Annotated in this window: 54 protein-coding genes (2 of these 54 running past the window's edge); 29 read left to right on the forward strand and 25 right to left on the reverse strand. The window is 56.3% G+C overall.

The annotated features are described in order from the left end of the window. The 5 genes in view from IE156_RS16865 to IE156_RS16885 are tightly spaced (at most 4 nt apart) and all read left to right on the forward strand, a layout consistent with a single transcriptional unit that may run on beyond the window. On the forward strand, positions 1-342 hold the 3' end of the coding sequence (locus IE156_RS16865; RefSeq protein ID WP_189393806.1) for an ABC transporter permease. 795 nt of this gene lie to the left of the window's left edge; only the last 342 of its 1,137 coding nucleotides appear in the window; its start codon lies beyond the left edge, outside the window; it ends in the stop codon at positions 340-342. Then, positions 336-1,133, forward strand: coding sequence for an ABC transporter ATP-binding protein (locus tag IE156_RS16870; RefSeq protein ID WP_189393807.1), 798 nt, complete (start codon positions 336-338; stop codon positions 1,131-1,133). Before IE156_RS16865 ends, IE156_RS16870 begins: the two co-directional genes overlap by 7 nt. After that, positions 1,133-2,050 carry an MlaD family protein gene (locus tag IE156_RS16875; protein WP_189393808.1) on the forward strand — a complete coding sequence of 306 codons (918 nt, stop codon included), beginning with the start codon at positions 1,133-1,135 and terminating at the stop codon, positions 2,048-2,050. Before IE156_RS16870 ends, IE156_RS16875 begins: the two co-directional genes overlap by 1 nt. Continuing rightward, positions 2,047-2,682, forward strand: coding sequence for an ABC-type transport auxiliary lipoprotein family protein (locus tag IE156_RS16880; protein ID WP_189393809.1), 636 nt, complete (start codon positions 2,047-2,049; stop codon positions 2,680-2,682). The genes IE156_RS16875 and IE156_RS16880 overlap by 4 nt, the downstream gene beginning before the upstream one ends. A gap of 4 nt (positions 2,683-2,686) precedes the next feature. Beyond that, positions 2,687-3,028 carry a hypothetical protein gene (locus IE156_RS16885; protein WP_189393810.1) on the forward strand — a complete coding sequence of 114 codons (342 nt, stop codon included), beginning with the start codon at positions 2,687-2,689 and terminating at the stop codon, positions 3,026-3,028. Positions 3,029-3,128: 100 nt separating this feature from the next. On the opposite strand, the gene IE156_RS16890 is transcribed toward IE156_RS16885, so the two are convergent. After that, entirely contained in the window at positions 3,129-3,815 is a 687-nt protein-coding gene (locus tag IE156_RS16890) for an HAD family hydrolase (RefSeq protein ID WP_189393811.1), read from the reverse strand. Between the two features lie 205 nt (positions 3,816-4,020). Between IE156_RS16890 and dctP the strand changes: the two genes are divergently transcribed. The 3 genes from dctP (at position 4,021) to IE156_RS16905 (ending at position 6,969) form a co-directional block, all read left to right on the forward strand. Continuing rightward, positions 4,021-4,995, forward strand: a complete 975-nt coding sequence (dctP, locus tag IE156_RS16895) for a TRAP transporter substrate-binding protein DctP (RefSeq protein ID WP_189393812.1) — start codon at positions 4,021-4,023, stop codon at positions 4,993-4,995. Between the two features lie 127 nt (positions 4,996-5,122). Then, positions 5,123-5,647, forward strand: coding sequence for a TRAP transporter small permease (locus IE156_RS16900; protein ID WP_189393813.1), 525 nt, complete (start codon positions 5,123-5,125; stop codon positions 5,645-5,647). 2 nt (positions 5,648-5,649) lie between these two features. Then, the gene (locus IE156_RS16905; RefSeq protein WP_189393814.1) at positions 5,650-6,969 is read left to right on the forward strand and encodes a TRAP transporter large permease; all 1,320 of its coding nucleotides are present in this window, start codon (positions 5,650-5,652) and stop codon (positions 6,967-6,969) included. Positions 6,970-7,562: 593 nt separating this feature from the next. On the opposite strand, the gene IE156_RS16910 is transcribed toward IE156_RS16905, so the two are convergent. The 3 genes from IE156_RS16910 to IE156_RS16920 all read right to left on the reverse strand — a co-directional run bounded on the left by IE156_RS16910 (position 7,563) and on the right by IE156_RS16920 (position 10,663). Continuing rightward, positions 7,563-7,751, reverse strand: a complete 189-nt coding sequence (locus tag IE156_RS16910; RefSeq protein ID WP_189393815.1) for a hypothetical protein — start codon at positions 7,749-7,751, stop codon at positions 7,563-7,565. A 113-nt stretch (positions 7,752-7,864) separates the two neighbouring features. After that, a complete protein-coding gene (locus IE156_RS16915; RefSeq protein ID WP_189393816.1) occupies positions 7,865-9,025 on the reverse strand; it encodes a thiolase family protein in 1,161 nt (386 codons plus the stop codon). 21 nt (positions 9,026-9,046) lie between these two features. Then, a complete protein-coding gene (locus IE156_RS16920) occupies positions 9,047-10,663 on the reverse strand; it encodes an ATP-dependent acyl-CoA ligase (RefSeq protein WP_189393817.1) in 1,617 nt (538 codons plus the stop codon). Positions 10,664-11,019: 356 nt separating this feature from the next. On the opposite strand from IE156_RS16920, the gene IE156_RS16925 reads away from it, so the two are divergent. After that, positions 11,020-11,976, forward strand: coding sequence for a Bug family tripartite tricarboxylate transporter substrate binding protein (locus tag IE156_RS16925; protein ID WP_189393818.1), 957 nt, complete (start codon positions 11,020-11,022; stop codon positions 11,974-11,976). Between the two features lie 83 nt (positions 11,977-12,059). Here the strand turns inward: IE156_RS16925 and IE156_RS16930 are convergent, their stop codons facing one another. Beyond that, a complete protein-coding gene (locus IE156_RS16930) occupies positions 12,060-12,728 on the reverse strand; it encodes a GntR family transcriptional regulator (protein ID WP_189393819.1) in 669 nt (222 codons plus the stop codon). Between the two features lie 308 nt (positions 12,729-13,036). On the opposite strand from IE156_RS16930, the gene IE156_RS16935 reads away from it, so the two are divergent. Next, positions 13,037-13,921: a LysR family transcriptional regulator gene (locus IE156_RS16935; protein ID WP_189393820.1), complete on the forward strand. Its 885-nt coding sequence runs from the start codon at positions 13,037-13,039 to the stop codon at positions 13,919-13,921. Between the two features lie 107 nt (positions 13,922-14,028). After that, positions 14,029-15,276: a D-amino acid dehydrogenase gene (locus IE156_RS16940; RefSeq protein WP_189393821.1), complete on the forward strand. Its 1,248-nt coding sequence runs from the start codon at positions 14,029-14,031 to the stop codon at positions 15,274-15,276. Positions 15,277-15,387: 111 nt separating this feature from the next. On the opposite strand, the gene IE156_RS16945 is transcribed toward IE156_RS16940, so the two are convergent. Next, positions 15,388-16,398, reverse strand: coding sequence for an acyltransferase (locus tag IE156_RS16945; protein WP_189393822.1), 1,011 nt, complete (start codon positions 16,396-16,398; stop codon positions 15,388-15,390). Positions 16,399-16,675: 277 nt separating this feature from the next. Between IE156_RS16945 and IE156_RS16950 the strand changes: the two genes are divergently transcribed. After that, a complete protein-coding gene (locus tag IE156_RS16950) occupies positions 16,676-18,043 on the forward strand; it encodes a DNA recombination protein RmuC (protein WP_189393823.1) in 1,368 nt (455 codons plus the stop codon). Positions 18,044-18,121: 78 nt separating this feature from the next. On the opposite strand, the gene IE156_RS16955 is transcribed toward IE156_RS16950, so the two are convergent. Next, a complete protein-coding gene (locus IE156_RS16955; protein WP_189393824.1) occupies positions 18,122-20,692 on the reverse strand; it encodes an EAL domain-containing protein in 2,571 nt (856 codons plus the stop codon). Positions 20,693-20,875: 183 nt separating this feature from the next. Between IE156_RS16955 and IE156_RS16960 the strand changes: the two genes are divergently transcribed. The 5 genes from IE156_RS16960 to IE156_RS16980 all read left to right on the forward strand — a co-directional run bounded on the left by IE156_RS16960 (position 20,876) and on the right by IE156_RS16980 (position 27,167). Then, entirely contained in the window at positions 20,876-21,154 is a 279-nt protein-coding gene (locus IE156_RS16960) for an acylphosphatase (protein ID WP_189393825.1), read from the forward strand. A 162-nt stretch (positions 21,155-21,316) separates the two neighbouring features. Then, positions 21,317-22,210 (forward strand): MurR/RpiR family transcriptional regulator, encoded by an 894-nt coding sequence (locus IE156_RS16965; RefSeq protein WP_189393826.1) that lies wholly within the window; start codon positions 21,317-21,319, stop codon positions 22,208-22,210. Between the two features lie 122 nt (positions 22,211-22,332). After that, a complete protein-coding gene (locus tag IE156_RS16970; RefSeq protein ID WP_189393827.1) occupies positions 22,333-23,331 on the forward strand; it encodes a TAXI family TRAP transporter solute-binding subunit in 999 nt (332 codons plus the stop codon). A 177-nt stretch (positions 23,332-23,508) separates the two neighbouring features. Then, a complete protein-coding gene (locus IE156_RS16975) occupies positions 23,509-26,166 on the forward strand; it encodes a TRAP transporter permease (protein WP_189393828.1) in 2,658 nt (885 codons plus the stop codon). Positions 26,167-26,249: 83 nt separating this feature from the next. Continuing rightward, positions 26,250-27,167 (forward strand): pseudouridine synthase, encoded by a 918-nt coding sequence (locus IE156_RS16980; protein WP_189393829.1) that lies wholly within the window; start codon positions 26,250-26,252, stop codon positions 27,165-27,167. 119 nt (positions 27,168-27,286) lie between these two features. Here IE156_RS16980 and IE156_RS16985 read toward each other — a convergent pair whose 3' ends face one another. The 6 genes from IE156_RS16985 to IE156_RS17010 all read right to left on the reverse strand — a co-directional run bounded on the left by IE156_RS16985 (position 27,287) and on the right by IE156_RS17010 (position 32,882). Continuing rightward, positions 27,287-28,276: an asparaginase gene (locus tag IE156_RS16985; RefSeq protein ID WP_189393830.1), complete on the reverse strand. Its 990-nt coding sequence runs from the start codon at positions 28,274-28,276 to the stop codon at positions 27,287-27,289. A 66-nt stretch (positions 28,277-28,342) separates the two neighbouring features. Then, positions 28,343-29,026 carry an ABC transporter permease gene (locus IE156_RS16990; RefSeq protein ID WP_189393831.1) on the reverse strand — a complete coding sequence of 228 codons (684 nt, stop codon included), beginning with the start codon at positions 29,024-29,026 and terminating at the stop codon, positions 28,343-28,345. Continuing rightward, positions 29,023-29,736: an ABC transporter permease gene (locus IE156_RS16995; protein WP_189393832.1), complete on the reverse strand. Its 714-nt coding sequence runs from the start codon at positions 29,734-29,736 to the stop codon at positions 29,023-29,025. Before IE156_RS16995 ends, IE156_RS16990 begins: the two co-directional genes overlap by 4 nt. 18 nt (positions 29,737-29,754) lie before the next feature. Next, on the reverse strand, positions 29,755-30,564 hold the full coding sequence (locus IE156_RS17000; protein ID WP_189393833.1) for a transporter substrate-binding domain-containing protein: 810 nt from the start codon (positions 30,562-30,564) through the stop codon (positions 29,755-29,757). Between the two features lie 89 nt (positions 30,565-30,653). Next, the gene (locus IE156_RS17005; protein ID WP_189393834.1) at positions 30,654-31,433 is read right to left on the reverse strand and encodes an ABC transporter ATP-binding protein; all 780 of its coding nucleotides are present in this window, start codon (positions 31,431-31,433) and stop codon (positions 30,654-30,656) included. 159 nt (positions 31,434-31,592) lie between these two features. After that, positions 31,593-32,882: a Glu/Leu/Phe/Val family dehydrogenase gene (locus IE156_RS17010; protein WP_189393835.1), complete on the reverse strand. Its 1,290-nt coding sequence runs from the start codon at positions 32,880-32,882 to the stop codon at positions 31,593-31,595. Positions 32,883-33,072: 190 nt separating this feature from the next. On the opposite strand from IE156_RS17010, the gene IE156_RS17015 reads away from it, so the two are divergent. Continuing rightward, entirely contained in the window at positions 33,073-33,777 is a 705-nt protein-coding gene (locus tag IE156_RS17015; RefSeq protein ID WP_189393890.1) for a YggS family pyridoxal phosphate-dependent enzyme, read from the forward strand. Positions 33,778-33,900: 123 nt separating this feature from the next. Next, entirely contained in the window at positions 33,901-34,869 is a 969-nt protein-coding gene (locus IE156_RS17020; protein ID WP_189393836.1) for a Bug family tripartite tricarboxylate transporter substrate binding protein, read from the forward strand. Positions 34,870-34,898: 29 nt separating this feature from the next. Here the strand turns inward: IE156_RS17020 and IE156_RS17025 are convergent, their stop codons facing one another. Then, positions 34,899-35,585: a Crp/Fnr family transcriptional regulator gene (locus IE156_RS17025; protein WP_189393837.1), complete on the reverse strand. Its 687-nt coding sequence runs from the start codon at positions 35,583-35,585 to the stop codon at positions 34,899-34,901. A 175-nt stretch (positions 35,586-35,760) separates the two neighbouring features. On the opposite strand from IE156_RS17025, the gene IE156_RS17030 reads away from it, so the two are divergent. The 8 genes from IE156_RS17030 to IE156_RS17065 all read left to right on the forward strand — a co-directional run bounded on the left by IE156_RS17030 (position 35,761) and on the right by IE156_RS17065 (position 45,496). Next, positions 35,761-37,728, forward strand: a complete 1,968-nt coding sequence (locus IE156_RS17030) for an AMP-dependent synthetase/ligase (RefSeq protein ID WP_229841440.1) — start codon at positions 35,761-35,763, stop codon at positions 37,726-37,728. Beyond that, complete coding sequence (locus IE156_RS17035) at positions 37,728-38,528, forward strand: ABC transporter ATP-binding protein (RefSeq protein WP_189393838.1); 801 nt, start codon at positions 37,728-37,730, stop codon at positions 38,526-38,528. Before IE156_RS17030 ends, IE156_RS17035 begins: the two co-directional genes overlap by 1 nt. An 11-nt stretch (positions 38,529-38,539) precedes the next feature. After that, positions 38,540-39,469, forward strand: coding sequence for a branched-chain amino acid ABC transporter permease (locus tag IE156_RS17040; protein WP_189393839.1), 930 nt, complete (start codon positions 38,540-38,542; stop codon positions 39,467-39,469). 12 nt (positions 39,470-39,481) lie between these two features. Then, positions 39,482-40,546, forward strand: a complete 1,065-nt coding sequence (locus tag IE156_RS17045) for a branched-chain amino acid ABC transporter permease (protein ID WP_189393840.1) — start codon at positions 39,482-39,484, stop codon at positions 40,544-40,546. Positions 40,547-40,683: 137 nt separating this feature from the next. Continuing rightward, positions 40,684-41,952, forward strand: coding sequence for an ABC transporter substrate-binding protein (locus IE156_RS17050; RefSeq protein WP_373296550.1), 1,269 nt, complete (start codon positions 40,684-40,686; stop codon positions 41,950-41,952). Positions 41,953-42,002: 50 nt separating this feature from the next. Further along, the gene (locus IE156_RS17055; RefSeq protein ID WP_189393842.1) at positions 42,003-42,836 is read left to right on the forward strand and encodes an ABC transporter ATP-binding protein; all 834 of its coding nucleotides are present in this window, start codon (positions 42,003-42,005) and stop codon (positions 42,834-42,836) included. 272 nt (positions 42,837-43,108) lie between these two features. After that, on the forward strand, positions 43,109-44,389 hold the full coding sequence (locus IE156_RS17060) for a phenylacetate--CoA ligase family protein (protein WP_189393892.1): 1,281 nt from the start codon (positions 43,109-43,111) through the stop codon (positions 44,387-44,389). A 90-nt stretch (positions 44,390-44,479) separates the two neighbouring features. Next, entirely contained in the window at positions 44,480-45,496 is a 1,017-nt protein-coding gene (locus tag IE156_RS17065) for an amino acid ABC transporter substrate-binding protein (protein ID WP_189393843.1), read from the forward strand. 314 nt (positions 45,497-45,810) lie between these two features. Here IE156_RS17065 and IE156_RS17070 read toward each other — a convergent pair whose 3' ends face one another. The 3 genes from IE156_RS17070 to dprA form a co-directional block, all read right to left on the reverse strand. Further along, positions 45,811-46,278: a hypothetical protein gene (locus tag IE156_RS17070; RefSeq protein WP_189393844.1), complete on the reverse strand. Its 468-nt coding sequence runs from the start codon at positions 46,276-46,278 to the stop codon at positions 45,811-45,813. Continuing rightward, positions 46,278-47,201 (reverse strand): hydroxymethylglutaryl-CoA lyase, encoded by a 924-nt coding sequence (locus IE156_RS17075; protein WP_189393845.1) that lies wholly within the window; start codon positions 47,199-47,201, stop codon positions 46,278-46,280. Before IE156_RS17075 ends, IE156_RS17070 begins: the two co-directional genes overlap by 1 nt. A 105-nt stretch (positions 47,202-47,306) precedes the next feature. Beyond that, complete coding sequence (gene dprA, locus IE156_RS17080) at positions 47,307-48,464, reverse strand: DNA-processing protein DprA (RefSeq protein ID WP_189393846.1); 1,158 nt, start codon at positions 48,462-48,464, stop codon at positions 47,307-47,309. Positions 48,465-48,631: 167 nt separating this feature from the next. On the opposite strand from dprA, the gene def reads away from it, so the two are divergent. Both def and fmt read left to right on the forward strand, forming a co-directional pair. Continuing rightward, entirely contained in the window at positions 48,632-49,150 is a 519-nt protein-coding gene (gene def / locus IE156_RS17085; RefSeq protein ID WP_189393847.1) for a peptide deformylase, read from the forward strand. 5 nt (positions 49,151-49,155) lie between these two features. Further along, the gene (fmt, locus tag IE156_RS17090) at positions 49,156-50,097 is read left to right on the forward strand and encodes a methionyl-tRNA formyltransferase (RefSeq protein ID WP_189393848.1); all 942 of its coding nucleotides are present in this window, start codon (positions 49,156-49,158) and stop codon (positions 50,095-50,097) included. Between the two features lie 16 nt (positions 50,098-50,113). Here fmt and IE156_RS17095 read toward each other — a convergent pair whose 3' ends face one another. The 8 genes from IE156_RS17095 to IE156_RS17130 all read right to left on the reverse strand — a co-directional run. Next, complete coding sequence (locus IE156_RS17095; RefSeq protein WP_189393849.1) at positions 50,114-51,052, reverse strand: DMT family transporter; 939 nt, start codon at positions 51,050-51,052, stop codon at positions 50,114-50,116. Positions 51,053-51,121: 69 nt separating this feature from the next. Then, positions 51,122-52,477: an amidase gene (locus IE156_RS17100; protein ID WP_189393850.1), complete on the reverse strand. Its 1,356-nt coding sequence runs from the start codon at positions 52,475-52,477 to the stop codon at positions 51,122-51,124. A 42-nt stretch (positions 52,478-52,519) separates the two neighbouring features. Further along, entirely contained in the window at positions 52,520-53,203 is a 684-nt protein-coding gene (locus tag IE156_RS17105; RefSeq protein ID WP_189393851.1) for a DUF2848 domain-containing protein, read from the reverse strand. 33 nt (positions 53,204-53,236) lie between these two features. Beyond that, positions 53,237-54,520, reverse strand: a complete 1,284-nt coding sequence (locus IE156_RS17110) for a TRAP transporter large permease (protein ID WP_189393852.1) — start codon at positions 54,518-54,520, stop codon at positions 53,237-53,239. Beyond that, positions 54,517-55,137, reverse strand: coding sequence for a TRAP transporter small permease subunit (locus IE156_RS17115; protein WP_189393853.1), 621 nt, complete (start codon positions 55,135-55,137; stop codon positions 54,517-54,519). Before IE156_RS17115 ends, IE156_RS17110 begins: the two co-directional genes overlap by 4 nt. A 93-nt stretch (positions 55,138-55,230) precedes the next feature. After that, the gene (locus tag IE156_RS17120; protein ID WP_189393854.1) at positions 55,231-56,277 is read right to left on the reverse strand and encodes a TRAP transporter substrate-binding protein; all 1,047 of its coding nucleotides are present in this window, start codon (positions 56,275-56,277) and stop codon (positions 55,231-55,233) included. A gap of 114 nt (positions 56,278-56,391) precedes the next feature. Then, positions 56,392-57,195, reverse strand: a complete 804-nt coding sequence (locus tag IE156_RS17125) for a putative hydro-lyase (protein ID WP_189393893.1) — start codon at positions 57,193-57,195, stop codon at positions 56,392-56,394. A gap of 100 nt (positions 57,196-57,295) precedes the next feature. Next, positions 57,296-57,361 carry the final stretch of a LysR family transcriptional regulator gene (locus IE156_RS17130; protein ID WP_189393855.1) on the reverse strand. It continues 834 nt past the right edge of the window, so 66 of the gene's 900 nt are visible here — the last part of the coding sequence; its start codon lies beyond the right edge, outside the window; it ends in the stop codon at positions 57,296-57,298.

Consider the following 57,361-nt stretch of genomic DNA (forward strand, 5'->3'; position numbering starts at 1 on the left):
CTGGCCATGCTCTTGGCCATGCCGATCCTGACTTTTGTTGGCATGGTAGCGGGTATTTTTGGCGGTGGGCTGGTGTGTGCCCTGATCCTGGATATTTCGCCCACGATGTTCATCAATATCTTTAATCAGGATATTGATCTGCGGCACTTTGTCCTGGGAATGTCCAAGGCCCCTATCTTTGCGTTTTTGATCGCCGTCATAGGGTGTCAGGAAGGCTTTAAAGTCACTGGCAGCGCCCAATCTGTAGGTGAACACACGACTTCTGCCGTGGTTCAGTCCATCTTTATCGTGATTCTGATCGACGCACTGGCAGCGCTGTTCTTCATGGAGATGGGATGGTAGAGACCACGACTCCCCCCATTATCCAAGTGCGCGACCTGGACAACCGCTTTGGCGATCACGTTGTGCACGAGCATCTGGACATGGATGTTTACCCCGGTGAAATCGTCGGGGTGGTGGGGGGCTCTGGTACGGGCAAGTCCGTGTTGCTGCGCTCCATTCTGGGTCTGCGCCCGCCTACCGGTGGCACGGTGCGCATTTTTGATCAGGAAATTGGCTCCCTCTCGCCCGAAGCCCGTTCTCGTCTGGAACGTCGTTTGGGTGTGCTATTTCAGCAAGGGGCCTTGTTCTCTTCATTGACCGTGGTGGAGAACATTGCCATGCCTTTGATTGAACATATCGGCCTGTCTCGTACTTCCGCTGAGCATATCGCTGCCATGAAAATGTCCTTGGCTGGTTTGCCCGCCAATGCGGCGAACAAGTACCCGGCTGAACTGTCCGGGGGCATGATCAAGCGTGCAGCGTTGGCACGAGCCCTGGCGCTGGACCCGGAGATCCTGTTTCTGGATGAACCTACCGCGGGCCTGGACCCGGTAGGCGCGGGCGATTTTGATCAGCTTATTTTGACCTTGCGCGATGCGCTGGGATTGACCGTGTTTTTGGTCACACACGATCTGGATACGCTCTACACCATTTGTGATCGGGTGGCCGTGCTGGCGCAAAAGCGCGTGCTGGTCAACGACACGCTGGCTCGGGTAGAGCAAGTTGATAACGACTGGATCAAGGAATATTTCCACGGTCCACGGGGACGGGCCGCCCAACAGGCCCAAAACCGTCGTCAGGAGCATTGTTAATGGAACCGCGTGCCCATCATGTATTGATCGGGGTCTTTACCGTCGTGGTGGCTGTGGCTGCCGTTTTGTTCTCGCTTTGGCTGGCCAAAGCAGGGCAGGATGCCGAGACCCGAGATTACGATATTGTCTTTTTGGAAGGTGTGCGTGGCTTGTCGCGTGGCAGCGCCGTGCAGTACAACGGCTTGCGCGTCGGTGAAGTGCGCTTGCTGCGCCTGGACCCGAACGACTTGCAGCGCGTGCGTGCACAGGTCTCGATTCAGGCTTCCATCCCGATCCACGAAGACACTCAGGCCCGTCTGGCGCTGGCTGGTATCACTGGCCAGTCCGTGATTGAGCTGAGCGGCGGCACGCCTAACAGCCCCTTGCTGGAAGCCACGGGTGATAGCCTGCCCATGATCGTGGCCTCGCCTTCCCCCTTGGCCCAACTGATGGCCGGTGGCGAGGAGATGATGACGCAGATCTCCAAGCTGCTGGATAACGCGAATACCTTCCTGTCATCCGAGAACTCAAAATCCTTGTCGGCCAGTTTGCAAAAACTGGAGACCTTGATGGGTCAGTTATCGACAGCCGGAGAAGGCGTGCCTGCCTTGGTGAAAGAACTGTCCCAGGCCAGCCAGCAAGCCACGACCTTATTGTCCTCCACGCAAGGTCTGGTGGATCGGCAAGGGACGCAGGCCATGAATGCGATCCAGAAATCCATGGAGGATTTCAGCCGGGCAACACAAAGTTTGAACAAGTTGCTGGAACAGAACTCAGGGGCCATCGGCCGTGGTGCTCAGGGCCTGACCGAGATCGAACCTGCTCTGCGTGAATTGCGTCAGGTGCTGGCTGGTTTCCGGGCGGTTACTTCCCGTCTGGAAGATAATCCGGCGGGTTACCTCTTGGGTCGCGACAAATTACAGGAGTTCACACCATGATGCCCACTGTTGTGCGTCGTTTGCTGCAGGCATCGGTAGTCGGTTTGGCTGCCTTGTCGACAGCCTGCTCAGTTCTACCCCAGGCCGAATCCCTGACGTATTACCAGCTTCCGGCTGTGGCCTTGACGGCCCAGCAAGCACCGGCCTCCCACAAGAATCTGATTATTCAGATGAACCGGCCCCATGCGGAGCGTTTGTTGGCCAGCTCCCGCATTACGGTGCTGCCTCAAGGCAATGAACTAAGTGCCTATAAGGGGGCGCGTTGGAGTGACGATGCCCCCGCTTTGCTGCGCAACCGCTTGGCTGATGCGCTGCGCGATGCAGCGCAGTTCCGGGCCGTCGTGCTTGATAGCGAGTCTGTGATTGCGGATTGGGAATTAGGCGGCTCATTGAGTGCATTCCAGGTGGAATACGTTCAAGGCACCCCACGCGTGCAGATTCAGTTCGATGCTTTGCTGCGCGATCAAGCCTCCGGCCAGTTGATTCAGACCCGACGTTTTGTGGCACAGCAGGCTGTGGATGGCACGGCTGTGCCGCAAGTGGTGGAAGCCTTTGGACTGGCAACAGATGCTTTGTCCTTGCAGGTGACCCAATGGTTAGGCTCTTTAACGGTTGTGACTACGACCCCTTAATGCCATGTATGAGTCTCGCGATCAGCCCTTGATTACGGGCTGGCAGTTTGCCAAGCGTTTATTGGCGCATGCCTTTATTGGTATTGTGTTTGTGGCCATTTCCCTGATGTTGGGTGCATTGGGCCATATGTGGTTTGAAGACAATGTGCACTGGCATGATGCCGCCTTGAATGCGGCCATGATGGTTGGTGGCTTGGGCCCCATGGCCTTGCCTGAGACCTGGGCAGGCAAAGTGTTTTTTGCCATCTATGGGGCTTACGTCAGCCTGGTGCTGGCGGCGACCTTCGGTTTGATTATTGCTCCGGTGCTGCATCGAATCCTGCATACCTTTCACCTGGAAGATTAAGCAGCAGGCTACAAAATAAAAGGCGCTGAACGCCATACCTTTTAAACAGATGAGACTGACATCCATCCTTAAAGGGGTCTCGCGTTCAGCGCCTTTTTTGTCAGCCTTTTACCCGCTCCTGCTCCTGCTCCAGCTTGGCGATCAGTGCGGGCAATTCATCCATGCGACGAAAGGTGTCATGCACACCGATCCGGCGTAAATCCTCTTCCTTGTCAGGAACCGGGCAATAACCTAAGACGGTGGCGCCTGCTGCCAGGCCCGCGCTTGCACCGGTGATACTGTCTTCCACCACAAGGCATTGTTTGGGGTCGACCCCCAGCCCGTGAGCAGCGGCCAGATACACATCGGGGTATGGCTTATTGCGCGGCGTTTCGGCCCCGCTATAGATATGGCTACCGAAATAATCCAGCAAGCCCGTCTGACCTAATTGCAGCACTAGTTTGGCTCGATCTGCACCGGACGCGCAGGCAATCATGCCGGGTTTGTCGCGCAAAATGGTATCCAGAGTCTCTTGTATGCCGGGAATGGCCATGACCTCGTTGGTCAGCGCATGGTTGCGACGCATACGAAAGGCCATCACCCATTCCATATCCAGATCTTTACCCGTCATTTTGCGCACAGTGGGCAGTTCGTCCGGCAAGGCTTTGCCAATAAACCAGTCATAGCACTGCTCGTAGCTCATGACCCAGCCTTCCTCTTGCAACATATCCCGCAGTACACGAACCGTGATTGGTTCGCTGTCTACCAGCACACCGTCACAATCAAACAGCACAGCGGAAAATGTCATGGGTAATACCTTTAAGCCAACAAAACAGTAAGTCTGTGATGATACAGCAGGCAGGCTTTGTGCAGAATTGCGTACGGATGGCTATGCCAAGCCCTATGGGCCCTTAGCATGCTAAGTGAAAACCCCAACACATAAATAATTGATTGTTGATATATTTATATCTAAACTAAAATTTCATAATAAACCTTTCTGCGGAAGTTCCGTCATGGTGCATAAAACAACTCGGGTGGTGGCAGCAGCATTGCTGGCAATGGGAATGGCCGGTGCTCAGGCAGCGGAAGTAACGCTGAAAGCAGTCTCTGTCTTTACGATGGACACCTTCTTTACCAAGCGATTCAAGCAGTTCGTTGAGAAGGTCAATACGGAAGGCAAGGGTCTGGTACAGATCAATGTTATTGGCGGTCCAGAGGCGATTCCTCCTTTCGAGGTCGGTAATGCTCTGCGTTCCGGCGTGATCGATTTTGCCAATACCACGGCGGTGTTCCATGCCAATCTGGTGCCTGAAGCACTGGCTTTGACACTGACAGAGAAACCCATGAGCGAGTTGCGCCAGAACGGCGGCTATGAGCTGATGGACAAAATTCACCGCGAGAAAGCCAATATTACCTGGCTGGCCCGCACCACTGACGGCTTGCAGTACCACATCTACACCAACAAACCTGTGACCTCGGCAGACCTGTCGGGCTTCAAGCTGCGTGGTGTGCCTGTGTACCTGTCCTTCTTCCGCGAAATTGGCGCGACCCCGCTGCAGATTCCACCGGGCGAGGTCTACACTGCGCTGGAGCGTGGCGTGGTGGACGGCTATGGCTGGCCATCCGTGGGTGTGATGGAAATGGGCTGGCATGAAAAGACCAAATACCGGGTAGAGCCGGGCTTCTACAACGTGGAAGTAGGTTTCTTCATGAACCAAAAGAGCTGGGAAAAACTGGACGAAGAACAGAAAGCCTTCATGCGCAAGCAGATCGAGTGGATGGAGTCGCAGAACGTGACTGAACACCAGATGGCGATTGATGAAAAAGCCGCCACTGAGCAAGCCGGTGTGCAGGCCCTGGTGCTGGAACCTGATGTGGCTCGTGCCTTGCGCACCAAAGCCTACGAATCGGGCTGGGCCGGTATCGACAAATCCAGCCCCAAATACGCCGCGCAACTGCGTGAGCTGTTTGGTGGTTATCAGCCTTAAAAACGCTTGCTGTTTAGCTAGCTTGACGGTGGACATTGCGCCCTTGGGGACAGTGTCCACTTTTTGATGGTGCCCGGGCGGCCTTACGCCAGCCCTTTCAGTGACCTTGATCGGCGGAGAAGACGAGATGTCTGCTGCAACAACCCCGGAAGGCATGCCTTCCAATACGACCTGGGGGCGTCCGTACGCCCTTTTAATGAATGCTTGCGGCGCGGTGGCAGCCTTGACCTTTGGGCTGATGAGCCTGCTGGTTTGTGCTGACGTTGTGTTGCGCAACCTGGGTTACGACGCGTTGTCCACTAGCGTGGAAGTAACCGAATACATGATGATCATCGCCACCTTTATGGCAGCGCCCTGGGTGCTGTATCTGGGCGGACACATCCGTATCGACGTTCTGGTCAATAATTTGCCCGCCCCTGTCCAACGTATCCTGGATCAGGTCTCCAACCTATTGGGTCTGGTGGTATGTGGCGTGTTGGCCTGGCAATGTGCCGCTGTTGCCGTGGATGCTCACGAACAAGGTGCCATGGTGTTCAAAGCCCTGGTCTTTCCCGAATGGTGGTTAAACCTGCCTCTGATGATTGGAGCTGGCTTGTTGACCCTGGAATTCCTGCGTCGTCTGGTGTCCCGTCCTGTTGAGCAAGGAGCCTGATCATGGAATGGCATATGGCATTGATCCTGATGCTGGGATCACTTTTTCTCTTGATGGCCATTGGCACACCCGTGGTGTTTGCCTTCCTGTCCGTCAACCTGTTGGGCGCCTGGTTGTTCCTGGGTGAAGCGGCAGGCCTGGCGCAATGGGCGCGTAACACCACCGCTTCCATCGGTAGCTTCTCGCTGACCCCCATTCCTCTTTTCATCCTGATGGGTGAAGTTCTGTTCCATACCGGGCTGGCTTTCAAAGCTATCGATTCCATCGAGCGCATGATCTCGCGCGTACCTGGCAAACTGTCTATCGTCAGCATCCTGGGTGGCACCACCTTTGCCACGCTGTCGGGTTCCTCCATTGCCAATACCGCCATGATGGGCGGCGTGATGCTGCCAGAGATGCTGCGTCGTGGTTACCACCCGACGATGGCAATGGGCCCCATCATGGCCGTCGGTGGCATCGCCATGCTGATCCCCCCCTCGGCCCTGGCCGTGATGCTGGGTAGCTTGGCCGGTATTTCCATCGAACGCTTGCTGATTGGCGGCATCCTGCCCGGCATGCTGATGGCTCTGGGCTTCCTGGCCTATGTCGTAGTACGTAGTCGCCTGCGTCCCCAAGACGCACCCATGAGCGAAGACGACGGCCCACGCCTGACCGGCTGGGCGCTGTGGAAGCCTTTCGTGCTGAACGTTGTGCCTTTGCTGGGCATCTTCATCGCCGTCGTGGGCTCCATGTTGGCGGGCTGGGCCTCGCCCACCGAGTCGGCCGCCATCGGCGTGCTGGCCTCGGTCATCGCTACCATCGCCTACCGTGCCTTGACCCTGAAAGCCTTGTGGAAGAGCCTGATCGAAACCGCCAAAGTCTCGGTGGTTATCCTGTTCATCCTGGCCGCTTCCACTACCTTTGCTCAGCTGCTGAGCTTCTCCGGTGCCAGCGCAGGCTTCTTGGGCATGATCAAAGACTACAACCTGTCGCCCTTCGCATTGGTTATCTGCATGCTGCTGGTCTTGCTGGTCATCGGTACCGTGCTGGACCAGATCTCCATGATGATGATTGCCTTGCCCTTCTTCATGCCCTTGGCCCTGGCCGCAGGCGTGGACACCGTCTGGCTGGGCGTGATGATCCTGATCGCACTGGAAATTGGCCTGCTGACCCCACCGTTTGGCCTGCTGCTGATTGTGATGCAAAGCGTGGCACCACCATCCATCCGACTGCCACATATTTATCGTGCGGCGGTCCCCTTCCTGGTGATCGAAGTCGGCGTGCTGGCTCTGGTCCTGTTCATTCCCTGGATTGCCGTAGGCTTGCCAGGACTGATCGGATAAGAAAGAGCAGTCAGCCTGAAAGTGGGACCACAAGTGTGTTGTCCCACAAAAAAAATAGAATCTTGAATCGACTTTTCAAGCAAAAATAAAACCTGAGTTTGGCCGACGCCAAACTCAGGTTTTTTCATGCACGCTAGGTTTGACCGATTCTTGCCGCCTGTCAGTGTGCTGCGAAGCGGTTCATCTGAGAGCGGCTCTTGAGCCTTCAAGCCACCCTCAGCCACAGTCCGATCAAAGATGCTGTGAGCTGATCGAGGGCCTGTGCGGGGGGCTGGGCGATTCAGGTGGCTTGCTGCAGGCAGATAGTTGCGCAGGGGGGCAAGCACCTTGCTGTTTGAGTCCGATGTTTGTGGTTTGTCCGGGGGACAAGCCACCGGACGAGTTCAAGGTGCGCCCGTAGCGATTATCTGACCAGGGCACCGGCGCTTAGCGCCGGCAAGCTGCCAGCCCGGACTCCCGCACAGGCCCTTGATCAGCGTCTTATAGCCACCTTCTTTATCGTCGAATCGCTGATGACTCCACACGTCGAACGCCTAAGCCTGATTTTCAGCCACTAAAGCCTTCACGGAAAAAAAGCGCATAAGAGAGTGCTTTTACTCATGTACAGGATCAGCATAAATCCCGCCATCGCGCAGCACCAAAGCCACTGTATCCCCCCGCTGGACCGCTTCATCCAGTACACGAGCAATTAACACCGGCCCCGCATCACTGAGCACCGTGGCCAGCATATACATCCCCGCTTCACTGCCAGCAACAACACTGCGCGTCAGCTCCGTCACCACACCAGACGGACAATCCTCAGCCTCAAACCCGTCCCCATGACACTGCGGACACAGAAACCGCGCCGGAAACACCCGATGGTCACACCGCACACAACGAAAAACAGACGGACACATCACAGAGCCTCCAAAACAAGCGCAGTCGAGCACATGCCATAGCGATACTCCACCATGCCGTAACCCGTGACCAAACCATAACGGGCGGACGCCACCTGACGCTCTCCGGCCTGACCGCCTAACTGACGCATGACCTCAACCAAACCATGCAAACTACATGCTGCCCCAGCTTGCCCAGCCGACAGCTGCCCGCCCGACGTATTTAAAGGCACGCGTCCCGTTGCAATAGACTCATGAATAAAGCGCTTGGCCCCATCGGCCTGAAAAAAGCCCAAATCCTGCAACTGTGCCAAGACCATGACAGGGTAATCATCATAAATACTGAGGACATCCATATCCGTAGGACCCAAGCCAGAATCCGACCACAAAGCCGGAGCCAAAGCAGCCAAACCCGTACTCAAACCATCGCCCTGCTGATCATCAATATTGTGAAAACTGCGTAAAGCCTTCACCGTAATCGCAGGCTGATTCTTAGCTGCCGGATGATCCGCGCGCATCACAATCAACGCATTGGCCCCATCCACCACCGGCACACAATCCAGTCGCGTCAAAGGGTCTGCCACTTGAGGCGCATTCAAATAATCATCCAGACTCATCGGGCTTTGATAAGCCGCATCAGGATTCAGGCCGGCCCACAAACGCTGCCGGATCACCAGCGCTGCATAATCCTCCCGCTCCAAACCCAGCTTGCGCATTTGATTGGCAGTCAGCATGGCAAAGCGATGATTCGGGCTGCCAGCCCCCAAAGGCCGCAAATGATCGTAAGTCGTCTGGTTATAGTTCTCGACCAGTTGCTGGAAATCCTTAGCCTGAAAATGATCACCCGCCACAATCGCAATACAGCGGGCATCTCCCGCCTGAACCGCGCGAATCGCGTGCTGCAGAATATTCAGACCGCTGGCACCGCCATTGCTGTCGTCCATAATCCAGCCCACTTTCAAACCCAGCTTCCAGGCTAGATCAATGGCTCGGTCAGGCGCGTGGGTAAACGATGCGACCCCCAGCCCATCAATATCGCTGGCTTGCAAACCGGCCGCCGCAATAGCTTGCTTGAAAGCCTGGGCCAGCAGCTCGGAGGTGCCGAGCTGACCGCGCCGGGTGTAGGTGACCTCAGTGGCGCCCAGAAGGCGCACCGTGTCCAGATTGAAACTAGGCGTCATATCGAATTCCTGTGGCAACGATCAGCGGCGAACCTGATAGCCTGCTTTTTCCCTATCCCACGTATCGGGACCAATGCCCCGATCACGCAGGGCAAATTTTTGAATCTTGCCATTTTCAGTCGTCGGCAAGACCTCAGCAAACTCAATAAAGCGCGGCACCGCAAAGTAAGGCAGACGACGCTCGCAATGTTGCAGCAGTTCCTCGCAACTGACCGTGCAGTCAGGGCGCAGCACAATCATGGCCATGACCTCATCCTCGGCCAGTTCAGACTTGGCGGCGTAGACTGCTACCGTGTGTATAGCGGGATGACTGGCTAAAGCCTGCTCTACCTCGTAGGAAGAAATGTTTTCCCCACGACGACGAATCATGTCCTTCAAACGATCCACAAAACGGTAATAGCCCTCAGCATCGCGCACTACGCGGTCACCCGTGTGGAACCACAAGTTTTTCCAAGTCTCCACCGTCTTGTCGGGCTGACCGTAGTAACCCAGAGCAAAGGCATAGGGTTCATCAGCACGCAGCAGCAGCTCGCCCACTTCACCGTCTGGCAGCGAGTTGTCGTTCTCGTCCACCACCAGGGCTTCAAAACCTTCAGACACGCGGCCCATATAGCCATTGCGCTGTTCTTGAATGCCACGGCCCATCACATAATTGGTCTCCGTAGAGCCAAAGCCATCCAGCAGATGCATGTGGCAGCGCTCCAGAAACTGGCTGTGGAATTGCTCGGGCACGCCCGGCCCCAATGCGATGCGGGTCTTATGCAGTTTTTCAGCTGGGGTGACGGGCTTGGACAACAGAATGGGCACCATTGCGCCCAGTAGATACGTAATCGTGGCGCCGGTTTCGCACAAATTGTCAAAGAAACGGCTGGCCGAGAAACGTTTATCCACCACCATGCAGGCGTCGCTGACCAGAGCCTGGAAAAACGTGTTCAAGGCATTGGTGTGAAACATGGGCAGGCAGGTGTACAACACATCATCAGGCTTCATCCCCAGCTTGCTGGCGGTGTAAATGCCCCACCAGTAGAACTGGGCGTGCGGGCATTGCACACCCTTGGAGGGGCCGGAAGTGCCGGAGGTGTACAGAATAGCCAGCGTATCGCCGGGGCCGATGTCGGCAGGCTCGCAATAGTCGCCCAAAGGAGGTAGTTCGCAGGTGGCAACCGCTAATGGTTGCGCGGCTTCCTGGCCTTGAACCAGCCAGGCTTGTTGGACGGCAGTGGCACTTAAATCCACATCAGCCAGCAAAGGCGTCAGATCTGTTTCAACAACCAGCAGGCTGGCCTGGCTGTTGCTCAAAATGTGCTGCAACTGTGCACCGCGCGAGGCGGTATTGATAGGCACCACAATGGCACCCAGCCAGCCGCAACCCAGCACCATGTCCAGGAACTCATGACGATTGGTACACAGCAGGGCAACGCGGTCGCCACGCTTAATGCCAGCGCGGCTTAAACGGCTGGCACTGGCTGCGGCAGCTTGTAGGGTTTGTTTGCCGGTGTAATGGTTTTGGCGGTCCGAGAACAGAGGGGAATCACCCATGCGCTCTGCGCGCAGGCGCAGCAAGGCGGGCACCGTGCGCTGTGTGGCAGGTATTGAAAACAGCGGCAAGTCAGAAGCGGAAATGGAATGGGCGTGCATGATCAATCTGTCTCCCGGCCAACGCGCGATCAAGGCGGCAAGCCGATGTGCATGGGTGAAATTACTAATATCCTGCAAACAGTATACTGCAATATATTATTTTGAAATTCCTGTCATTCACCGGAAAAACCCGAAGTAGCTGATACCGACTCACAGTGGTATTTCGCGCAAACCACGGGTCCGGCGAAGACAGAAAAGGGGGCGTTTCGCAGGCTGGACAGATAAGGCAAGCGGAGCGGTTGGTCAGGTTTGTAGACAACAGTCGATCAGCAAAAAGCAGTGCAGGCTCATAGGTTTGGGCAGATCTGCTTCACAATGACTTTGAATAAGCCCATAGGGGCAACGGGGATAGAACAATGAAGGTATGGCTTAAGTTGGCAACGTGTTGTGCGCTGATGTTGGGTGCGCAGGCCCATGCTCAAAACAAGAATGTGACGCTGGTTGTGCCTTACCCACCGGGCGGTGCGGCGGACCAGTTGGCGCGTGTAATTTCCCAGGAAATGGGCACACGCTTTGATCAGAAAGTAATCGTGGAAAACCGTCCGGGTGCGGGTGCCCAGGTTGCCATGAACGTGGTGAAAAATGCCAACACCGCCTCCTTGGGTACGGTCTTGTTCCTGGCTGATAGCGGTGCTTACTCCCTGAACCGCCATTTGTACAAACGTCTGAATTACGACGTGGCCACCGACCTGATCCCTATGACGCTGGCCGCCAAGGCGCCGGTGTTCCTGCTGGTCAATAAAGACAGCCCCTTTCAGACCGTGCAAGATCTGGTTGCCGCAGGCCAAAAACAAGAGCTGACCTATGGCTCTCCTGGTATGGGAACGGGCACTCACCTGCTCGGTGAAATGCTGCGTAAAGAAGCCGGAGCCCGTCTGGTGCACGTGCCTTACAAAGGTGCAGGCCCAGCCTTGATCGACGCCGTTAGTGGCCAGATTGACTTCATCTTTGATGTGCTGACCGGTAGCCGTGGCTTCCTGGAAGATGGTCGTCTGCGTGCGATTGCAGCCGCGACAACCGAGCGTAGCCCACTGCGTCCAGACGTTCCTACGATTGCAGAAGCCGGTATTCCCAATGTGGCTTTCACGATCTGGTGGGGTATCTCGGCCAAAGCGGGCACGCCTGATGAAGACGTGGCACGCCTGACCGAGCAATTGACGGCTGTATTGAAAGAAGAAGCCGTGGTTAAGAAGTTCGTGGACTTCGGCATTCAGATCGAGCCTTCTACTCCCAAGGAGTTTGCAGACTTGATCGAGCAGGATGCTCAAGCAATGGGGCCGACTATTAAAGCTCTGGAAATCACGTTGGACTAAGACGTGATTGTTTGAGGAGAAAGGGCGCTGCGGCGCCCTTTTTTATTGGCCTCTGAAGGTCAGAGTTACTTTTTCTAGACCACTTATGCCAGCAACTCCGCCTGCTTGATGCAATACGCTGAGCCGCAAATAAGCAGGTTTTCAAGAATCAGCTGCGCCGCCTGTTTTTCCTGGCGCTCGCTAAAGGCAGTGCAAATCGCCTTAGCCCGCTGCATGGTTTCCAGACGGAACTGAGCATCTTGCAAACAGGCCGTGCGTGCTTGATCGGCTCTGTCGTGCAGGCGCTCCATGGTGTCCACCAGTTGTTTGTTGGGCACCATACTGATCCAGGCGCTACGAAAGGCCCAGTTCGCTTGAATATTGTCGATGGGGTCGCCTTGTTGATGCGTGGCCTCAATTCGGCTTAAAGCCTGTTCCAGCGCCAGTATCCCCACTTTGCTTTGATTGACGCAGGCCAGTTGTGCAGCGGGAGGTTCCAGCAAGGCACGTACTGCGTAAATGTCTTCAATTTCCTGTGGTGTATACACCCGCAGCACAAAACCACGCGAGGTACCGTCCAGCACCCCTTCATTTTTCAGTTGCAGCAGCGCCTCGCGCACGGGCATGCGGGAGACATTCAGGCTGGCCGCAATTTCGTTATCCACCAGGCGCACATCAAAGCCGATTTTGCCCAAGGAAATGTCCTGGCGCAGCATGCCATAGACTTGTTCACGGATATTGGGTTCTCGTTTTTTATAAGGATTAGCAGCCATAAGCTCACCCGGCGTCTGGCGCACGGCAAAGGACTCAAAGGGCTATAGGATACCAAGTAAGCGCTGGGGACTGAGCCGTTTTATGTCAGAGCCTGTTAATGCAAAAAGCCACCTTGTTTGAGTCGGTGAACATACGTCTACCCAGCCTTGGGAGCAGGTGCAGCAGACCCGTCAGCGTAAGATTTCTTTTAGTATTAACAGGCTGGGGTTGATGGCGCATGGGCGCTTGTCGGCTAGACCGGATTTGTCGCGCAAGTTGCAGGATAATAGGCTGTTTTTAGAACAGCACGCACCAGGAGGGCCAGTGAATGCGGTGGCGGCATGTAGAAATCTTTGATGCGATTTGCCGTGGCGGCTCTCTGACGCAGGCCGCGCAGTTGCTGCATATCTCCCAGCCTGCCGCCAGCAAAATGCTGGCAACGGCAGAAATGCAATTGGGTTTTCGGCTGTTTGATCGTGTGCGTGGACGCCTGATCCCCACTCGTGAGGCCAGCATTCTGGCCCCTTACGTTGCGCGCTTGCATCAGAATCTGGATGACGTCAGCCAACTGGCGCGTAATTTGCGCTCCCACCATGAAGGTTTATGGCGTATTGGCAGCAGCCCCGCCTTTGGTCTGGAGCTGTTGCCGGTGGCATTAAGCCGTTGTCGTCAGGCTCATCCTGCCATGAGCTTTGAGCTGCGCACTCACCACAGTGGCGAGCTTCTACAGGCTCTGGAAACGCGCGATCTGGATATGGTGATGAGCTTCGATCAAGGCGAATCCTCCGGTGTGCAGCAGCAGGTGCTGGCTCATACCGAGCTGGTGCATGTCACGCTGCCGGGCGTTGCCCCTTTGCGTTGTTGGGAAGAAATGGCCGAACGCGCTTTTATCGCTTTGGATGCGGATGATCCCGTAGGCGCAATGGTGGAGAGTCTTCTGCAACGCTATGTGCCGGAGGTCGCTCCATTCATGCGAGTGCAGACCCACTATGTGGCTTGCAGCCTGGTCGTGCAGCGTGTGGGTGAGGCCTTGGTGGATCTAGTCACGGCCCGCGCCATGCAAAGCCGTGGCCTTGCTATACACCGTTTGCCAGAACCTCTGCCTATCCCTGTCAGCATACTAACGGCCCACGATGATGCCGGTTCTGGCTCGCGTGAACGTGTGCTCGATCATATTCGGCAGGCCTTGCTGGAATGTCGTTTCCCGGATTAAGTAGGAAGCCGCTTCCATAACCCTGGGTTATGGAATACGCCAACTATTCATTGGCGCACTGACGCTGCCCCCAAGACAATAGAGTCCAGTTATTGGGGGTATGTTCCATGCATGTATGTATTATCGGCGCCGGTGTCATTGGTATGAGCACCGCGTTCATGTTGCGCCAGAAAGGGGTGCAGGTCACGGTACTGGAAGCCGGTTCGCAAGTTGCCGGGCAGACCAGCTTTGCCAATGGTGGACAGCTAAGCTACAGCTATGTGGCCCCCCTGGCCGATCCGGGCGTATTCAAGGATTTGCCGCGCTGGTTATTGAATAAAGATTCGCCGCTGCGTTTCAAACCTGCACTTAGCCCCCAGCAATGGCGCTGGTTGCTGCATTTTCTGAAAGCCTGCCGTGGTGATGTGGTGCGTCGTACCACCGCCCAGATGCTGACCTTGTCCTATCTGAGCCGCGACATCCTGCACGACTGGCAAGAGCGCTTCAACCTGGAGTTCGCTCATCAGACCAATGGCAAATTGATTGCCTTCCGTAGCCCTGGCCCTTTCCAGCATGCTCGTGAGCAGGCCCAGTTGCAGGCGGATATGGGTTCTTCGCAGCAAGTACTGGAAGCCGCACAGGTATTGGAACTGGAGCCTTCCTTGCAGGCTATGGGTTCGCGTTTGCAGGGCGCGATCTACACACCTAGCGAAGAGGCAGGTGATGCCTATCTGTTTTCGCTGGCCTTGCATGAGCGCATGCAAAACGATAGCGACTACCAGCTAAAGCTGAATACGCCAGTGCATCGTTTTGTGATGGAAGGGCGCGATATTCGTGCCGTTCAAACCGCAGAGGGCGAGATCCAGGCGGATCAGTTCGTCGTTGCCAGCGGTATGGGCACCGTGCCTTTGCTGCGTCAGCTGGGTGGTCGTCCTTTGATCTATCCCTTGAAAGGCTACAGCTTGAGCCTGCCGTTGGAAGGCTTGGATCAAGCTGTACCTGCTATCAGCGTTACCGATTACGAGCAGCGCATTGTGTACGCCCGTCTGGGTGAAGTACTGCGTATGGCCGCCATGGTCGATATTGGTTTTAATGGCCTGGATATTCCTGCGGGCCGTATGGCGACGTTGAAGCAGCAGGTGAAAGATCTGTTTCCTGGTTTGCCACTGGAACAGGCTCAAACTTGGGCCGGTTTGCGCCCGGCCACACCGTCAGGCAAACCTGTTGTGGGGGCGAGCAAATTGGCGGGTCGTTTGTGGGTGAACGCAGGTCACGGCGCGTTGGGCTTTACCTTGGCTTGCGGTAGCGCGGCGATTTTGGCGGCTCATCTGACGGGTGAAGCTTCGCCTATTGATGACACTCCATTTCGCCCCTGAACTGTTGGCTGGTAGTACATGGCGAGCCAGAGTCTAGTGACTAGTAGCCACTAGCAAAAATAGGCAAGATCCTCCTTGGATGCTTGCCTATTTTTTGTTTAATTTTTTACCTTAGACCGTCGCCCGCAGGCCTGGAGTAGCTTTAAAGCCTGCCGTCAGCAGGAGGGAGGCGCCATAAATCGCCGTCGCGAGTAATGGAATCGACCACAGAGCATTGAAATCCAGTGCCGTAAACAGATAGCGATACATCAAGTCGATCAGCCAAGGGTGGATTAAGTACACACCCAAAGTCAGCTCCGCCAGATGGGTGCTGATACGTGAGTTGATCAAAGGCTGATTCCAATCGCGCAGCAGCAAAATCAGCGCAATGGACATGGGAATGACGGTGATGCTCAGGTAATCATAGAAATACGCGCCGGTTTGACGGTCGTGCGTGAGGGCCAGAGCATAAAAGCCCCAGGCAGTTGCGGCAATACTGGTTAGCAGCACCGCTATGGTTAACCAGCGAGGCACATTCACGGGGACTTTGCGTAGTACATAACCCAATAAAAAATAGGGTAGATACGATAGGAACCAGGTGAAGAAGGGCGCTGAGTGAGTATTCAAGTCCGGGTTGCTGAGCGTACTTAGGGCAGAAAGCACAAAGCTCGCCCCGGTTAGCGCGGCCAGTTGCCGCAGATTGGTGCTCTGTACCATGCGTCGCAAAAAAGGCGTGAACAGGTACAGGAACACAATCATGTACATAAACCACAGGTGGAAGTAGGGCCGGCCTTGCAGCAGGCGTTCCAGATAAGGGTAAGGGTCAGCTTCAGGTGTCCACCAGTGCTGTTTGAACGCCGTCCAGCCCAGATAAAAGGCTGTCCAGAACAGTAGCGGCAGTAAGACTCGTGCTGCCCGTTTGCGATAAAACAGCTTCATGCCTTCCTGGGGGCGGGGTTCGAGCAGCAGAGCACCACTGACCATGACAAACACCGGCACACACCAGCGGGTAGCGGCATCGTACAGATTGCCGCTCCACCAGTTGGCGGTGCCCAGCTCGGCATTCAATACGGCATAGGCGGCGATATGCAGGCAGACGACAGAAAAAATCGCCACAATCCGTGCATTGCTGATCCAGTTCATGACAAGCCATAAAAGTCAGAGACCTTCCCATCCTAAGGGGCAGACGTTTCTGATTTGTCCCCCAAATACGGGATTTCGCGTCCAGTTTTGTCTGGATGTGTCTAGGCGGTGCCGGTTTTGCTGGGCAAGGGGGCGGACGCACTCATCCCACCGTCTTTCGAGGTCGGCATTAAAAGGGTGTATAAAATACCAGCGTTATACGGTTAAATAGCAGGCTTACTCAGTCAGACCAGCCAGGACACTCCTGAGATGGCGGTGCTGGGCAGGAGTACGGTGGATGGAGCTCGCTTTGACGGGAATGGATGTGCTGATTGCCCTGGTCGCCTTGGCGTTGGGTTTGCTGCTCGGGCTGTGGTTACGGTCGCGCATGAGTGCGCCTATTGAGCAGGCTTTGCAAGACCGCTGTGCACGCCTGGAACAGGATTTGGCCCATGCCCAGGAACAAACGCAGGATGCCCAGGACCGGGCGGTTGAGCTGGATAAAGAGCTGATACGTCGCGATGCTCAGTTGCAGACCCAGCAAATGCGGAATCAGGCTATTCAGGAAGATTTAGAGCATAGCCGCGAGCAAATGCGCCTGCAGTTCGAGTCGTTGGCGCAGCAGATCCTAGAGGCCAAAGGGCAAACACTGCGCCAGGATAGCCAGCGTACGCTGGATGAAATGTTGCGACCTTTCCGGGAGCAGCTAGCCGGCTTCCAACTGCGTGTGAATCAAGTGCACGATGAGTCCGTCAAAGGTCAGACGGCTTTGAGCCTGGAGTTGCAACGCATGCAGGAAATGGGTCTGCGCATGAGTGCCGAAGCCCACTCCTTGGCTGTGGCACTGAAGGGCGACAAAAAGACGACGGGTAATTGGGGCGAGACCCAACTGGAAAAAACACTGGAAGTGGCCGGGCTGGTGCGAGGCGTACACTTCGACACCCAATGGCAGGCGCGCGACGAGCAAGGCCGCCTGCGTTACCCCGACTTTGTGGTGCACCTGCCCCAGGACAAGCATTTGGTGCTGGATTGCAAAGTGTCCTTGGTGGATTACGACTGCGCCATTCGTGCGGAAACGGAGGAAGAGCGTCAGCAAAGTCTGCAAGCCCATGTGCAGGCGCTGCGCAATCATATCGATGATCTGGCTTCCAAGGATTACAGCGCCTTACCCGGTTTAAATAGTCCCGGCTTTGTGTTCATGTATGTGCCTATCGAGGCGGCTTATATGCAGGCACTGCAGCAGCACCACAGTCTGTTTGACTACGGGCTGGGCAAGAATGTTTTGATGGTTTCACATACGACCTTGCTACCCATTTTGCGCACCGTAGCCAATATCTGGATGATGGTGCGCAGCAACGAGCAGGCCCACGAATTAAGCCAGCGTGCCGGGGATATCTACAACCAGGTCTCTATCCTGGCGGAACGCCTGAAAAAACTGGGCGAAACCTTGGGGCAGGCGGGTAAGCACTACAACAGCACAGTGACGGCGCTGGCAGGGCAGCAAGGTTTGTATGGCAAAGTCAGCCGCTTTGCCGAGTTGTCGGCTCGCGCCAAGCGTACACAACCTGGTATTGAGCCTTTGCATACCGATATAGAGCACGAACGTCTGGATTGGGTATTGCCGGAGGAGGCGGAGCCTGCTCAAGGCAAAGAGCCGGATGCGTGAGGGTGCTGCAGCTAGGACTCGCATAGCCTGCATTAGTCCCACTATGGGACTAATGCAGGCTTATGCAGATTGACGTGCTTATTGTTCAGAGACAGATCCAGAGTCATCATCCTGCTGAATAACTTCTAGCCATTGCTCCACCAGTTGGGGAGCACAGAACAGGTAGCCTTGTAGGGCATGGCAGCCGCGGCGTAGCAAAAACTCTTTTTGCTGCTCGTTCTCCACTCCTTCCGCCACGACATGTAGGCCCAGTTGGCGGGCCATGGCCAGCACGGTGCGCACAATGGCGTTGGCTTCCTGTTCCAGGGGCACGCCCAGAATCAGGCTACGGTCCATTTTCAGCTCGTACAGAGGCAGGCGGCGGATAGCGGCCAGATTGGAGTAGCCCGTGCCAAAGTCGTCCATGGAAAAACGAATTCCCAGGTCTTTCAGTTCGCGCATCATGCTGTTGGCGGAGGCAAAATCCTCCATCAGCACGCCTTCTGTAATCTCAAAGATCAGGCGGTGAGCGGGAGCTCCGCTGCTTTCCAGGATCTGGCGCGTGCGGCGCGCAAAGTCGGGGCGGCGGAACTGGATCGGGCTGACGTTAATGGAGATCGGGAAGCTCGACTGTTGAGTTTGAAGCAACAGGTCACAGACCGAAGCCATGATCCAGTCACCTAAAGGGGTGATCAGGTCTGTGCTTTCGGCCAGGGGAATGAATAGATTGGGGGTCAGCATTCCGCGCTTGGGGTGCAGCCAACGCAGCAGCACCTCGGCCCCACAGATGCGGTTTTGTTTGTCGTATTGAGACTGCACAAACAGACGTAACTGATCCGAACCAATGGCAAAACGCAGATCGTGCTGCAGACTCAAATGTTCTTCCAGGGCTTCCTGCATGCCGGGCTCGTACAGGGTGATCTGGTTACGGCCATTTTCCTTGGAGCGATACATGGCGGTGTCCGCCTGACGCATCAAGTCTTCAGAAGTCAGGGTGCTGTCGGTAATCAGGGCCAGGCCAATACTGCTGCTGCTCAAGTAAGAGTGGCCTTCAATGTTGTAGGGCTCTTCCAGGCGTGTGCGTACTAGCTCGGCAAATTCCAGCGCTTCTTTGTAGCAGTCGCGTACGGTGCCCGGATGCAGGATCTTCAGGATGACAAACTCATCGCCGCCCAGGCGGGCCACGATGTCTTGTGGGTCAATAATCAAGGACAGGCGGCGCGCCACCTTGCGCAAGAGGGCATCGCCAATAGCGTGTCCACGGGCGTCGTTAATGTGCTTGAAACGGTCCAGATCCAGAAAGTACAGTGCGCCGGGGCGTTTGTACGGCTCTATGGTCTGCAAGTGGCGCTCTAGTCGCTGCAGCAGCAGGCGGCGGTTGGGCAGCTCGGTCAGCGGATCGTAGAAAGCCAGCCGGTAGTTTTCAGACTGGGTGGCTTTCAGAGCCGAGATATTGGTGGAAATACAGTACAGATTAGTGTGTCGTGTTTCGGGGTCCTTGACCGGCATTTTGATAGAGAAAAAAGTGGCACGAATATCGCCCTTGCGGTCGCGTACCACCTCTTCCACGGCCAGTCGTTCGCCGCTGTACAGCACCTGCTCGTCGTTGTGACGGAACTCGTTAATGGTCTGTTTGTTGGCGTACAGATCCTGATCGGTTTTGCCCACAATGCTGTCGATGGTGTAGTTCAGGTCCTCGCACAGCTTGCGGTTGGCGTACAGATACCGGAATTGGTCGTCTTTGATGTAGACATAGGCATCAATGGCATCCAGCACGGTGTGCAGATGATGTTCGGTGCGGACCAGCTTCTTGCGCTGGCGGCGCAGACCAATCCGCATCAGGGTGACGGTGAGCACGGCAATCGTCAGCAGTACGCCTAGAGTCAGCAGTGTGGGGATAATCCAGGGCTTGGTCGGTTTTTCGATCAGGCGCAGGCCCCACTGGTTCAGCGTTTCGGTGTAGAAAGCGTCGTTATTGTCCCGCCATTTTTTGATATGTGTATCAATAGCGGCCAACAGTTCGGGATGCCGGTCTTTGGCCGTCACAAAATACGTATTGGTGGGTTCCAGGCGAATGGGGGCGGATTTCAGATTGTATTCACCCACATGGCGCACCCCAAATAAATGGCCCACCACAGCGGCATCAGCCTGTTTGTTCTGGACCAGTTTTAAGGCGTTGTACTGGGAGTCTGTAATAACCAGCTTGGAGCCCAGCTCCAGCTTCTGCAAAATATTGTAGAGCTGGGTTAATTGCAGGGTCCCGCTCATGACAGCAATCCGTTTGCCATTCAAGTCATTAAGCGCACCGATGTGAGTGGTTTTCCCGGTGAAAATTTGCGACCAGTCCTCCAGTACAGCCCGGTTGTGAAAGCTGTAAAGGGCAGAGCGTTCGGGGGAATAGGCCAGACCTGGCACCAGATCGATCAGATCGTTTTGCAGGGCGTTCAAGCATTGCTGCCAGTCGCATTGCACGGCCTCCAGGGTCCAGCCTTCGCGTTTGGCAATTTCCAGCAGCAGTTCGCCCATAATCCCACCGGGGCGGGCTTGGCTATCCAGAAGAAGTTTGGGTGGGTTTTCGTAGATGCCCACCCGCACAATGCGCTGTGGGGAGTGGACAGCGGCCTGGCTGGCGGGTGCCATCAATCCCAGGATGGCTAGCATGCCTAGCATGTATATTGCCCGGCGCAGCGATAGAGTAAGAAGGCGGGGCAAATTCATAGTGGGAAAGCTGCGCAAAGCAGGGATTCAGGGGCAGGTGCGGTCATGCAACAATGATGCGACTAATTTAACTGAATATCGGGATGTGGAGCGGATGCGTGCCGCATTTCGGGAACAAATAGCAGGGGAAAGCCAATGGCGGAGTATGAAACAGTGGATGTGTGTGTCAAGGGACGCGTGCAGGGTGTGGGCTTTCGGGCCACAGCCCTGCGCCACGCGCATCTTTATGGAGTGAAAGGCTGGGTCAGCAATGCGGCAGATGGCTCGGTAGAGCTACTGTTGCAAGGCAGTCCCGATGTAATAGATCAGATGGTTAGCTGGCTGCATATCGGGCCTGAACATGCCTTGGTGGAGCTCGTGGATATACAACGCTCCTACACCGACAAACGCTATGATTTTTTTGAAATTCGTTAGTTTGCCTACTTGGCTAGCGCACGGAAAGATTGATGTCGGACTGTCCGCGTCTTGATTTATTTGTACTTATTTGCGGGCAAACCCTAGGAAAACATTTGTTTTTTTGGTGGCCATTCAGTTTAACATGCGTTTTATTCCGTGAAATTTTGTGTAGGGATTGGGATGGAACCCTTGTTGCGGTTGCAGCGCATCTTGCCTGAGTTGACGCCCGAGTTGCGTCGCGCTGCTCAATGGGTGGAGCGTCATCCCGTCGAAGTCAGTTTGTGGTCAATGCGCAAGCAGGCCCAGGAACTTGCTATTGCCCCCGCAACCATGTTGCGTTTAGCCCGAGCCGCTGGCTATGACAGTTATGCCAGTTTTCGAGCGCCGTTTCAGCAGGCCTTGCACCGCAATGGCAGCACGATGGCCTCGCGTGCGCAAAATTTGCAAGGAAGCCAGGCCTGCGAGCAGCAGGCGCGTGCCTTGAGCCAACAGCAAGAAGAGGCGTTGCGCTCTGTGCAGAGGCTTAACCCAGTGAGCAGCCTGGATGCGTGTGCCCAGACCATTCTGGCAGCCTCCAAAGTGGGTTTTTTAGGCTTGGGGGCCAGTTTTGCCTGCGCGTTTCAGATGCACTATGCCTACCAATTGATGTGTGGCAATGGGGTATTGCTTAACCGGGCGGCCGACCTGCTGGTGGAATTGGAGACGGGGCTGGACAGTGGTGGTGTATTGATCGTCATCAGCCAAGCTCCGTATGTGAAAGCGGTGGTCAAGAGTGTTCAGCACGCGGTGCAGCGCGGCACCACCGTAGTGGCATTGACTGACAGCGTCTTGTCCCCTGTTGCGCAAGGCGCCGCGCATGTTTTGTTGTTTGATTCTCAGGCAGCTACACAACCTGCAGCCAGCTTCTTTCATTCTTTGGTAGGCACGGTCAGCATTGCAGAGCATGTATTGGCACGCATAGCGGCGCTAGGTGGCAAGACAGTGGTGCAACGTTTAGCACAGCTGGAGGCCTCTTTTCAGCGCCAGGAAATTTACTGGCAGTACGACGATAGCAGTGGCGGGCACGTGTCTTGAGTCTGGACCTTGCATCAGGTCTGGCAAGGTCAAACCCTGGCTTTCAAACGTGTGCTGCTTGTAAGAGAAAACCGGTCATACCGGCTATTCAAACAGGGGAGAACCCCGAGGGAGAGATGACAATGAATCACACGGTAAAAAAAACAGGCAAAAAAGTTGTATTGGCCTCAAGCGTGGCAGCTGCGCTGTGCACACTGCTTTTGAGTCCTTTGCCGGCCAGCGCACAACAAAAGTTTGTCAGTATTGGTACGGGCGGGGTGACTGGGGTGTATTACGCAGCCGGTGGCGCCATTTGCCGTCTGGTCAATAAAGACCGTGGGGCCGATGGCGTGCGCTGTTCGGTTGAGTCAACGGGTGGCTCGGTATTTAACGTCAATACCATCAAGGCGGGCGAGTTGGACCTGGGCGTGGTGCAGTCCGATGTTGGCTATAACGCTTATAACGGCGAAGGTCAGTTCAAGGATGGCGGTGCCTACAAGAAACTGCGTTCGGTCTTCTCGATCCATCCTGAGCCCTTTACGGTCTTGTCACGTAAAGAAGCTAATGTCAGCAGCTTTGATGATTTCAAAGGCAAACGCTTTAACGTGGGTAATCCTGGTTCGGGGACCCGAGCCTCGATGGATCAGTTACTGCTGGCAATGGGCCTGGATAGCAGCTTCTTCTCCTTGGCGTCTGAGTTGCGCCCCGATGAGCATGGCCCGGCACTGTGCGACGGCAAAATCGACGGTTTTATTTATGGTGTAGGCCACCCCTCAGCCAACATTCAAGACCCTACGACATCCTGCGGGGCCAAGCTGGTGCCTTTGACGGGGCCTGCGGTGGACAAGCTGGTTGACGCCCACCCCTACTACGCCAAAGCGACGATTCCAGGGGGCCTGTACCCCAATAATCCCGAAGACACAGAAACATATGGAGTGTTGGCCACGTTTGTGACCTCCGAGGATGTGCCTGAAGAGTCGGTCTACAACGTGGTGAAGGCCGTGTTTGACAATTTCGATGACTTCAGACGCTTGCATCCCGCATTCGCCAATCTGAAAAAAGAAGACATGGCGAAAAATGGCCTGTCTGCGCCATTGCATCCTGGTGCTGAAAAGTACTTCAAGGAAAAAGGTCTGCTTTAAAAAGACCTGGACCTGACTGGCTGTAATTAGTCGGCCAGGTCGCGCCTCCCAAGCCGTGATGGCGGCTTGGGATTCAGCAGTGATGACCTGGGCCGCCTGGCTCAGGTGGTCAGGCGTCTTGCACGCCGGCCCGGTAGAACCGGGCCAAGAGCCAGGCTTTCCTGGAGACAAAAGCCAATGACAAAACAAGAACATCAAGGAACGGGGCCAGACGTCGCCCTGACGCAAAACGAAACAGCTGAGCTGGAAAAACTGGTTGCCGATGTGGATCGTGGAGGGCGCTCGGTGACGGGCGTGGCTGGCATGATCCTTTTTGTGGCGGCGGTAGGCTGGTCTTTGTTCCAGCTTTGGTACGCATCACCACTGCCTTTTACGCTGAGCCTGGGGATTTTTAACGATACCGAAGCCCGTGCCTTGCACTTGGGCATTGCGATGTTTCTGGCCTATTTGGCTTTTCCTGCACGCAAAAAATCGGCACGTGATCGTATTCCGATCCACGACTGGCTGCTGGCGCTGGTCGCGGCATTTTGTGGCTCGTACCTGTTCTTTTTCTATAAAGAGCTGGCGATGCGTCCAGGGATTCCGACCCAAATGGACATCATCGTCGCTAGTCTTGGCTTGGTGTTGCTGTTGGAAGCCACGCGTCGATCTCTGGGAGCGCCGATGGCGGTTCTGGCGATTATCTTCATTGCTTATATTTTCCTTGGACCTTGGCTGCCGGACGCGTTGTCGCATCGCGGCGCCTCGCTCCAGCGTCTGGTCTCGCATATGTGGCTGACCACCGAAGGCGTGTACGGTGTCGCCTTGGGCGTGTCTGTTTCGTATATTTTCATCTTCGTGCTGCTGGGCTCTTTGCTGGACCGATGTGGGGCCGGTAATTACATGATGCAGGTCTCTTTTGCTTTGTTGGGGCATCTACGTGGTGGCCCAGCCAAGGTCGCCGTCGTGTCCTCGGCTGTCAACGGGATTGTGTCGGCCTCATCGGTGGCTAACGTTGTGACAGGCGGGATTTTTACCATCCCCCTGATGAAAAAAGCAGGCTATGGGGGCATTCGGGCAGGAGCGATTGAAACAGCGTCGTCGGTGAATGGGCAAATCATGCCACCCGTGATGGGAGCAGCCGCATTCTTGATGATTGAGTATGTCGGCATCCCATATACCGACATTATTCGCCATGCTCTGCTGCCTGCGGTGATCTCTTATATTGCACTGTTCTACATTGTCCATCTGGAAGCGCTCAAGTTGGGTATCAAACCCATGATGGCCTCGGGGCCGCCGAAAACGTTTACTCGCAAAATGGCCGGATGGGGGATGGGGATCGCTGGAACCTTGATTGTGATGGGGCTTGTGTACTGGATAGGAATCGGTGTGCAGACCCTGGCAGGAGAGGCGGCTATCTGGATTTTGCTGTTTCTCATTCTGGTTCTGTATGTGTTTCTATTGAAATTAGCCGCCGCCCATGAGGACCTGCCTACGGACATTAACGTGAATACGCCGGTTCGTCCTGAGCCTTGGCCGACCGTCCGAGCCGGGCTGTATTTTCTGATTCCTATCGGGGTGTTGGTGTGGTGCTTAACGGTGGAGATGATGTCCGCCGGTCTGTCCGCTTTCTGGGCGGTGGTCTCAATGCTGTTCCAAATGCTCACTCAGCGCCCGCTGATGGCCTGGTTTCGCAAACAGGCCATGGCGCAGCCCTTGCAACAAGGTATACGTGAGGCATGTGTAGGCCTGCAAGAGGGCGCCCGTAACATGGTGGGCATTGGAATTGCCTGCGGTACCGCAGGATTGATAGTGGGAGCTATTACCTTGACGGGGCTGGGTCTGCGGATGACCGCATTCGTAGAAATGGTCTCGATGGGTAATGTGCTGATCATGCTGTTTTTTACAGCTGCTGTGTGTCTGGTCCTGGGTTTGGGGATGCCCACTACTGCCAACTACATTCTGATGGCGACCTTGATGGCACCCGTGGTGGTGGAACTGGGGGCGCAAAGCGGAATGGTGATTCCACTCATCGCGGTCCATATGTTTGTTTTCTATTACGGCATCATGGCCGACATTACTCCGCCAGTAGGCTTAGCAACCTTCGCGGCGGCGGCCATCTCAGGAGAGGATCCGATAAAAACGGGTATTCAAGGCGTGACGTATGCCATGCGTACGGCAGTACTACCGTTTATGTTCATCTTTAATCCCATGCTTTTGCTCATTGGGATACACAGCGTGTGGGAACTGAGCCTTGTTGTTATTGGGGCAACCGTGGCTTCCCTGACCTTTGCTGCGGCGACCATGGGGTGGCTTCGTATCAAAACGACTTGGTTGGAAATTGGGCTGCTTTTGCTGGTGACGTTTATGCTGTTTCGCCCTGACTGGTTCATGGATCAGATCAGCGAGGAATACCAGGCACGCCCAGCATCCGAGTTGATGCAAGTCGTTCAGACTCTGCCAGCCGGAGCCAATTTAGTGGTTCAACTAGCCGGTATGAATCTGGAGGGCGATGACTTGCAAAAGACGGTAGCAGTGTCGCTGCCCGCTTTGCCGGAAGGCGATAGCTCAACTGGCGTAGCTGCGGCGACTAAACGTTTATCTATGGCTGGTGTCACCGTGATGGCCTTTGGTGATACGGCACAGATCGCTTCTGTTTCTTTTGGCAGCCCTGCGCGCCGAGCTGGTTGGGAACAAGGCTGGGATATTGAACAGGTCAAAGTCCCTCATCCGGACCGCCCGTCGGAATTTTGGGTTTACCTGCCTGCTTTCTTGATTCTGATCTGGATGTGGCTACGGCAGGGAGTACGGATGCGCCTTAGTCCCGATGTGCCGGAACCTGCGCGAGCGTCCTAGCGCTGAGAGTACACTTACGATGCTTGATGACCGGCCCGCCGTGATAGCGGGCCGTTTTCTATACGGTTGCAGGTATGAATTGGATGACGAATCGCTCCCCCTTGCCCTCGCGAGAGGGCGTGAGCCCCAGCAAAGTATGGTGCCCGCGTGGCCCTTGGCTGCGGTTAGATGATTTTTTATTAGAGCGCTTTCCGTACCTGAGTCCGGAGGTGTTGCGCGACCGGCTGGCACGGGGCGATATCCTGGACGAAAAAGGTGTAGCTCAGCAGGTGGATACGCCTTATCAAGCGGAACGCTGGCTTTGGTATTTCCGCGTGGTTGAGAATGAAGCGACAGTGCCTTTTGAGATGCCTGTCCTGTATGCGGACGAGCGATTGATTGCCGTAGATAAGCCGCATTTCCTGGCGACAACGCCGGGGGGGCGCTATCTGTACGAAACGGCATTGACACGAGTACGACGCCATTTTGGGGAAGACGGCATCAGCCCTATTCATAGACTGGATCGGGAAACGGCAGGCATTTTGCTGTTTTGCCGTGATCCCGCCTTACGTGGTGCCTATCAGTCTTTGTTTCAACAGGGCTGTATCGACAAAGAATACGAAGCCGTAGCCCCCTTTCAGTGCAAACTCATTCAGGGTTTGAGCTATAGCAGCAGGATGCAAGAAGTAGCCAACAAATTTGTTATGCAGGAAGTAGTGGGTGAACCGAATAGCCGCACTGAGATCAAGGGCGAGCGAGATTGGCACGATGCGCAGGGGCAGCATTTGGCGCTTTACCGTTTGCGGCCTCAAAGTGGCCGCAAACATCAGTTGCGGGTGCATCTGAGCAGTTTGGGTGCGCCTATTCTTAACGATGTGTTCTATCCGACCTTGCTGGCTGAGCGAGCAGCGGACGACTTCAGCCAGCCCTTGCAGTTACTGGCTCGGCATATCGCCTTTGTAGATCCTGTTACTGGACAGCACCAGCGCTTTAGTAGCCAACGCCAGCTGGAATTGGTCTGAACGGCGCGCATCCTCGCCATTTGCAGGATGTCTGAGCCTGCCAAGAGACAAGTCCAGGCCTAGGAGGTGCTATCTAGGTAGTGTTTGGTCGTTGGCAGGCAGGCAGCGAGCAGCACAGCCTAGTAATCGCGGAAAACGGCTTCTATCTGACTGTGGTCCAGTTGTGTAGCCAGACACAGCATCAACAAAATCCGAGCCTTTTGTGCAGGCAAGTAATGCGAGGCGATAGTGTGGTGATCCTCATCGTAGGCACTATCAGTGACAGGCCCAGCATGGATACGAGAAGCGCGTACACACACCACACCCAATCGATGCGCCCGGCTTACGCCCTCCAGCGCACCGGGTGTCAGGCTGCCGTTCCCCGTCGCTGCGACCACAATTCCTTGGACACCACTTTGCGCGGCGTGACGATACAGTTCAGCCAGGGTGTCGGGGTGGTCGTAGAAAACCTGGACTTTGGGCAGGCTGTAGAGAGTACGCACATCAAACTGGCTGCTAGTGGTATGGGGCAGCAGGCTGCGCATCATAAAGCGTGGCTGGCCACCGGCAAGCAGCCCTAGCGGGCCGGCATCGGGCGAGCCAAAGGCATTGGTCTGGGTTGTATGTTGTTTGCTTAAAAACCGGGCGCTGTGGATCTGGTCATTGAGCAGAACCATGACGCCCTGGCCTTGTGCCTGTGAAGAGCAGGCGACTTGCACGGCTTGATACAGGTTCAGCGGCCCGTCTGCGCTGAGAGCCGAGGCGGGACGCATGGCGGCCACCATCACCACGGGTTTGTCGGTTTTTAGGGCTAAATGCAGGAAAAAGGCGCTTTCTTCCAGCGTATCGGTGCCGTGGGTGATCACCGCGCCGCTAATGTCGGGCCTGGCCAAGAGCTCATTGAGCTTGTGCGACATTTCCAGCAGCATCAGCGAGCTCATGGCCCGGCTGTCTACATTGAAAATCTGATGGCATTCCAGATCGGCCAGCCCGGTAATGCCAGGCACAGCCTGCAAAAGCGTTTGCACGCCTTGGGTGATGTCGTAATCAGTCAGGCCGGTATTGGACTGGGTGGTGGCGGCAATGGTGCCGCCTGTACCCACCAGGGCCAGTTTGGGGCGTGTCGGCATGATAGTGCTCCGCGTCCAGTCGTTGCGCTATGGGGTGCGGAGAGACTGCTTCAGGGTAACGCCGGTTTAACGGCGCACTTTCAGCCAGCGCTCAATCAGGTGCACCACCGACAGCAAAGTAAAGTTGATCAGCAGGTATAGCAGGCCTGCAATAACAAAGGTCTCGATGATGGCGTAGTTCTGGTTCATCAAGCGTTTGGCATGGCCGGTCAGGTCCATCACCGCAATGGTTGAGGCCAGACTGGTGCCTTTGATCGCCAGCACAATTTCATTGCTATAGGCGGGCAGGGCCTGGCGGATCGCCAAAGGAAAAGCCACGCGGTGAAACCGTGTCCAGGCTGACATGCCTATGGATTTGGCCGCTTCAATCTGGCCCACTGGCACCGCCTGGAAACCGCCACGGAATACTTCGCTGACGTAAGCGCCGCTATTCAAACCAATGGCCAAAATTGCACAGCGCACCCCATCGCTGAACAGCCACCACAAGGTGGGGGATTCACGCACAAAGCTCAGGGTGCCGACGCCGTAATACAGCAGGAACAATTGCACCAGCAGGGGCGTACCGCGAAACACGGTGCTGTAGCTAAAGGCAAAGCTGCGCAGGGCTCGGCTGCTGGACTGACGCATCAAGGCCAGCGACAGGCCAATGAACAGCGACAGCACAATGCCCCACAGACCGATATACACACTTAAGCCAAACCCTTTAAACAGGGTTTCGACTGTGGTCTTGAATAATTCCAGATCAATCATGCCCGGGCTCTCATGCCTTTGCCGGTGTAACGTTCGGCCAGCAAAAACAGGGCCTGACTACAGGCACCAATCAGAAAATAAAGCACGCCCGCAATCAGGTACATAGCCATGGGTTCGCGCGTATTGGCGGCACCCAGGGTGGCGGCACGCATGATCTCGACCAGGCCAACCAGGGAGATCAGGGCAGTGTCTTTTAATGCGGTCTGCCAGACGTTATTGGCGCCGGGCAGGGCGTACCAGAACATTTGCGGCAGGATAATGCGGCGCAGACGCTGCCAGGACGACATGCCTATGGCTTTGGCGGCTTCGATCTGGCCTTCGGGAATGGCTTGCAAGGCACCGCGAAACACCTCCACGCTGTAGGAGCCCGCAATCAGGCCAATGGCCAAAATGCCGACCAGTGCGGGGAACCAGCGCGTTATGACATCTTCCATGCGCATGAAGTCGGCCAGATCGGAGACAACTTGCACTGAGCCGAAAAACAGCAGATAGATGATCAGCAGCTCGGGGATACTGCGAACAACTGTGGTGTACAGGCTGACGGGACCACGCAACCAGCGTGGCCCGTTGGTCTTGATGCTGGCTCCTGTAATCCCAATGACTACGCCAAGGGCCATGCCCAAAACGGAGATCAGCAAGGTCATTGCTGCTCCGCGAAGGAACATCCAGCCCCAGCCTTCGCGCAGCACATTAAAAATGGTCTCTAGCATCAAGTGGTACTTCTCGACTTATTTCTTGCAGATCTCGTAGTTGGCGATGTCGATGTCAAACCACTTTTCGCTGGCGGTTTTGACAGTGCCATCGTCGATCAGCTTGCACAGGGCGGCGTCAACCTTGGCTTTCAGTTCTGCATTGTCTTTGTGAATACCAACGGCAATGCCATAACCCAGGGTTTCAGGATCGGACGAGCCTTTGACGACCAGTTTGGACAAGGCAAAGTTCTGCTCACCGACTTTATGCAGGAACTTGGACTGCGAGGTCAGGTCGGCAAACGTGCCGTTCAGACGACCGGCGTCCAGATCGATTTGCATCTGGTCCAGGGTTTCGTAGTTCTTGATGGTGGTCTTGGGGGCTTTCTTGGCCAGGAATGCGCCGTGAGTAGTGCCGCCCTGAACGCCAATGGTTTTGCCGGCCAGACCGTCAAAAATAGCTTGTTCGTTGTCGGCGCCAACCAGCTCGCTGTTCTTAGGCAGAACGAAAATGGCGTCTTCAACGGCGTAAGGAATACTGAAGTTCACGCGCTTGGCACGCTCGGGGGTGTAGGACATACCCGAGATGATCAGGTCAAAGCGCTTGGCATCCAGCGAAGGGATCAGGCTGTCAAAGGCTTGCACGATGAATTTGCAGTCGCTGTTCAGCTCTTTGCACAGGGCAGCGCCCACATCGGCGTCAAAGCCGGTGACCTTACCAGCTGCGTCCACCATGCTCCATGGTGGGTAACCGCCTTCAGTACCGATTTTCAGGGTGTCTGCCATTGCAGCCTGGGAGCCCAACAGGGCCAGGCTGGCACAGATCAGGGTCTTGCTGAGGAAACTCATGGTCTGGCTCTCCTTTGTGGATAGGCTGGTTAGGGCCGTATTGGCCCTGCTGGTTTTCCAGCCGGTGTCGTATTCAAGAAGCGATGATCTTACTGCATTGGTTGTAGAAACTGCTGTAGACGCTCGGATTGTGGCCTATCGAACAAGTCTTTGGGGTGACCACGTTCTTCAACCAGGCCGTTGTGCATGAAAATAGTCTCGGAAGAGACGTCACGCGCAAAATTCATTTCGTGGGTGACCAGAATCATGGTGCGGCCTTCTTGGGCCAGCTGACGAATCACCCGCAGTACTTCGCCTACCATTTCCGGGTCCAAGGCCGAGGTCGGTTCATCAAACAGCAAAACATCCGGGTCCATAGCCAGAGCACGGGCAATGGCCACGCGTTGCTGCTGGCCACCGGACAGCTCCGCCGGGTAGGCATCGCATTTATTGCTCAGGCCCACTTTGCCCAGCAGCTCGCGTGCGTAGTCGGCCGCTTCACGGGCAGGACGGCCTTTGACATGAATCGGGCCTTCGGTGACGTTTTGCAGCACCGTGCGGTGCGACCACAGATTGAAGTTCTGAAACACCATGCCCAGACGTGCGCGTACTTTTTCCAGCAGGCGTGGGTTGTCTGTCTGGCATTCCCCTTTGCGATTGCGATGGCTGCGCAAAATGTCGGCACCGATCTGGATCTCGCCCTGATCAGGCACGACCAGGTGATTAATGCAGCGCAGCAAGGTACTTTTACCCGAGCCGGAGGCACCAATAATGGAGAGCACATCACCCTTGTGAGCTTGCAGGGAAATGCCCTTGAGCACCTCGTTGGTGCCAAAGCGTTTGTGGATGTCGCGAACCTGGACCGCCGCGTTCAGGTCATTGTTATTCACAGCAATGTCCTTGCGGTCAAAGAGAAAGGGGGTAAGGGTTTCATACGGGTGTCATATCTTGGATGCCCCGATTCTACCGCTTTCCCCCTGTTTTTTTTGCACAAGCGCTGTATTTAGCTCATAAAAAGCGGCATAAACCGGGTACGCCGCCTTATGACCTTATGGATACAGACCGCGTACCTGACGAGATTCCAGAATGCGGGCGCAGCCCACAATAAAGGCCGCCGTACGCAAAGTAACGTTGTGCTCTTTGGCAACCGCCGCCACCGTGGTGTAGGCCGAACGCATCATCATTTCCAGACGGTTGTTGATCTCGTCCTCGGTCCAGAAGAAGCTGGAGAAGTCCTGGACCCACTCGAAGTAGGACACAGTCACACCACCGGCGTTGGCCACCACGTCCGGAACAATGGTCACGCCTTTGTCGTTCAGGATGTCGTCGGCTTCGGGTGTGGTGGGGCCGTTGGCGCCTTCAATCACAATGCGGGCGCGGATGCGGTCTGCATTGTTTTTGTTGATCTGGCCTTCCAGTGCGGCAGGGATCAGCAGGTCGGTTTCGATATGCCAGAAGTCCTCGTTGGCGATAGCTTCCGTGTTGGGCGCGCCAGCCAGCCCCTTGTGCTGCTCCATGTGGTTCAGCAAGGCCAGCACATCCAGACCATTGGGGTTGTACACCGTGCCCGTGTGGTCCTGTACGGCCAGTATTTTGGCACCGGCCTCCTGGAACAGGCGGGCGGCTGTGCCACCCACATTACCAAAGCCCTGCACAATGACGCGGGCGTCATTCAGGTCAATACCGGCATCGCGGGCTGCTTCGCAACCGACGGTAAACACGCCGCGACCAGTCGCTTCCACGCGGCCCAGGCTACCGCCCAGGGATACGGGCTTGCCGGTGACCACGCCTGTGCTGGTGCCACCGACATTCATGGAATAGGTGTCCATCATCCAGGCCATGGTCTGGGCGTTGGTATTCACGTCCGGGGCAGGAATGTCTTTGTTGGGGCCGATAATCACACCGATTTCGCTGGTGTAGCGGCGCGTAATGCGCTCCAGTTCCGCCTGGGAGTGGTTGCGGGGATCAATACGAATACCGCCCTTGGCACCGCCAAATGGCAGATTCACGGCAGCCGATTTAACCGACATCCAGGCAGCCAGGGCCATCACTTCGGACAGGGTGACGTCCTGGTGGTAGCGCACGCCGCCCTTGCCTGGGCCACGGGAAGTATTGTGCTGAACGCGGTAGCCCTCAAAGTGGGCCACGGTGCCGTTATCCAGTTCAATGGGTACGTCGACAATCAGTGTGCGCTTGGGGCGCTTGAGTGTTTCAACCCATCGGGACAGTTTGCCCAGATACGGAGTGACTCGCTCCACTTGTTCGAGATAAATACCCCACGGGCCGACGTCGTCGGCGTTCAGGTATGACGGCAAAGCATGGGTGGGACGATCTGTCATGAGCTCCTCGATAAGGTTGGGGAAACGGGATACGAGTACACAGTCGCATATGTTGGGCGCAGACGCAGAACCCGGCAAAGACGCTGTTGATTGGCTTAGCGGTGGCCGTTTGCAACAGTTATGCTATCGGAAATGGCCGCTGTTGTGTTTGCAGCGTTTGCGATGGTTTTATCTGGGTGCTGGTGCATTGATGGCTTCTTCTGACTCTTCCCTTTCTGGTCGTCTGGCGCAGTTGCGCCAACGCATCGAACAGGCTTGCCTGCAAGCAGGCCGCCCTGCCGATGCCGTGGCTCTGTTGCCCGTCAGTAAAACCTTTCCAGCACCCGTGCTGGCCCAAGCCCTGGATTTAGGCTTGTCGCGAATGGGCGAGAACAAGGTTCAAGAGATCCGGGACAAGCAGGCTGTGTTGGCTGATCGCGCGGTGCAGTGGGTGATGATAGGCCATCTGCAGAGCAATAAGGCTAAAGACATCGCACGTCTGGCCAGCGAAGTGCAGTCTTTGGACCGTTTATCGCTGGCCCAGGCCCTGGACCGAAACCTGCAAACGGAGCAGCGCAGCCTGGATGTGCTCATTCAAGTCAAAACCTCGCCCGAACCCAGCAAGTTTGGTCTGGCACCGGAGGAATTACCCGCATTTATGCAGTCCTTGCGGTCGCTGGACACCTTAAAAATACGTGGTTTGATGACGATGGCCATCAATAGCGATGACCCTCAGGCCGTACGCGCTTGCTTTGCCCAGTTGCGCCAGTGGCGTGATCGTTTGGTGGAGTTGGGCTATGAGCAGGTGCAAGGCCTGTCCATGGGCATGAGCGGGGATTTCGAGCTGGCGATTCAAGAAGGCTCTACCGAAGTACGCGTGGGTTCGGCCCTGTTTGGCGCACGTGATTACAGCTGATCGATATCCGCATCGTTACTAATGCCCTGCGCACGGCTGTCCGCGCATAATGTCTCTGCGCATCCCAGGCGGGATGCTTAAAACTTAAAAAAACAGCGTCAAAAGCGCTGTCAAGGAGACATCATGCATTGGAAGAATTTTGGAGCCGGTGTGCTGCTGCTGAGCGCCAGCCTGACAGGAACGGCGATGGCAGCGGATTGGCCCCAGTCCGCAGTGACCTGGGTCGTGCCCTATCCCGCAGGGGGCGGTTCAGACGTGATTGCCCGACTGGTGGCCAAGCAATTGGAAAGCAGCCTGGGCCAGACGCTGATTGTGGAAAACAAACCGGGTGCGGCCACCATTATTGGCGCGACCTATGTCAGCAATGCCAAACCGGATGGCTATACCGTAGGTACGGCTGACTCGGGCACCCTGGCCTTTAACTCTTCCCTGTACAGCAAGCTGCAATACGATCCGGCGGCGTTTACCTATGTGGGTGGTTTGGCCCGTTTCCCCTTGATGCTGGCGGTACCACAAGAGTCACCGTACAAAACAGTGGCTGATTTGCTGGCAGCCGCTCGCGCTCAGCCTGAAAAACTGACGTCTTCCTCGGCTGGCAGTGGTTCGCCACACCATCTGGCGCTGGAAATGTTCAAGCAGCGTACGGACACCAAGATTGTGCACGTGCCCTACAAGGGGGCGGCCCCAGCCATTCAGGATTTGTTAGGCGGTCAGGTGGACATGTCCTTTGTGGATTCCGCTGCAGCACTGTCCAACATCAAAGCAGGAAAACTGCGGGTTCTGGCCGTTGCCACACCCGAGCGCAGTGGCTTGTTGCCTGATGTTCCGACCATGGCCGAGGCTGGTATCGCCGACTTTTATGCCTACGCCTGGCAGGGCATCGTAGGCCCGCCAAAAATGGATGAAGCGGCCCGCCAACGTTTGAGCCAGGATTTGATGCAGGCTTTGAAAACGCCTGAGCTGGCTCAGCGCATTCGCGATATGGGTGTGGAACCCATGCCCATGACGCCCGATGAGTTCCAGGCCTATGCCCAGCGTGAACGTGCTGAATGGGCCACGGTGATCGAGCGTGCCGGCATTCGTATGGATTGACGTTTAGCGGGTAGGCAGTAGCCGCATAATCAGGCGGCGTATTCGTCGCCGTAACGTTTCAGGCCGTCCAGGTCCACGACCTGGACGCCACCATACTTGATCAGTAACAGCCCTTCATTCTCAAGCTGGCGCAAGGCCTGGTTGGCGCGCTGGCGCGAGACGCGGGCCAGATAGCCAATTTCTTCCTGGGTAATGTCCAGGCGCAGACCTTTTCCAGGATAGAGCAGCGGGTTGAATAGCTCTGCCAGACAGCGTGCCACGCGGGCATCGGGCGTAGACAGGCTGTTGTATTCCGCCTTGCCGATAAATTGCGCCACACGCTCATTAAGCTGATGCAGGAGGTAGCGGTTGAACGCAATGCTCTGGTCCAGCAAGTCGTTAAAGCTATGGGCGGGCAGGCGGGCGACCTGGCTGGCGCGCAAGGCGACGACATCGTATTTACGCTCCTCGTTCTTGAGCAAAGAGCCTTCGCCAATCCAGCCGCCGGCGGGCACGCCCGTCATGGAGGCAATCTTTCCTTCGGAGTTTCCTACCGATACTTTGAGCAGGCCCGACAGGACGCCAATCCAGGCGGTGGCGCGCTCTCCCTTGCGCTCAACGATCGCGCCTGCCTCGTATTCGGTCACTAAAGTGTCGCGCCGGACACGCTCTTGCAGCTCCGGTGTTAACAGGCGAAACCAGGCGGCTCGCTCGGATAAAGCGTCTACAACATGCATGAGGATTAACCCTCGTTAAAGGTCGAATGTCATGTCCGTGACAATCTTCGGGACGGGCAGCCGATACCTTGATTAATAACAGGCTGCAAATAGCATGAGGGCATCAAGTTCGCCTTCGGTCTCAATCATAAGCAGCCTCCTGGACCATAACAAGCCGGGAAAATTCGGAGGAGACATGGTTGTGCGGATGGATAAAGAGCAGGTAGCGGGTTTACCCGGCACCTTCCCAGCCTGGATAGAACACCATGCCCAGGTGCGCGGCGACAAAATCGCCATGCGCGAAAAAGACCTGGGAATCTGGCAGACCTGGACGTGGCGGGAACTGGCCGAACAGGTCGAGCAACTGGCTGCGGGCTTGGCCGGGCTGGGTGTCAAAGACGGACAGCACGTGGCGGTGATCGGTGAGAACCGGCCGCGCTTGTATCTGGCCATGATGGCGGCCCAAATGCTGGGCGCTGTCCCCGTGCCGCTGTATCAGGATGCGGTGGCCCAGGAAATGTTGCACGTTTTGCTGGATGCCAGCATACGCGTGGCTGTGGTTGAAGACCAGGAACAGGTCGATAAGCTGCTGGAAGTCTGGGATCAGTGTCCCGATCTGGACGCGCTGATTTATGACGACCCGCGCGGCCTGCGCAATTACCAGCAGGATCAGCTCCAGTTTATTGAACAGGTCATGGAGCAGGGACGCTTGCAATTGGCACGCGACCCGGACTGCGTACGTCGGATCTGGAAGGCGATCCCCCCCGATCAAGCGGCCGCCATGTTTTACACCTCGGGCACAACGGGCAAGCCCAAGGGCGTGGTTCTGACCCATGCCGCTTTGGTGGATCGTGGGCTGGCTATTCAGGAGCTGGAATCGCTGACTGATGCCGAGGAAGTGCTGGCGTATCTGCCCCCTGCCTGGATCGGGCAGAACATGTTTTCCTACACGCAGTTTTTGGTCACCGGCTTTACGGTGAACCACCCCGAGTCGCCCGAAACGGTGTCCATCGATCTGCACGATATTGGCCCAACGTATTATTTTGCGCCACCACGTGTGTTGGAAGGTCTGCTCACGCAGGTCACCATTCGTATGGAAGATGCGGGTGCCCTCAAGCGGGCTTTGTTCAAACGCTGCATGTCTTTGGCAAATCGGGTCGGCGTACGGATTCTGGACAAAAGCTCGGATGTGAATCTATGGGACCGCCTGTGCTATGGCGTGGGCAATGTCCTGATTTACGGTCCCTTGCGCAACGCGCTGGGCATGAGCCGGGTTCGAGTGGCCTATACCGCGGGTGAAGCAATTGGCCCGGATTTGTTCACGTTTTACCGCTCGATTGGCATCAACTTGAAGCAGTTGTACGGTGGCACAGAAACTTCCGTGTTTGTCTGCGTGCAGCAAGATGGTCATGTGCGTGCGGATACCGTGGGCCCACCTGTCCGAGGTGTAGAAATCCGCGTGGCCGAAAACGGTGAAATTCAGGTTCGCAGCCCCGGTTTGTTCAAAGAGTATTACCGCAATCCCACGTCTACGGCTGAGTCCTTTACCCAGGATGGCTGGTATCACACGGGCGATGCAGGCTATCTGGACACCGATGGCCAGTTGAAGATCATCGACCGCGCCAAGGATGTGGGCAAGCTGGCCGATGGCTCTTTGTTTGCTCCCAAGTACATCGAGAACAAGCTCAAATTCTTCCCCTTTGTTAAAGAGGCGGTGGCCTTTGGTGATGGCCAAAAAGAAGTGTGTGCCTTTATCAATATTGATCTGGAAGCCGTGGGTAACTGGGCTGAACGACGCAACTTGCCTTATGCCGGTTACACCGATCTGGCTGCCAAACCGGAAGTCTATGCCTTGATTCGCGATTGCGTGGCTCAGGTGAATGACGATCTGGCGAACGATCCTAAGCTGGCGGGTTCACGTATCAGCGCCTTTTTGATTCTGCATAAAGAATTGGACCCCGATGACGATGAGCTGACCCGCACCCGCAAAGTACGTCGCGGCTTTATCGCCCAGAAATACAAGGTCCTGGTTGATGCCTTGTTCAGTGGGCTGGACAGGCAATTCATAGAGACTGAAGTGAAGTTCGAGGATGGGCGCAGTGGTTGCATTTCGGCAGACCTGCACATTGAGCGCATGACAGACGCAGTAGCAAGGAGCGCATGATGAGTGAGGCGCAAACGCAGGGCCGACGCATTGGTCCCGTAGTGTTGGATTTGAAGAATATTTCGCTGTCTTTTGGTGGTGTCAAAGCCTTGACCGATATCTCGTTCAACATTCGTGAACACGAGATCCGTTCCATCATCGGCCCTAACGGAGCAGGCAAAAGCTCCATGCTGAACGTCATCAATGGCGTATACGCACCACAACAAGGCGAGATTGTGTTGCGCGAGCAGAGTTATGCGCGCATGAACTCGCGCCACACGGCCGAGCAGGGCATTGCCCGTACTTTCCAGAACCTGGCTCTGTTCAAGGGCATGAGTGTGCTGGACAACATCATGACGGGTCGCAATCTGCACATGAAAAGCGGGGTGTTTGCCCAGGCTTTTCGACTGGGTAGGGCCGAACGCGAAGAGATTCGCAACCGTGAATACGTGGAAGGCATTATCGACTTTTTGGAGATCCAGGCCTACCGCAAAACGCCGGTAGGACGTCTGCCTTACGGTTTGCAAAAACGGGTTGACCTGGGCCGGGCCCTGGCGATGCAACCGAGCATCCTGTTGCTGGATGAGCCCATGGCGGGCATGAACATCGAGGAAAAGCAGGATATGTGCCGCTTCATTCTGGATGTGAACGAAGAGTACGGCACCACGATTGTTTTGATTGAGCACGATATGGGTGTGGTCATGGATATTTCGGACCGCGTGGTGGTCTTGGACTATGGCAAGAAAATTGGTGACGGGGTGCCGGATGAAGTGCGGCAAAACCCAGACGTCATCCGCGCCTATCTTGGCGCTGGCCATTGAGGGGAACGGACATGGCATTTTTTCTTGAAACCTTGCTGGGCGGACTGATGAGCGGGATGTTGTACGCCCTGGTCGCGCTGGGCTTTGTCCTGATCTTCAAAGCGTCAGGTGTTTTTAACTTTTCACAGGGCGCGATGGTGCTGGTGGCCGCACTGGCCATGGCTCGTTTGTCGCAGTGGATTCCGCAGTTGCTGGGTATGGAACCTGGGCTGCTGGGCAATGTGCTGGCCTTTATTGTCTCGGCCATCCTGATGTTCGTCCTGGCGGTGGCCATTGAGCGCTGGGTGCTGCGCTATCTGGTCAATCAGGAGGGGACGACCTTGCTGATGGCCACGATCGGTATTAGCTATCTGCTCGATGGCTTGGGCCAGATTGTGTTCGGCAGCTCGGTGTACTCCATTGATGTGGGCATGCCTAAAGATCCGGCCTTTATTCTGGAATCCATGTTTGAAGGCGGTGTCCTGGTCAGCCTGGAAGATTTGAGCTCGGCGGTGGTGGCGGCCTTGTTGGTTGCAGCGCTGGCGGTGTTCTTTCAGTACACCAGTGTGGGTCGCGCCTTGCGCGCCGTGGCTGACGATCACCAGGCAGCTCAGTCCATCGGTATTCCCTTGAACCGCATCTGGGTCGTGGTCTGGACCGTGGCCGGTCTGGTTGCATTGGTCGCCGGCATTATCTGGGGTTCCAAATATGGGGTGCAGTTCACCTTGTCTACCGCAGCGCTGCGCGCCTTGCCGGTGGTTATTTTGGGTGGTCTGACTTCTGTACCGGGCGCTATTGTGGGTGGCCTGATTATCGGTGTGGGTGAGAAGGTGTCCGAGGTGTATCTGGGCCCTTATGTAGGCGGCGGCATCGAGATCTGGTTTGCTTATGTGCTGGCCCTGGTGTTCTTGCTGTTCCGACCTCAAGGTCTGTTCGGCGAGAAGATTATTGATCGCGTCTGAGGTGGAGTCGATATGATTTACCGCGAAAATGGTCAGTTCAAAAGCAGCTATCGGGCTGACCAGCAAATTTTCCCCATCCGCCAGGATCGCTATGTGGTGTTGGGTGTGTTGTTGGTGGCTTTCTTGCTGGTGCCTGCCATGGCATCCAACTACTTCCTGCAAGCCATTCTGATTCCTTTCCTGATCCTGTCTTTGGCAGCGATTGGCCTGAATATTCTGGTGGGCTATTGCGGGCAGATTTCCATCGGTTCGGGTGCCTTTATGGCCGTGGGTGCCTACGCCGCCTGGAACTTTGGTGTCCGTATTCCAGAACTGCCATTGGTCGTGCAGATTCTGCTGGGGGGGGTGTTCGCCACCTTGGTGGGCGTTGCCTTCGGTATCCCCAGCTTGCGTATCCGGGGCCTGTATCTGGCCGTCACCACCTTGGCCGCGCAGTTCTTTGTGGATTGGGCCTTCCTGCGTATCGCCTATTTCACGAACTATTCGCCATCGGGCAACGTGTCTGTGCCTGCCTTGAGTGCCTTTGGCCTGCCGGTTCAGACGCCCATGCAAAAGTACCTGTTCGTACTGGCTTTTGTCGTGGTGTTTGCACTGCTGGCCAAGAATCTGGTGCGTGGGGCCATTGGCCGCCAGTGGATGGCGATTCGGGACATGGACGTGGCTGCTGAAGTTATTGGCATCCGTCCGGTCTACGCCAAGCTCACCGCCTTTGCGGTCAGCTCCTTCATTATCGGTGTGGCCGGTGCTTTGTGGGCCTTTGTACACCTGGGCTCCTGGGAACCCTTGGCCTTTGACCTGAACCGCTCCTTGCAGTTGCTGTTCATCGTCATCATCGGTGGCTTGGGCTCGATTGTGGGCAGTTTCTTCGGTGCAGCTTTCATGGTCTTGCTCCCCGTTTTTCTGACTAACGCGCCGCACTGGTTTGGTGTGTCGATCGGGGTGGATACCGCCTCTCATATCGAACACATGGTGTTCGGTGCCTTGATTGTGTTTTTCTTGATTGTGGAGCCGCATGGTTTGGCTCGACTCTGGAGTATTGGTAAGGAAAAGCTGCGCTTGTGGCCCTTCCCCCATTAACAGCAGGTAGGCAGTTCATTACAAAAACAGCCCCGCCCATCGGGACGGGGTAATTAGACAAATGGTACTTATCGGAGGACCAGGAGATGACAACACGACTGAAACGCGCTGTGCTCGGTTTGAGTGCTTGCGCTGCAATGTTGACCATGAGTACAGCCGCTGTGGCAGCCGAGGAGCAGTACATTCCCCTGCTGACCTACCGCACTGGCTCGTTTGCCCCACTGGGTATCCCATGGGCGGACGGCAAGCTGGACTATCTGGCTTTGGTTAATGAACGCGATGGCGGTGTTAATGGCGTCAAGCTGACATACGAAGAGTGTGAAACAGCCTATGCGACCGACCGTGGCGTCGAGTGCTATGAGCGCATGAAAGGCAAGAATGGTGGTGCTTCGGGTTTTGACACCCAGTCCACGGGCATTACGTTCGCCCTCACCGACAAAGCCTTTGTGGATGGAGTCACTATCGAAACGATGGGTTACGGCCTGTCGCATTCGGCGAACGGCGCGGTGTTTGAGTGGAACTTCCCCTTGCTGGGCACCTACTGGACCGCTGCTGACGTGATGATCCAGGACATCGCCAAGCAAGTGGGCCAAGACAAGCTGAAAGATCAGCGTATTGCCTTGGTCTATCACGACTCCCCCTACGGTAAAGAGCCTATTGCCCTGTTGCAGGCACGTGCCAAAGAGCAAGGCTTCAAACTGGATCTGTACCCTGTGACTGCTCCTGGCGTGGAACAAAAATCCACCTGGCTGCAAGTGCGCAAGAACCGTCCTGATTTCGTCCTGCTGTGGAGCGCGGGGATCATGACGCCGACCGCTATCCGTGAAGCTCAAGCCGTGGGTTACCCACGCGAGAAAATTTACGGTATCTGGTGGGCTGCTTCCGAGAGCGATGTGGTCGATCTGGGCCAGACCGCCAAGGGCTACAAAGGCATCACGATCCACAACAGTGCTGGCGATGGCCCGGTGCATGACGCTGTGCGTGAGCTGCACGCTAAAGGCAAAGGCGCTGAAAACCGCGACAAGCACGTAGGTTCCTTGGCCCATACCCGCGGCATGATGATCTCCATGATGCAGGTAGAAGCCATTCGCACCGCACAAGAGAAGTATGGCAAAGGCAAGCAAATGACGCCTGAGCAAGTGCGTTGGGGCTTTGAGAACCTGGATCTGGACGAGGCACGTCTGAAAGAGCTGGGCTTTGAAGGCATCATGCGTCCCGTCAAGACCTCTTGCGCCAACCACATGGGCGACGACTGGGCACGCATCGTGCAGTGGGACGGCAGCAAGTTCGAGGTTGTGTCTGACTGGTATCAGTCCGACAAGAACTTTGTCGATCCTTTAGTCAAAGAAATGTCGGCTAAGTACGCCGCCGAGAAGAAAATTACGCCTCGCAGCTGCGAAGGCTAAACCCAGGCGCCCAGGGTTCGCCCTGGGCACTGCATTGCGTGGGGAAGATTATGAGTGAGACCGTAGGCCAAGTGGATGAGACGCCCATTTTGCTGGACGTCAATGGCATCGAAGTGATTTACAACCACGTCATTCTGGTGCTTAAGGGCGTGTCCTTGCGTGTTCCAGAAGGGCGGATCGTTGCCTTGCTGGGCGCCAACGGTGCCGGTAAAACCACGACCTTGCGGGCCGTATCGAACTTGCTGCGCGCCGAGCGTGGTGATGTGACTAAAGGCCAGATTCAACTGCGTGGTGAACGCATCGACCAACTGACACCGGCTGATCTGGTCAAGCGCGGCGTGGTGCAGGTTATGGAAGGGCGCCACTGTTTTGCGCACTTGAGTATCGAGGAAAACCTGCTGACGGGAGCCTATACCCGCTCCCTGTCGCGTGGCGACTTAAGCGCCGAGCTGGACAAGGTGTATCAGTACTTCCCGCGTCTGAAGCAGCGTCGTACCAGTCAGGCGGGCTATACCTCGGGCGGGGAGCAGCAGATGTGTGCCATTGGGCGTGCCTTGATGGCCAATCCGGGCATGATCTTGTTGGACGAACCCTCCATGGGTCTGGCGCCGCAAGTGGTGGAAGAAATTTTTGAGATCGTGCGCGACCTGAACCAGCGCGAGCGAGTCAGCTTCTTGCTGGCCGAACAAAACACTAACGTGGCCCTGAAGTATGCCGACTACGGCTACATCCTGGAAAACGGCCGGGTCATGATGGACGGTCCCTCCAAAGCCTTGGCCGAGAACGAGGACGTCAAGGAGTTCTACCTGGGTGTGTCAGGTGGCGAGCGCAAGAGCTTTCGCGACAATAAATTTTATCGGCGACGCAAGCGCTGGCTGGCTTAAAACCCAAGGGTTTTCAATATATGAGTATGGCCAAACTGGTACTGACAAGTGAATAGAACCTGATTTTCAGTATGGGGGTTGGCCAGGATTGAGGACGCATGAAGGTGCTGTCCACTACCCTTTTTTTGACGTTTTTTTGTTTTGGGCTGCTTCTGGCCACACGGCGTGTGGCAGCAGAGCTTGGCATCGACACGAGTCTGTCTACCGGCAGGTCGTTGGATAAAGCTGAGCGCGGGAGCGTGTGAATGGCAATTCATCCCAATGGAGGAGAGATGAGCGAATACTACGACGAGCGCGAAACCCTGGAGCCGGCAGAGCGCGAAGCCGATTTGATGACCCGCTTGCCACAGGTGTTGCAAGCGGCCGCCAAGGGGGCCCCTGCCATTGCCATGCAACTGGAGTCGCTGGATCTGGCGGGGATACGCAGCCGCGAGGATCTGCTGGCCGTACCCGTATTTCGTAAGGGTGAACTGTTGCAGGCGCAGCTGGAAGCGCGTGAACAAGCTCGTTCCAATGCGCATTCAGCAGCCTATGCGCAATCGGTGTTTGGAGGTTTTTCCTCTATCGGTTGGGGGGCTGCCCGTAAGGTGTTTGCCTCGCCCGGTCCCATGTACGAACCTGAAAGCCGTCGCCCGGATTATTGGGGCTTTGCCCGCGCTTTGTACGCAGCCGGGTTCCGTCGCGAAGAGTTGATTTTTAACTGCTTCTCCTATCATTTCACCCCGGCCGGCTCCATGATGGAAACCGCCGCCCATGCACTGGATTGCACGGTGTTTCCGGGTGGAGTGGGTCAGACAGAGCAGCAAGTGCAGGCTATGGCCGATCTGCGCCCCAATGGCTATACCGGCACCCCCAGTTTTTTGAAAATCATTATGGAAAAAGCCCAGTCCATGCAGGTGGAGCTACCGGGCCTGAGCAAGGCTTTGTTTTCGGGAGAGGCGTATCCGCCCTCCCTGCAAAAGTGGTTCAGCGAACACGGTGTGGCGGGCTATCAGGCCTATGGCAGCGCCGACCTGGGCATGATTGCCTATGAAACCCAGGCCCGAGAAGGTCTGGTGATGAATGAAAACCTGATTCTGGAAATTGTGCGTCCTGGGACAGGACAGCCGGTGGAGCCCGGCGAGGTGGGCGAGGTTGTAGTGACCTCCTTTAACCCAGACTATCCGCTGGTGCGTTTTGGCACGGGTGACTTGTCTGCTGTGATGCCGGGGCAGTCTCCTTGTGGCCGTACCAATCAGCGCATCCGTGGCTGGATGGGGCGGGCTGACCAGACGACCAAGGTGCGTGGCATGTTTGTGCATCCGGGGCAGGTGGAGCAGATTCGTCTGCGTCACAAAGAACTGGGCCAGGCCCGTCTGGTGGTACGGGGTGCCAGTGGTCAGGATCAGATGGTGTTTCAGGTGGAAGTGGCGTCCAAACCCGAAGGGCTGGAGCAAGCCTTGGCCGATTCCATCCGCGAGATCACCAAGCTGCGTGCCCAGGTGGAGTTTACGGAGCCAGGCGCTTTGCCACGGGATGGTAAAGTCATCGAGGACCAACGCAGCTACGATTAATTCGCCATTTATATATGCACACAAGTCACAGTCGGGCTGCGGTACTATGCTGGAAAATAGTAAATACCTATACCTTTTGAGGAGAGCCCGATGCGCTTTGTGCCCGTTTCTGCTGTAGTCCTGGCCTTGATGGCCAGCTTGCCTGCTGCCCAGGCCGCCACCCTGGATAATGTTAAACAGCGTGGTCACGTGCTGTGTGGCGTGACCACCGGTTTTGCCGGTTTTTCTGCCCCTGATGACAAGGGTGTCTGGACGGGCCTGGATATTGATGTGTGTCGCTCGGTAGCGGCCGCGACCCTGGGCGATGCCAGCAAGTTCAAGGCAGTGCCTTTGAACTCGCAGCAGCGCTTCACCGCCTTGCAGTCGGGCGAAATTGATTTGTTGGCCCGCAACACCACCGTGACCCAGCAGCGCGATACCGCTGTGGGCGCTATCCACGCGGGCATCAACTTTTACGACGGCCAGGGCTTCCTGGTGTCCAAGAAATTGGGTGTTTCCAGCGCCAAGGAGTTGAACGGCGCCACTGTTTGTATGCAAACGGGCACGTCCAATGAAAACACCATGGCTGACTGGGCGCGTGCCAACAAGGTTGAGTACAAACCTGTGGTGATCGAACAGTTCAACGAAGTGGTTAACGCTTTTGTAGCGGGCCGCTGTGACGTGTTTTCTACCGATGCCTCCGGCCTGGCTTCGATCCGTATCTCCAAAATGGAGAACCCGGACGACTACCAGGTCTTGCCTGAAATCATTTCCAAAGAACCTCTGGGCCCATTCGTACGCCAAGGCGATGATGCCTGGCTGAATATTGTGAAATGGTCTATTCAGGCCAGCTTCAACGCTGAAGAGCTGGATGTGACCACTGCCAACGTGGACGAGAAGCTCAAGAGCAACAACCCCAACATCCAGCGTTTGCTGGGCGTGACTCCAGGTGCAGGCAAGAACTTGGGTCTGGACGAGAAATGGGCCTACAACATCATCAAGCAAGTCGGTAACTACGGCGAGTCGTTTGACCGCAACGTCGGTAAAGGCAGTCCACTGCAAATCGAACGTGGTTTGAATGCCTTGTGGATTGATGGCGGCCTGATTTACGGTTTGCCGATTCGTTGATCAATTAAAGGTCAGCGTGATAAAGACAAGCAGCTCTCAAAAAGAGCTGCTTTTTTATTGACTGATCGCTGCGAGCGCCCGGATGCTAAGGAGCCTTGAGCCTTGAGCCTTGAGCCTTGAGCCTTGAGCCTTGAGCCTTGCCTTGAGGCGGTATGGGTTGTCTGAATCGGCGATTTGTTCGATCCAAGGCATTTCAAATGGCTTGAACACTGCTACATACGGGCTGTGAAAGCGCTGCGCGCGGTTGGTGACAGGGAAACACTTAGGATTGCTTGCCCCAATCAATCCGCGCAGTCTGGGGCAAGTCGTGAAATCTAGTTTTTACGACGCAATACCAGCGAGATCTTGGCAAAGGCCACTTGCAGGTCCTGCGTGGCCCCTTGAAAGATCACCGGGCGTCCACGTCGGGTAAAGCAGATCAGGCGCTTGGAGTTGAACAGCGGCACGAATTTGGCAAAGTGAATGTCTTGCCATTGCACTTCCCGCTTCATGATCCAGTTCTGGCGTATGCCGTTCTGATCAATGGTGGTGACGCCGTGCCACATATGCCAGGCAATCAGGATCAGACCAGTAAACAATAGGACCAGACAGCCCGCCAGCACAGGGCTGATGGCCGCACCTTGCGGGGAGCTGGCGACAAGAGCGAAACGCACACCAATCAGGGCGAGCACTATCCAGGCACCGGCCGCCACCCATTTGGGCCAGGAACGGCCTTGGATGGGCAGTTGGCCCAAGTCCTTCAACATGGCATCAATTTCCTCTTGCGAGGGAGCTTGGCTCATCAACACGCGGCGGCCCCTTGTTTGTTGCGGGCAGCCAAGGCATTTCCAGCGTTACTGGCGGATTTACGGTTCAGGTGAGCTGAAATCCACTGGCCTGCGTCTACGACAGCATTCAGATCAATACCGGTTTCGATATCCAGACCCTGCATCAGGAACAGTACGTCTTCCGTAGCGACGTTGCCAGTGGCACCTTTGGCGTACGGGCAGCCGCCCAGACCGGCTACGGAACTGTGGAAAATATGAATACCGGCCTGCATGGCAGCCACGATATTGGCAATGGCCTGTCCATACGTGTCATGAAAATGGCCTGACACGTGAACCGGATCAATCTGCTCGGTAACCATGCGCATTACTTCGTAGACTTGGCGGGCGGTACCGACGCCGATGGTGTCGGCTACGTCGATTTCATCGCAGCCCAATTCGATCAGGCGTTGGCCAACTTTCAGCACATTGGCAGGAGCCACGGCACCTTCGTAAGGACAACCGAAGGCACAGCTGATGGAGCCGCGCAGGCGCAGACCCGCTTCTTTGGCCGCCAGGGCGACCGGCTCAAAACGCTCCAGGGACTCTTCAATACTGCAATTGATATTGCGCTGCGAAAACGCCTGGCTGGCAGCAGCAAAAATAACCACTTCATCCGCCTTGGCGGCCAGGGCGGCTTCAAAGCCACGCATATTGGGCGTCAGAGCTGAGTAGATCGTACCGGGACGGCGCTCAATAGCCGCCATCACTTCTGCGCCGTCAGCCATTTGTGGTACCCATTTGGGCGAGACAAAGGAAGCGGCTTCCACGTTCACAAAGCCCGCATTGGACAAACGGTTGACCAGTTCGACTTTGATATCGGTAGGGATAAATTCTTTTTCGTTTTGCAGACCGTCCCGAGGGCCGACCTCCACAATCTTGACGCGCGAGGGGTATGACATGAGGTTTCCTGAAGGGATAAAAGGCTTGGGCCTAAGGGCCCTTACGTATTCGTCATGATAACTCTTGAAGGCCGGGCTGGCGTCCTAGGAACTGCCCTATGACCCTTAAGGTTTCAAGCGTTGGAATCGTCCGTCTGGCAAGGGTTCTATGCAGCCTGCCAGCTCCAGTTCGGCCAAGAATGCAGGCAGTTCGGTCGCCAGCAGGCCAGTACGCCGCATCAGTTGCTCGGGGCTTAAGGGAGCAAAGTCGATACGCTCCAGAATAGGACGAAGCTCGTCGGGTAAGGCATCGTACTGGACACGCTGCGATGCGGGCTGGCTGGCGGCGGTATCCAGCCTGAAGGCGGTTTGCACATTGCCCAGCTCATCCAGAATGTCCTGGGCACTTTCCACCAGCTTGGCACCTTGGCGTATCAGGGCATGGCAGCCGCGCGCCAAGGGGGAATGAATAGAGCCGGGTATGGCAAAGACCTCGCGCCCCAGCTCTCCCGCCAGGCGAGCCGTAATCAGGGAGCCACTTTGTTTTGCTGCTTCGACCACCAGCACCCCTTTTGCCAGCGCCGCCACAATACGGTTACGGCGTGGAAAGTGATGCGGCATGGCTCGGGTGCCTAAGGGAAATTCGCTCAGTAGCAGGCCGTGGGCACTGATGCGGTGCGCCAGATCGCGGTGTGCTGCCGGGTAGACCAGATCCAGCCCTGTTCCCATCACTGCAATCGTGCCTGCCGACTCTGGCCCTGCCTTCAAGGCTCCCTTATGCGCCGCCTGATCAATGCCACTGGCCAGTCCGCTGATAATGCACCAGCCCTTGGAGGCCAGCGTGGCAGCAAAGTCTGTCGCCGTCTCCTGGCCGGACTGGGTCGCATTGCGTGCACCCACAATCGCCAGTCCGTTATGTTGCAAAACGCCCAAATTGCCATTGGCATAGAGCAACAAGGGGGCATCATGCAGGTCTAGCAGAGCAGCCGGGTACGTGGGGTCGGCCAGCGTCACAATATGATGGTCGGGCTGCTTGAGCCAGTCCAGCGCCTGGTCAATTTGAGCCTGCAGTTCTTCCACAGGTGCTTGGCTCAGTTGTACGGCCAGTTCGCTGGGGATATGGCGCGATAGGGTGTGAGCCGAGCTTTGATAGATTTGCGGCGGTAATCCGCAAGCGGCCAGTAATTGTCGAGCTTGGGCGGGCGCCAGTTCTGGCTCCAGCGACAGGCGCAACCAGGCGCGCAATTCTTCCGAGATTTCATCCGAGCTAAAATGATCAGGCATAAGGCAGTGTGGCACGAAACCCATAATTGTTCTGTTTGGCCTGGACGGATTTATCCAGGGTGAATGCCGTTTTTTTGCTAGGGCTTCGTGTGGTGCCGGGGCAATCAGGTGCCGCCCTGAAACTTGTTTTATTATATCGACTTATCGCTTTTTCTTCGGACATGACAATGGCTTTGCTTCCCATCCTTAAATTTCCTGACCCACGTCTGCACACGGTTGCCAAACCTGTGCAGGAGGTCGACGACCGTATTCGCAAACTGGTCAAGGATATGGCCGAGACCATGTACGACGCGCCCGGCGTAGGCTTGGCCGCCACTCAGGTGGATGTGCACGAACGCGTCGTGGTGATTGATGTCTCCGAGAGTGGCAACGAGCTGCTGGTGCTGATCAACCCGGAAATCACCTGGAAAAGCGACGAACTGAAGGTCTACGAAGAAGGCTGTCTGTCCGTCCCAGATACCTATGACAAGGTTGAACGCGCTGCCAATATTCGCTTCAAGGCACAAAACGAAAAAGGCGAATGGTACGAGCAAGAAGCTGATGGCCTGCTGGCCGTGTGTGTTCAGCACGAGCTGGATCACCTGGATGGCAAGGTGTTTGTAGAGTATTTATCTGTGCTCAAACGCGAGCGTATCCGCAGCCGTTTGCGCAAGCAGCAGCGTGAAGCCCTGAAGGTGGGGCAATAGTAGCTATGCGTATTGTTTTTGCCGGTACCCCGGATTTTGCTCGTATCGCCCTTGAAGCCCTGTTAGCGCAGGGCTTTGATGTTCCTTTGGTCATGACGCAGCCAGACCGCCCAGCCGGTCGTGGTATGAAACTCAGCCCTAGCCCCGTCAAGCAAGCGGCGCTGAACGCCAATATTCCGGTTCTGCAGCCACATAGCTTGCGACTGGACGGTAAATACCCCGAAGAAGCGGCCCAAGCCCGCCAGACCTTGCTGGATGTGCAGCCGGATTTGATGGTGGTGGCGGCTTACGGTTTGATTTTGCCCAAGTGGACTCTGGAGCTACCTCGCTATGGCTGCTTCAATATTCACGCCAGCTTATTGCCTCGTTGGCGCGGTGCGGCACCGATTCAGCGTGCGATTCAGGCGGGCGATGCGGCGACCGGTATCACCATCATGCAGATGGATGAAGGCTTGGATACCGGCGATATGCTGGTACGTAGTGAATTGGCGATTCGTGATGATCACAGTGCCGCAACACTGCATGACGATTTGGCCGAGTTGGGTGCGCAGGCCTTGCTGGAAGCCTTGCAGCATTTGCGTGATGGCACGTTGCAGGCGGTTCCGCAGCCAGAGCAAGGTGTGTCTTATGCCGAAAAGCTGTCCAAGGCAGAATCTGTGTTGGATTTGAGTCAGTCCGCCCAGGTGTTGGAGCGCCGTATTCGTGCGTTTGATCCTGTACCTGGCTCAACCCTGTCCTTGCCCGGCTTGGATCAGCCCGTGAAGGTCTGGCGTGCGCAGGCTCTGGAACAGCAGCACTCAGCAAAACCTGGGCAGGTTCTAAACGTCAGTGCTGAAGGGATTGATGTCGCCTGCGGTGAAGGGGCGCTGCGTTTGCTGGAACTGCAAAAAGCCGGTTCCAAGCGCCAGCCCGTTACTGTTTTTGTGCAGGGCTGGCAGTCTCGCTAAGTTTTGCTAAATGGGTTCAGACGCCAGCTTTGCGCTGGCGTCGCCATTCCAGGGCACCAATCACAATGCCACTGGTACACACCACGGCAATCCCGATCCAGGTAAAGACATCGGGGAACTGTCCCCAGATCAGCCACCCTAGCGCGGCCGCTGCCACGATCTGCAGGTAGACAAAGGGGGCCAGCAAGGACGCCGAGGCCCGTTGATAGGCCTGGATTTGCAGCAAGTGCCCTAGGCAACCCCACAGGCCGGTCGAAATCAGAATCAACCATTGAAAAAACGTCAGCTCTTTCAGGGCAGGAAGGGCGGCGGGCAGCAGAAAGGGCAGGGCGATGGTCAGGCAGATACTGCCGACAGCACCGCTCCAGATCAATGTTGTTAGCGAATTGTCCACGGCCACACGGCGTGTCGCTATAAATTGCGTAGCGAACATACAGGCGGTCATCAGGCCGAACATCACACCCATGGGGTGCAGGCCCGCGGTGGGGCGGATGATGATCAGCACGCCCAGGAACCCGACTCCGGCAGCCACCCAGCGGCTGATGCGGGGGGGCTCCTTCAGAACCCAGGGGGCGACTGACAGCACCAGCAAAGGCGCCAGGAAATTGATGGAAGTTGCCTCTGCCTGAGGCAGATAACGCAGGGCCGAGAAAAACGAGAAGGTGGACAGCATCATGACTGTGCCACGCAGAATTTGAGCCTTGGGGCGGGAGCTGCGCAGTATCTTGCGGCCCTTGACGGGCAGGACCAGCGCCAAGACCAACCCCAGATGAACGACGTAACGAAACCAGCACATCACCAGCAAGGGCACGCCAAAGCCCATGATCCACTTGCCGCTGGCATCCAGTCCCGACAGGGCCCAGGACGACAGGATGAGAATCAGCACCCCCACCAGAGGAAAGGCAACCGGTGAAAGACTGCTCGGGGGCAAGGGGGAGGATTGGGCTGTGCTCATGACAGGCTCCTGACGAAAAGCACAAGGACGGCCGGGTGGCCGTCCTAGGACGAACTTAATCTTACCGGATTAGCGCTGACGCAGGGGTAATACGCGTTCGATAGCCGAAGCGACAGCCAGCAGGTGCTCGTCGTGGTAGGCCGGAGCAGCCACCATCAGGCCCACAGGGGCCTCGTCAGCGGCATGGCAAGGCAGCGACAGGGCGCAGCCATCCAGGAAGTTGATCAGGGTCGGGTTGCGCAGTACCAGGCCGTTGGTGGCAAAGTACACCTCGTCCGATGCTTTCAGGTCTGCAATACGTGGAGCCACGACTGGTACGGTAGGCATCAGCACGGCGTCGTAGCGTTCCAGACGGCTTTCAACCGCACTGATCCAGGCCTGACGGGTATCTTGCAGCTCGATGTAGTCAGCGCAGTCGATATCCTTGCCGCGCAGAATGCGGGAGGCGACACGGGGGTCGTACTCGTCGCCCTTGCTTTGCAGGGTGTCGCGGTGCACGGACCAGGCTTCGGCGCAGACAAAGCCACCTTTGCGGTTGATCTGCGGCAGCTGGTCAAACTCGGGCAGGCTGATTTCTTCAACCACAGCGCCTTGTTCGCGCAGCAGCGTGATGGCACGGTCAAAGGCAGCACGCACGGTTGCATCGATACCATCAAAGACAAAGGTCTTGGGCACGGCCAGACGCAGGGTGTCCAGGGCCGGAGTGGCGACGGGCACGTAAGGCTGGTCGGTCAGGATAGAGTCGACAATGGCGCAGCATTCGACAGATGCGGCCAGAGGGCCGTTAGAGTCCAGGCTGCGCGACAAAGGCATGGTGCCTTCGCTGGGCACACGCTCGGCGGTCGGTTTGAAACCAGTCAGGCCGTTAAAGGCCGAAGGGATACGGATGGAGCCGCCGGTATCGGTACCGATGGAAAAGACGGACATACCTTGAGCCACGGCGACGCCAGCACCAGAGGACGAGCCACCGGGGATACGGGCGTTGTCGCGATCCCAGACAGAGCGCGGCGTGCCGTAGTGGGGGTTGATGCCCAGACCGGAGAAAGCAAATTCGGTCATATTGGTGGAGCCAATCAAGATGGCTCCGGCGCGCAGCAGACGCTCCACAATGGTGGCGTGTTGCTCGGCCGGTTCTGCATCTTTCAACACAGCCGACCCACCCAAAGTGACATAACCTGCGATGTCATGCAGGTTCTTGACCGACATGGGCAGACCTTCAACCAGCGAGCGGCTCAAACCGGCTGCACGCAAAATGTCGGAGGCCTTGGCCGCTGCCAGGGCTTGTTCAGCAAATACTTCGATGAACGCGGCAGCGCCGTCACGGCTTTCGTCCTGGATACGTTCCAGGGCTTGCTGAGTCAGTTCGACAGAGGTGGTTTCACCACGATCAAGAGCACGTTGCAGTTCGGTAATAGTCGCTAGCATGGGTCACTCACAAAATAAATGGGTGGGGCGGGCTGTGCCAGTTTAGGCTACTTCAGGCAGGACTTCTGCCACGTAGGTATGACGGATGCTGCGGTTGCGGCGTGGGTCATACAACTCCATGGTGAACTGAGCGGCAGGACGAATGCCGCCGATAGCGCCTACCGTGCCGCAAGTCATGCCGAAACCTTCAGGCATGGTAGCGGACTGGAAGTAGCCTTCAATCAGTTCCAGCGGGTTCTTCAGGGTGGACAGGGGGCCGTCCTGATACAGGACTTCCTTGCCGTCTTCCTGAATGTAGGCGCGGATGATCAGCTCGTCCCAGTAATCCGCTACATCGCTGAACAACCAGGCTTCGCGGGCCACTGGCTTGGCGCAGATCTGCTTGGACAGGGCCACGCTGTGTGCTTCCAGAACGCGGTCGGTATGGTCCGATGCCAGGCTGACCAGCAGGCGACCCTGGTGGTTCAGGACAAACACTTCGGTCTCGCCGGACGAACCTGCGCCCACGACCTGGATGGCTTCATCCTGGATCATTTGGTTGGCGGCGATGCGGTAGTACAAAGGGACCGAGCTAGGGCGGGGGACGCCCAGTTCGGCCAGTTCTTCAATGTGATGTTCGATAGCCGCCAGATCGCGGCCAGCCCAGCCGGCCACGATGCAGTGCTGCAAATCAGCTTCGATGATTTCAGTGTGGGTGGCCTGGGCCAGTTCAAAGGTCAAACGCATAGCAGTACTCATTCACTCAAAGACATATTGGAATTAACCGAACAGGCGTGGCAGCCACAAAGCCAGATCGGGGAAGACAGCCAGCAGGCCTACCATGGCCAGCAACATGATCACAAAAGGCAGACTGCCAATCATGACGTCGTTCATGCTGCCGTTCTTGCGCAGGCTTTGAACGACAAACAGGTTCAGACCAACGGGCGGAGTGATCAGCGCCACTTCCACCAGAATAATGATGGCAATACCCAGCCACACAGGGTCAAAGCCCAGGGCAATCATGATGGGAGCCACAATCGGGATGGTGGTGATCATCATGGACAAGGTTTCCATGAAGCAGCCCAGCACCAGATAGAACACCACAATGATTAGCAGCATGACCATGGGCGACACGCCCAGACCAGTAATGGCATCAGTCAGTGCATTGGTCAGGCCAGTTGCGGCCATCACAAAGTTCAGGAAGGCCGAGCCGAGCACGATCAACATGATCATGGCGGTGGCTTTCATGGTGCCTTCCAGCACTTCTTTGATCATGTTCACGCTCATGCGACCGGAGAAGGCGGCCAGGATCAGCGCACCGACCACACCTAATGCAGCGGCTTCGGTTGGCGTGGCAATCCCAGCGTAAATTGAGCCGACTACTAGCAGGAAGATGCCCAGCGGTGGAATCAGATGCACCAGGCTGGCAAAACGTTGGCCCCATGACGCACGGATTTTGGTGCCACCCCATTTGGGTTTGACCATACACGCCGCAGCGATAGCCAGCATGAACAGCAGAGCCATGCCCAGACCGGGGATAATGCCGGCCAGATATAGCTTGGGTACTGAGGTATTGGTCAGCACGCCGTAGATCACCAGATTGATCGATGGCGGAATCAAAATACCCAAGGTGCCGCCAGCGGCCAGACTGCCCAGGAACAGCGGCTCGTTATAGCCTTGTTTCTTGATCTGAGGCAGGGCAACGGTGCCCACGGTAGCCGCGGTCGCCACGCTGGAGCCAGACGTGGCGGCAAACAGGGCACTGGCACCAATATTGGCGTGCATCAGGCCACCGGGCAGCCACGACAGCCACAGGCTCATGGCGTTGTACATGCGTTCGGCCATACCGGAGCGCAGCAGGATCTCGCCCAGCATGATGAACAGGGGGATAGCGACCAGCAGGAATTCGTTGCTGGTACCCCAGGAAATTTCACCCAATGCGCCCGTCAGGGGCAGCATGGAGTACAGCGGGTCCAGAATCAGGCCCAGAACACCCAGGGCAGCGCCCACGGGAACGCTCAAACCGATCAGAACGAGCAAGAGAGTCAGTGCGGTCGTAATCATTGGGCGTCTCCTTGCACCAAGCGTTTGCCAGTCTCGGCTTCTTCAGAGGCTTCTTCCTGGGTGCTGCGGATACCGCACAGGGATTGAATGCCGACCAGATCACCCGTAATCAGGGCAAGGCTGGAGCGCAGCAACATCAAAGCCAGAACAACGCACAGCCAGACCAGACCACCTACCCACAAGAACTGGGGAATCCACAAGGGCGTGCCCATAGCCGTGTTGGCGGTGGACTGATTAGCCCAGGACAGGCCAGCCACATCAGTGGCGTACAAGGTCAGGTAGACAATGAAAACAGACAGGGCCACCAGGGCAACCCAGTCCAGCAAGGCTGCCAAACGGACGGGCAGGTGCTGGTAGACGGCGTCGATACGGATATTGGCCCGTTGCAGGGTGGCAAACGATAGTGCCCATGAAATGCTGATGGCAAAGGCATAGCCGGACAGTTCATCCGAGCCGCCTAATGAGCTGCCACTGAATTTGCGAAACAGGACGTCCGCGGTGATATAGAGGGCGCTGATCAATGTCAGGCTGCCTGCGAACCAGATGGCGATGCGCGACAGGATCGTGGCACCGGACAGCAAGCGGTTCAGCATGGCGAATTTTTCGGTATTTTCCATGGTGTCTACCCCGTACAGGGTCTAGGAGGGAGGGGCCTGGGGTACAGGCAGCCGGCCACCCACGGTAGGATGGCCGACGGAGCGGGTACAGATTTACTTCTTGGCTTCAAAACCCAGGATAGGGCTCAGGCTGGTGTTAAAGGCAGCCACAGTGTCAGCAGCGCTACGCTCGGCCCACTTGGGCACCACGGTTTCGCTCATGACTTTCTTCAGCAGTTCGCGATCAGCGTCAGTTGGCTTGACCAGCGTCATTTTGCCTTTGAGTGGCTGTGTGCAAGCTTCAGCGCCGGTGTTGCAGTCGTAGCCTTCCTGTGTTTCCTTGGCAGCGGCGACCCAGATTTCTTCGGTCATGGCCTTGATGTTGCTGGCCAGGAACTCTTGAACTTTAGGATCGAGTTTGTTCCAAGAGCCCAGGTTGGCAGCGTGAATCTGCTGGTTCCAGTTGATGGGCATTTCGTACAGGCTGGAGCTCACTTCGTACCATTTGGCCGAGTAGCCGGACATGGAACCGGTAATGGCGCAATCGACCACACCGTTCTGTAGAGCAGGAACTACTTCACCAAATGGAATCGTTACGCTGTTGCCGCCCAGCGCTTGTACGAATTCAGCTTGGGTGCGGCTGCTGGTACGGACCTTTTTGCCTTTCAGATCGCTCAGGCCGTTGAAGGTGCCATTACAAAACAGAACCTGGGCAGGGTAGGTGGAGAAACCCAGAACCTTGACGTTGCTCTTGGCGTAGAACTGTTCGTAGGCGGGGGTGAAGGCGTCGGTCAGCTTCTTGGCCACCTCGATATCGGGGGCCAGACCAGCCAAGTCGATGGCTTCGTTGATCGAGTTGTCGCTGGCGAAGTAGGCCAGGGTTGCCGTACCAAAAGGAATCACCCCTTGGCTGATCAAACGCATGATCTCAGGACCTTTCAGGCCCATGTCGTTAAAGCCTTTGATATCGGCTGTGATCTGGCCACCGGACAGCTCGGGCACTTTCTTGGCCCAGAAGGGCTGCTCTGTGTTCTGGTAGGCAGTCAGGTTGCTCAAGCCACCGACAACCTTTAGGGAAGTCTTGGGCAGTTCCTGGGCCATCGTGGCAGAGCCCAGGGCCAGGGAGCCTAAAGCCAGGGAGGTCAGTACGATTTTTTTCATAAGGTGCTCCTAATAGCGGTCCAGCTGTATGGTTGATAGAGTGCGCTCCCCGGTAGCAGGGAGCTGCATATTGAAACCAAAGGGGCGACCGGCTTGTAACCGGTCAAATCTTGCTTAAAGCGCGGCCAGCCGTGTGTTGGGCAGATCGGTAATCAACATATGGCCAGGGGCATGCGTGATACAAAACTGCGGCTTGGCCTGGGCAGCGACGGCTTGGGGGGTAACGCCGCAGGCCCAGAAAACGGGCAACTCATCCGGGCCTACCGGGACTGCATCGCCGTAATCAGGCTGGTGCAAGTCGGCAATACCAATCAGTGCAGGGTCACCGATATGAACCGGGGCCCCGTGTACCGAAGGAAAACGGGAGGTGATCTGTATGGCACGAATGGCATCGGCAGCGCGCATGGGTCGCATAGATACCACCAGTGGGCCCGACAGGCGCTGGGTGCCCTGGGTTTGAATCGAGCTGCGATACATGGGGACATTCACGCCGGCACTGATATGGCGTACATCAATACCATCGGCCAGCAGGGCTTCTTCAAAAGAGAAGGAGCAACCAATCAGAAAGGACACCAGATCATCGCGCCAGACATCTTCAATGTTCAGCGGCTCGGTGCTCAGTTCGCCGTTCTGCCAGACACGGTAACGAGGGAAGTCCGTGCGCAGATCAATCGAACCCCCCAAGGTCGGAACCTGAAACTGTCCCGGCTCAGTGACGGCTAATAAAGGGCAGGGCTTGGGGTTGCGCTGGCAAAACAGCAAAAACTCATTGGCCCAGTCTTTAGGCAGAATCATCAGGTTGGCCTGGACATAGCCTGCCGCCAATCCCGCAGTAGGACCAGTATGGGTTTCTTGACGGATCAGCTCGCGGCATTTTTCGGCCTCGAGCGCCAACGTAGGCAGGGATTGCAGGTTCATGATGACCACTCGCACAAAGGGGGGGTTGATCACAGCATCGGATTGCAACCGATCAGATAATTTGTGTCCAATCGTATGTTCGAATCCTAGGCCATAACGATTACTTATCGGACTGCGCGTATTGTTGCGCGATTTCTTGCGCATGATTGGCGACGACGCGGGCAAT

It is taken from the genome of Alcaligenes pakistanensis (assembly GCF_014652815.1).
In the GTDB taxonomy this organism is placed as follows: Bacteria; Pseudomonadota; Gammaproteobacteria; order Burkholderiales; family Burkholderiaceae_B; genus Alcaligenes; species Alcaligenes pakistanensis.

Coding starts and splice junctions, on each gene's coding strand:
- IE156_RS17035 (WP_189393838.1), top strand. CDS start 37,728: ATGAGTGAGGCGCAAACGCAGGGCCGACGCATTGGTCCCGTAGTGTTG.
- IE156_RS16960 (WP_189393825.1), top strand. CDS start 20,876: ATGGCGGAGTATGAAACAGTGGATGTGTGTGTCAAGGGACGCGTGCAG.
- IE156_RS17010 (WP_189393835.1), bottom strand. CDS start 32,882: ATGACAGATCGTCCCACCCATGCTTTGCCGTCATACCTGAACGCCGAC.
- IE156_RS16985 (WP_189393830.1), bottom strand. CDS start 28,276: ATGCCGACACGCCCCAAACTGGCCCTGGTGGGTACAGGCGGCACCATT.
- IE156_RS16915 (WP_189393816.1), bottom strand. CDS start 9,025: ATGACGCCTAGTTTCAATCTGGACACGGTGCGCCTTCTGGGCGCCACT.
- IE156_RS17050 (WP_373296550.1), top strand. CDS start 40,684: ATGTTGACCATGAGTACAGCCGCTGTGGCAGCCGAGGAGCAGTACATT.
- IE156_RS17065 (WP_189393843.1), top strand. CDS start 44,480: ATGCGCTTTGTGCCCGTTTCTGCTGTAGTCCTGGCCTTGATGGCCAGC.
- IE156_RS16950 (WP_189393823.1), top strand. CDS start 16,676: ATGGAGCTCGCTTTGACGGGAATGGATGTGCTGATTGCCCTGGTCGCC.
- IE156_RS16935 (WP_189393820.1), top strand. CDS start 13,037: ATGCGGTGGCGGCATGTAGAAATCTTTGATGCGATTTGCCGTGGCGGC.
- IE156_RS17125 (WP_189393893.1), bottom strand. CDS start 57,195: ATGAACCTGCAATCCCTGCCTACGTTGGCGCTCGAGGCCGAAAAATGC.
- IE156_RS17055 (WP_189393842.1), top strand. CDS start 42,003: ATGAGTGAGACCGTAGGCCAAGTGGATGAGACGCCCATTTTGCTGGAC.
- IE156_RS16905 (WP_189393814.1), top strand. CDS start 5,650: ATGGAATGGCATATGGCATTGATCCTGATGCTGGGATCACTTTTTCTC.
- IE156_RS17040 (WP_189393839.1), top strand. CDS start 38,540: ATGGCATTTTTTCTTGAAACCTTGCTGGGCGGACTGATGAGCGGGATG.
- IE156_RS16970 (WP_189393827.1), top strand. CDS start 22,333: ATGAATCACACGGTAAAAAAAACAGGCAAAAAAGTTGTATTGGCCTCA.
- IE156_RS16890 (WP_189393811.1), bottom strand. CDS start 3,815: ATGACATTTTCCGCTGTGCTGTTTGATTGTGACGGTGTGCTGGTAGAC.
- IE156_RS16965 (WP_189393826.1), top strand. CDS start 21,317: ATGGAACCCTTGTTGCGGTTGCAGCGCATCTTGCCTGAGTTGACGCCC.
- IE156_RS17025 (WP_189393837.1), bottom strand. CDS start 35,585: ATGCATGTTGTAGACGCTTTATCCGAGCGAGCCGCCTGGTTTCGCCTG.
- IE156_RS17105 (WP_189393851.1), bottom strand. CDS start 53,203: ATGCGTTTGACCTTTGAACTGGCCCAGGCCACCCACACTGAAATCATC.
- IE156_RS16990 (WP_189393831.1), bottom strand. CDS start 29,026: ATGATTGATCTGGAATTATTCAAGACCACAGTCGAAACCCTGTTTAAA.
- IE156_RS17075 (WP_189393845.1), bottom strand. CDS start 47,201: ATGTCATACCCCTCGCGCGTCAAGATTGTGGAGGTCGGCCCTCGGGAC.
- IE156_RS16870 (WP_189393807.1), top strand. CDS start 336: ATGGTAGAGACCACGACTCCCCCCATTATCCAAGTGCGCGACCTGGAC.
- IE156_RS17100 (WP_189393850.1), bottom strand. CDS start 52,477: ATGCTAGCGACTATTACCGAACTGCAACGTGCTCTTGATCGTGGTGAA.
- IE156_RS17030 (WP_229841440.1), top strand. CDS start 35,761: ATGGTTGTGCGGATGGATAAAGAGCAGGTAGCGGGTTTACCCGGCACC.
- IE156_RS16955 (WP_189393824.1), bottom strand. CDS start 20,692: ATGCTAGGCATGCTAGCCATCCTGGGATTGATGGCACCCGCCAGCCAG.
- fmt (WP_189393848.1), top strand. CDS start 49,156: ATGCGTATTGTTTTTGCCGGTACCCCGGATTTTGCTCGTATCGCCCTT.
- IE156_RS17015 (WP_189393890.1), top strand. CDS start 33,073: ATGGCTTCTTCTGACTCTTCCCTTTCTGGTCGTCTGGCGCAGTTGCGC.
- IE156_RS16885 (WP_189393810.1), top strand. CDS start 2,687: ATGTATGAGTCTCGCGATCAGCCCTTGATTACGGGCTGGCAGTTTGCC.
- IE156_RS16930 (WP_189393819.1), bottom strand. CDS start 12,728: ATGGCTGCTAATCCTTATAAAAAACGAGAACCCAATATCCGTGAACAA.
- IE156_RS16875 (WP_189393808.1), top strand. CDS start 1,133: ATGGAACCGCGTGCCCATCATGTATTGATCGGGGTCTTTACCGTCGTG.
- IE156_RS16940 (WP_189393821.1), top strand. CDS start 14,029: ATGCATGTATGTATTATCGGCGCCGGTGTCATTGGTATGAGCACCGCG.
- IE156_RS16945 (WP_189393822.1), bottom strand. CDS start 16,398: ATGAACTGGATCAGCAATGCACGGATTGTGGCGATTTTTTCTGTCGTC.
- dprA (WP_189393846.1), bottom strand. CDS start 48,464: ATGCCTGATCATTTTAGCTCGGATGAAATCTCGGAAGAATTGCGCGCC.
- IE156_RS16880 (WP_189393809.1), top strand. CDS start 2,047: ATGATGCCCACTGTTGTGCGTCGTTTGCTGCAGGCATCGGTAGTCGGT.
- IE156_RS17095 (WP_189393849.1), bottom strand. CDS start 51,052: ATGAGCACAGCCCAATCCTCCCCCTTGCCCCCGAGCAGTCTTTCACCG.
- def (WP_189393847.1), top strand. CDS start 48,632: ATGGCTTTGCTTCCCATCCTTAAATTTCCTGACCCACGTCTGCACACG.
- IE156_RS17115 (WP_189393853.1), bottom strand. CDS start 55,137: ATGGAAAATACCGAAAAATTCGCCATGCTGAACCGCTTGCTGTCCGGT.
- IE156_RS17120 (WP_189393854.1), bottom strand. CDS start 56,277: ATGAAAAAAATCGTACTGACCTCCCTGGCTTTAGGCTCCCTGGCCCTG.
- IE156_RS16925 (WP_189393818.1), top strand. CDS start 11,020: ATGAAGGTATGGCTTAAGTTGGCAACGTGTTGTGCGCTGATGTTGGGT.
- IE156_RS16900 (WP_189393813.1), top strand. CDS start 5,123: ATGTCTGCTGCAACAACCCCGGAAGGCATGCCTTCCAATACGACCTGG.
- IE156_RS16975 (WP_189393828.1), top strand. CDS start 23,509: ATGACAAAACAAGAACATCAAGGAACGGGGCCAGACGTCGCCCTGACG.
- IE156_RS16980 (WP_189393829.1), top strand. CDS start 26,250: ATGACGAATCGCTCCCCCTTGCCCTCGCGAGAGGGCGTGAGCCCCAGC.
- dctP (WP_189393812.1), top strand. CDS start 4,021: ATGGTGCATAAAACAACTCGGGTGGTGGCAGCAGCATTGCTGGCAATG.
- IE156_RS17060 (WP_189393892.1), top strand. CDS start 43,109: ATGAGCGAATACTACGACGAGCGCGAAACCCTGGAGCCGGCAGAGCGC.
- IE156_RS16995 (WP_189393832.1), bottom strand. CDS start 29,736: ATGCTAGAGACCATTTTTAATGTGCTGCGCGAAGGCTGGGGCTGGATG.
- IE156_RS17110 (WP_189393852.1), bottom strand. CDS start 54,520: ATGATTACGACCGCACTGACTCTCTTGCTCGTTCTGATCGGTTTGAGC.
- IE156_RS17020 (WP_189393836.1), top strand. CDS start 33,901: ATGCATTGGAAGAATTTTGGAGCCGGTGTGCTGCTGCTGAGCGCCAGC.
- IE156_RS17070 (WP_189393844.1), bottom strand. CDS start 46,278: ATGAGCCAAGCTCCCTCGCAAGAGGAAATTGATGCCATGTTGAAGGAC.
- IE156_RS16920 (WP_189393817.1), bottom strand. CDS start 10,663: ATGCACGCCCATTCCATTTCCGCTTCTGACTTGCCGCTGTTTTCAATA.
- IE156_RS17000 (WP_189393833.1), bottom strand. CDS start 30,564: ATGAGTTTCCTCAGCAAGACCCTGATCTGTGCCAGCCTGGCCCTGTTG.
- IE156_RS17045 (WP_189393840.1), top strand. CDS start 39,482: ATGATTTACCGCGAAAATGGTCAGTTCAAAAGCAGCTATCGGGCTGAC.